Origin of the sequence: Streptomyces sp. STR69, assembly GCF_024519455.1 — a bacterium.
Lineage (GTDB): Bacteria > Actinomycetota > Actinomycetes > Streptomycetales > Streptomycetaceae > Streptomyces.
On the sequence record NZ_JALJRY010000005.1, the window covers coordinates 249855 to 306626 of the forward strand.

51 protein-coding genes, 1 other RNA gene and 2 pseudogenes (2 of these 54 running past the window's edge) are annotated in these 56772 nt (G+C 70.3%); 29 read left to right on the forward strand and 25 right to left on the reverse strand.

Annotated elements, in window-relative coordinates; all coding sequences use genetic code 11:
- Both OC490_RS11635 and OC490_RS11640 read left to right on the forward strand, forming a co-directional pair.
- Window positions 1–1433 carry the 3' portion of an aldehyde dehydrogenase gene (locus OC490_RS11635; protein ID WP_262057799.1) on the forward strand. The gene continues 25 nt to the left of window position 1, outside the view, so 1433 of the gene's 1458 nt are visible here — the last part of the coding sequence; the start codon falls outside the window, past its left edge; its stop codon occupies window positions 1431–1433.
- A gap of 5 nt (window positions 1434–1438) precedes the next feature.
- Complete coding sequence (locus OC490_RS11640; protein WP_262057800.1) at window positions 1439–1711, forward strand: ferredoxin; 273 nt, start codon at window positions 1439–1441, stop codon at window positions 1709–1711.
- 11 nt (window positions 1712–1722) lie between these two features.
- On the opposite strand, the gene OC490_RS11645 is transcribed toward OC490_RS11640, so the two are convergent.
- Window positions 1723–2346, reverse strand: a complete 624-nt coding sequence (locus OC490_RS11645; protein ID WP_262057801.1) for a maltokinase N-terminal cap-like domain-containing protein — start codon at window positions 2344–2346, stop codon at window positions 1723–1725.
- 7 nt (window positions 2347–2353) lie between these two features.
- Window positions 2354–2980 carry a TetR family transcriptional regulator gene (locus tag OC490_RS11650; RefSeq protein ID WP_262057802.1) on the reverse strand — a complete coding sequence of 209 codons (627 nt, stop codon included), beginning with the start codon at window positions 2978–2980 and terminating at the stop codon, window positions 2354–2356.
- A gap of 222 nt (window positions 2981–3202) precedes the next feature.
- Between OC490_RS11650 and OC490_RS11655 the strand changes: the two genes are divergently transcribed.
- Genes OC490_RS11655 through OC490_RS11665 form a run of 3 tightly spaced genes read left to right on the forward strand, consistent with a single transcriptional unit; the run spans window position 3203 to window position 6362 of the window.
- The gene (locus tag OC490_RS11655) at window positions 3203–4570 is read left to right on the forward strand and encodes a glycosyltransferase family 4 protein (RefSeq protein WP_262057803.1); all 1368 of its coding nucleotides are present in this window, start codon (window positions 3203–3205) and stop codon (window positions 4568–4570) included.
- Window positions 4564–5298 carry a class I SAM-dependent methyltransferase gene (locus OC490_RS11660; protein WP_262057804.1) on the forward strand — a complete coding sequence of 245 codons (735 nt, stop codon included), beginning with the start codon at window positions 4564–4566 and terminating at the stop codon, window positions 5296–5298. Before OC490_RS11655 ends, OC490_RS11660 begins: the two co-directional genes overlap by 7 nt.
- The gene (locus OC490_RS11665; protein ID WP_262057805.1) at window positions 5295–6362 is read left to right on the forward strand and encodes a prenyltransferase; all 1068 of its coding nucleotides are present in this window, start codon (window positions 5295–5297) and stop codon (window positions 6360–6362) included. Before OC490_RS11660 ends, OC490_RS11665 begins: the two co-directional genes overlap by 4 nt.
- A 94-nt stretch (window positions 6363–6456) precedes the next feature.
- Here the strand turns inward: OC490_RS11665 and OC490_RS11670 are convergent, their stop codons facing one another.
- Complete coding sequence (locus OC490_RS11670) at window positions 6457–6747, reverse strand: hypothetical protein (RefSeq protein WP_262057806.1); 291 nt, start codon at window positions 6745–6747, stop codon at window positions 6457–6459.
- Window positions 6748–6889: 142 nt separating this feature from the next.
- On the opposite strand from OC490_RS11670, the gene OC490_RS11675 reads away from it, so the two are divergent.
- Complete coding sequence (locus tag OC490_RS11675; RefSeq protein WP_262057807.1) at window positions 6890–7465, forward strand: hypothetical protein; 576 nt, start codon at window positions 6890–6892, stop codon at window positions 7463–7465.
- Here OC490_RS11675 and OC490_RS11680 read toward each other — a convergent pair.
- From OC490_RS11680 to OC490_RS11700, 5 genes are all read right to left on the reverse strand, one after another.
- Window positions 7462–8466, reverse strand: a complete 1005-nt coding sequence (locus OC490_RS11680; protein WP_262057932.1) for an LLM class F420-dependent oxidoreductase — start codon at window positions 8464–8466, stop codon at window positions 7462–7464. The genes OC490_RS11675 and OC490_RS11680 overlap by 4 nt on opposite strands.
- A 117-nt stretch (window positions 8467–8583) precedes the next feature.
- Window positions 8584–9372: a DUF5336 domain-containing protein gene (locus OC490_RS11685; protein ID WP_262057808.1), complete on the reverse strand. Its 789-nt coding sequence runs from the start codon at window positions 9370–9372 to the stop codon at window positions 8584–8586.
- A gap of 86 nt (window positions 9373–9458) precedes the next feature.
- Complete coding sequence (locus OC490_RS11690; RefSeq protein WP_262057809.1) at window positions 9459–10373, reverse strand: N-acetylmuramoyl-L-alanine amidase; 915 nt, start codon at window positions 10371–10373, stop codon at window positions 9459–9461.
- Window positions 10374–10472: 99 nt separating this feature from the next.
- Window positions 10473–11123 carry a class I SAM-dependent methyltransferase gene (locus tag OC490_RS11695; RefSeq protein WP_262057810.1) on the reverse strand — a complete coding sequence of 217 codons (651 nt, stop codon included), beginning with the start codon at window positions 11121–11123 and terminating at the stop codon, window positions 10473–10475.
- Window positions 11124–11243: 120 nt separating this feature from the next.
- The gene (locus tag OC490_RS11700) at window positions 11244–12977 is read right to left on the reverse strand and encodes an MFS transporter (RefSeq protein WP_262057811.1); all 1734 of its coding nucleotides are present in this window, start codon (window positions 12975–12977) and stop codon (window positions 11244–11246) included.
- A 183-nt stretch (window positions 12978–13160) separates the two neighbouring features.
- Between OC490_RS11700 and OC490_RS11705 the strand changes: the two genes are divergently transcribed.
- The 4 genes from OC490_RS11705 to OC490_RS11720 all read left to right on the forward strand — a co-directional run bounded on the left by OC490_RS11705 (window position 13161) and on the right by OC490_RS11720 (window position 17387).
- Window positions 13161–14351 carry a lipid-transfer protein gene (locus OC490_RS11705; protein WP_262057812.1) on the forward strand — a complete coding sequence of 397 codons (1191 nt, stop codon included), beginning with the start codon at window positions 13161–13163 and terminating at the stop codon, window positions 14349–14351.
- A gap of 64 nt (window positions 14352–14415) precedes the next feature.
- The gene (locus OC490_RS11710) at window positions 14416–15954 is read left to right on the forward strand and encodes an MFS transporter (protein WP_262057813.1); all 1539 of its coding nucleotides are present in this window, start codon (window positions 14416–14418) and stop codon (window positions 15952–15954) included.
- 51 nt (window positions 15955–16005) lie between these two features.
- Window positions 16006–16554 carry a SigE family RNA polymerase sigma factor gene (locus tag OC490_RS11715; RefSeq protein ID WP_262057814.1) on the forward strand — a complete coding sequence of 183 codons (549 nt, stop codon included), beginning with the start codon at window positions 16006–16008 and terminating at the stop codon, window positions 16552–16554.
- A 29-nt stretch (window positions 16555–16583) separates the two neighbouring features.
- Window positions 16584–17387 carry a hypothetical protein gene (locus OC490_RS11720; RefSeq protein ID WP_262057815.1) on the forward strand — a complete coding sequence of 268 codons (804 nt, stop codon included), beginning with the start codon at window positions 16584–16586 and terminating at the stop codon, window positions 17385–17387.
- Between the two features lie 60 nt (window positions 17388–17447).
- Here OC490_RS11720 and OC490_RS11725 read toward each other — a convergent pair whose 3' ends face one another.
- Both OC490_RS11725 and OC490_RS11730 read right to left on the reverse strand, forming a co-directional pair.
- Entirely contained in the window at window positions 17448–17669 is a 222-nt protein-coding gene (locus tag OC490_RS11725; RefSeq protein WP_262057816.1) for a hypothetical protein, read from the reverse strand.
- Between the two features lie 104 nt (window positions 17670–17773).
- Complete coding sequence (locus OC490_RS11730) at window positions 17774–18406, reverse strand: response regulator transcription factor (RefSeq protein ID WP_262057933.1); 633 nt, start codon at window positions 18404–18406, stop codon at window positions 17774–17776.
- A 264-nt stretch (window positions 18407–18670) separates the two neighbouring features.
- Here OC490_RS11730 and OC490_RS11735 point away from each other — a divergent pair, with 264 nt between their 5' ends.
- Window positions 18671–20233, forward strand: coding sequence for an alpha-L-arabinofuranosidase B (locus OC490_RS11735; RefSeq protein ID WP_262057817.1), 1563 nt, complete (start codon window positions 18671–18673; stop codon window positions 20231–20233).
- On the opposite strand, the gene OC490_RS11740 is transcribed toward OC490_RS11735, so the two are convergent.
- Genes OC490_RS11740 through OC490_RS11750 form a run of 3 tightly spaced genes read right to left on the reverse strand, consistent with a single transcriptional unit; the run spans window position 20211 to window position 23183 of the window.
- Window positions 20211–21482 (reverse strand): sensor histidine kinase, encoded by a 1272-nt coding sequence (locus tag OC490_RS11740; protein ID WP_262057818.1) that lies wholly within the window; start codon window positions 21480–21482, stop codon window positions 20211–20213. The two genes, OC490_RS11735 and OC490_RS11740, sit on opposite strands and share 23 nt — an antisense overlap.
- Window positions 21483–21507: 25 nt before the next feature.
- Entirely contained in the window at window positions 21508–22224 is a 717-nt protein-coding gene (locus OC490_RS11745) for an ABC transporter permease (RefSeq protein WP_262057819.1), read from the reverse strand.
- Entirely contained in the window at window positions 22224–23183 is a 960-nt protein-coding gene (locus tag OC490_RS11750; RefSeq protein ID WP_262057820.1) for an ABC transporter ATP-binding protein, read from the reverse strand. The genes OC490_RS11745 and OC490_RS11750 overlap by 1 nt, the downstream gene beginning before the upstream one ends.
- A gap of 257 nt (window positions 23184–23440) precedes the next feature.
- On the opposite strand from OC490_RS11750, the gene OC490_RS11755 reads away from it, so the two are divergent.
- The 3 genes from OC490_RS11755 to OC490_RS11765 all read left to right on the forward strand — a co-directional run bounded on the left by OC490_RS11755 (window position 23441) and on the right by OC490_RS11765 (window position 26435).
- Window positions 23441–24301 (forward strand): MaoC/PaaZ C-terminal domain-containing protein, encoded by an 861-nt coding sequence (locus OC490_RS11755; RefSeq protein ID WP_262057821.1) that lies wholly within the window; start codon window positions 23441–23443, stop codon window positions 24299–24301.
- Window positions 24302–24380: 79 nt separating this feature from the next.
- Window positions 24381–25457 carry a Zn-dependent alcohol dehydrogenase gene (locus tag OC490_RS11760; protein WP_262057822.1) on the forward strand — a complete coding sequence of 359 codons (1077 nt, stop codon included), beginning with the start codon at window positions 24381–24383 and terminating at the stop codon, window positions 25455–25457.
- A gap of 27 nt (window positions 25458–25484) precedes the next feature.
- Window positions 25485–26435: a 3-oxoacyl-ACP reductase gene (locus tag OC490_RS11765; protein ID WP_262057823.1), complete on the forward strand. Its 951-nt coding sequence runs from the start codon at window positions 25485–25487 to the stop codon at window positions 26433–26435.
- A 72-nt stretch (window positions 26436–26507) separates the two neighbouring features.
- Here OC490_RS11765 and OC490_RS11770 read toward each other — a convergent pair whose 3' ends face one another.
- Complete coding sequence (locus OC490_RS11770; protein ID WP_262057824.1) at window positions 26508–26666, reverse strand: hypothetical protein; 159 nt, start codon at window positions 26664–26666, stop codon at window positions 26508–26510.
- Window positions 26667–26791: 125 nt separating this feature from the next.
- Entirely contained in the window at window positions 26792–28045 is a 1254-nt protein-coding gene (locus OC490_RS11775) for a hypothetical protein (RefSeq protein ID WP_262057825.1), read from the reverse strand.
- A 197-nt stretch (window positions 28046–28242) separates the two neighbouring features.
- Here OC490_RS11775 and OC490_RS11780 point away from each other — a divergent pair, with 197 nt between their 5' ends.
- Genes OC490_RS11780 through OC490_RS11790 form a run of 3 tightly spaced genes read left to right on the forward strand, consistent with a single transcriptional unit; the run spans window position 28243 to window position 31085 of the window.
- Complete coding sequence (locus OC490_RS11780) at window positions 28243–29139, forward strand: Nif3-like dinuclear metal center hexameric protein (protein WP_262057826.1); 897 nt, start codon at window positions 28243–28245, stop codon at window positions 29137–29139.
- Complete coding sequence (locus OC490_RS11785) at window positions 29136–29879, forward strand: zinc ribbon domain-containing protein (RefSeq protein WP_315986672.1); 744 nt, start codon at window positions 29136–29138, stop codon at window positions 29877–29879. The genes OC490_RS11780 and OC490_RS11785 overlap by 4 nt, the downstream gene beginning before the upstream one ends.
- Before the next feature lie 21 nt (window positions 29880–29900).
- On the forward strand, window positions 29901–31085 hold the full coding sequence (locus OC490_RS11790; RefSeq protein WP_262057828.1) for a bifunctional RNase H/acid phosphatase: 1185 nt from the start codon (window positions 29901–29903) through the stop codon (window positions 31083–31085).
- Here the strand turns inward: OC490_RS11790 and eda are convergent.
- Together eda and yaaA are read right to left on the reverse strand one after the other, a co-directional pair.
- Entirely contained in the window at window positions 31060–31713 is a 654-nt protein-coding gene (gene eda, locus OC490_RS11795) for a bifunctional 4-hydroxy-2-oxoglutarate aldolase/2-dehydro-3-deoxy-phosphogluconate aldolase (RefSeq protein WP_262057829.1), read from the reverse strand. The two genes, OC490_RS11790 and eda, sit on opposite strands and share 26 nt — an antisense overlap.
- A 74-nt stretch (window positions 31714–31787) precedes the next feature.
- A complete protein-coding gene (gene yaaA, locus OC490_RS11800; protein ID WP_262057830.1) occupies window positions 31788–32570 on the reverse strand; it encodes a peroxide stress protein YaaA in 783 nt (260 codons plus the stop codon).
- Between the two features lie 76 nt (window positions 32571–32646).
- On the opposite strand from yaaA, the gene OC490_RS11805 reads away from it, so the two are divergent.
- On the forward strand, window positions 32647–34083 hold the full coding sequence (locus tag OC490_RS11805; RefSeq protein ID WP_262057831.1) for an RNB domain-containing ribonuclease: 1437 nt from the start codon (window positions 32647–32649) through the stop codon (window positions 34081–34083).
- Here the strand turns inward: OC490_RS11805 and OC490_RS11810 are convergent.
- Window positions 34034–34579, reverse strand: coding sequence for a hypothetical protein (locus OC490_RS11810; protein ID WP_262057832.1), 546 nt, complete (start codon window positions 34577–34579; stop codon window positions 34034–34036). The two genes, OC490_RS11805 and OC490_RS11810, sit on opposite strands and share 50 nt — an antisense overlap.
- 34 nt (window positions 34580–34613) lie before the next feature.
- Window positions 34614–36194: an FAD-dependent monooxygenase gene (locus OC490_RS11815; protein ID WP_262057833.1), complete on the reverse strand. Its 1581-nt coding sequence runs from the start codon at window positions 36192–36194 to the stop codon at window positions 34614–34616.
- A 47-nt stretch (window positions 36195–36241) separates the two neighbouring features.
- On the opposite strand from OC490_RS11815, the gene OC490_RS11820 reads away from it, so the two are divergent.
- The 4 genes and pseudogenes from OC490_RS11820 to rnpB all read left to right on the forward strand — a co-directional run bounded on the left by OC490_RS11820 (window position 36242) and on the right by rnpB (window position 39200).
- Entirely contained in the window at window positions 36242–36865 is a 624-nt protein-coding gene (locus OC490_RS11820; protein ID WP_262057834.1) for a TetR/AcrR family transcriptional regulator, read from the forward strand.
- Between the two features lie 49 nt (window positions 36866–36914).
- Window positions 36915–37774: pseudogene (locus tag OC490_RS11825) on the forward strand (AraC family transcriptional regulator).
- An 85-nt stretch (window positions 37775–37859) separates the two neighbouring features.
- Window positions 37860–38579: pseudogene (locus OC490_RS11830) on the forward strand (DMT family transporter); the annotation flags it as partial.
- A 208-nt stretch (window positions 38580–38787) separates the two neighbouring features.
- Window positions 38788–39200: RNase P RNA component class A (rnpB, locus tag OC490_RS11835), an RNA gene on the forward strand.
- Window positions 39201–39616: 416 nt separating this feature from the next.
- Here the strand turns inward: rnpB and OC490_RS11840 are convergent.
- Window positions 39617–41263 carry a hypothetical protein gene (locus OC490_RS11840; RefSeq protein ID WP_262057835.1) on the reverse strand — a complete coding sequence of 549 codons (1647 nt, stop codon included), beginning with the start codon at window positions 41261–41263 and terminating at the stop codon, window positions 39617–39619.
- A 662-nt stretch (window positions 41264–41925) separates the two neighbouring features.
- Between OC490_RS11840 and OC490_RS11845 the strand changes: the two genes are divergently transcribed.
- The 3 genes from OC490_RS11845 to OC490_RS11855 all read left to right on the forward strand — a co-directional run bounded on the left by OC490_RS11845 (window position 41926) and on the right by OC490_RS11855 (window position 46650).
- The gene (locus tag OC490_RS11845) at window positions 41926–43599 is read left to right on the forward strand and encodes a DUF262 domain-containing protein (protein WP_262057836.1); all 1674 of its coding nucleotides are present in this window, start codon (window positions 41926–41928) and stop codon (window positions 43597–43599) included.
- A gap of 226 nt (window positions 43600–43825) precedes the next feature.
- The gene (locus OC490_RS11850; protein WP_262057837.1) at window positions 43826–46204 is read left to right on the forward strand and encodes an AAA family ATPase; all 2379 of its coding nucleotides are present in this window, start codon (window positions 43826–43828) and stop codon (window positions 46202–46204) included.
- A complete protein-coding gene (locus tag OC490_RS11855) occupies window positions 46201–46650 on the forward strand; it encodes a hypothetical protein (protein ID WP_262057838.1) in 450 nt (149 codons plus the stop codon). Before OC490_RS11850 ends, OC490_RS11855 begins: the two co-directional genes overlap by 4 nt.
- A 117-nt stretch (window positions 46651–46767) precedes the next feature.
- On the opposite strand, the gene OC490_RS11860 is transcribed toward OC490_RS11855, so the two are convergent.
- A complete protein-coding gene (locus OC490_RS11860) occupies window positions 46768–49206 on the reverse strand; it encodes a 2OG-Fe(II) oxygenase (RefSeq protein ID WP_262057839.1) in 2439 nt (812 codons plus the stop codon).
- Between the two features lie 15 nt (window positions 49207–49221).
- Complete coding sequence (locus tag OC490_RS11865; RefSeq protein WP_262057840.1) at window positions 49222–50754, reverse strand: AAA family ATPase; 1533 nt, start codon at window positions 50752–50754, stop codon at window positions 49222–49224.
- 286 nt (window positions 50755–51040) lie between these two features.
- On the opposite strand from OC490_RS11865, the gene OC490_RS11870 reads away from it, so the two are divergent.
- Window positions 51041–51370, forward strand: coding sequence for a plasmid mobilization protein (locus OC490_RS11870; protein ID WP_262057841.1), 330 nt, complete (start codon window positions 51041–51043; stop codon window positions 51368–51370).
- Complete coding sequence (locus tag OC490_RS11875; protein ID WP_262057842.1) at window positions 51367–51852, forward strand: hypothetical protein; 486 nt, start codon at window positions 51367–51369, stop codon at window positions 51850–51852. Before OC490_RS11870 ends, OC490_RS11875 begins: the two co-directional genes overlap by 4 nt.
- Window positions 51853–51959: 107 nt before the next feature.
- Here the strand turns inward: OC490_RS11875 and OC490_RS11880 are convergent, their stop codons facing one another.
- Both OC490_RS11880 and OC490_RS11885 read right to left on the reverse strand, forming a co-directional pair.
- Window positions 51960–52691, reverse strand: coding sequence for a hypothetical protein (locus OC490_RS11880; RefSeq protein ID WP_262057843.1), 732 nt, complete (start codon window positions 52689–52691; stop codon window positions 51960–51962).
- A 202-nt stretch (window positions 52692–52893) separates the two neighbouring features.
- Window positions 52894–53376, reverse strand: a complete 483-nt coding sequence (locus OC490_RS11885) for an ATP-binding protein (RefSeq protein WP_262057844.1) — start codon at window positions 53374–53376, stop codon at window positions 52894–52896.
- A 168-nt stretch (window positions 53377–53544) separates the two neighbouring features.
- On the opposite strand from OC490_RS11885, the gene OC490_RS11890 reads away from it, so the two are divergent.
- Window positions 53545–54417, forward strand: a complete 873-nt coding sequence (locus OC490_RS11890; RefSeq protein WP_262057845.1) for a helix-turn-helix domain-containing protein — start codon at window positions 53545–53547, stop codon at window positions 54415–54417.
- Window positions 54414–54602 (forward strand): DUF397 domain-containing protein, encoded by a 189-nt coding sequence (locus OC490_RS11895; RefSeq protein WP_262057846.1) that lies wholly within the window; start codon window positions 54414–54416, stop codon window positions 54600–54602. The genes OC490_RS11890 and OC490_RS11895 overlap by 4 nt, the downstream gene beginning before the upstream one ends.
- 39 nt (window positions 54603–54641) lie before the next feature.
- Here OC490_RS11895 and OC490_RS11900 read toward each other — a convergent pair whose 3' ends face one another.
- Window positions 54642–56772, reverse strand: partial view of a DEAD/DEAH box helicase gene (locus tag OC490_RS11900; protein WP_262057847.1) — the 3' portion only. The gene runs 1175 nt beyond the window's last position; the window shows 2131 of its 3306 coding nt (coding positions 1176–3306); the start codon falls outside the window, past its right edge — the gene reads right to left on this strand; its stop codon occupies window positions 54642–54644.

The following is a 56772-nucleotide window of genomic DNA, read 5'->3' on the forward strand; positions in this document are numbered from 1 at the left end:
AGCTGTTCATCGGCGGGGAGTTGACCGACCCCCTGGGCAAGGACGTCATCGAGGTGATCTCCCCGCACACCGAGGAGGTCATCGGACGCGTCCCGCACGCGTCGAGCCAGGACGTGGACCGCGCGGTCGCCGTGGCCCGCGAGGCCTTCGACGAGGGACCCTGGCCGCGCATGACCCTCGACGAACGGATCGCGGTCGTCACCCGCATCAAGGACGCGATAGCCGCCCGGTACGAGGAGATCGGCCGCGTCATCTCCTCCGAGAACGGGTCGCCGTACTCCTGGAGCATCCTCGGGCAGGCCCTCGGCGCGATGATGGTGTGGGACGCGGCGATCACCGTCGCGAAGAACTTCACCTACGAGGAGTACCGCGACGGGGTCCTCGGCAAGATCCTCGTACGGCGGGAGCCGGTCGGAGTGGTCGCGGCCGTGGTGCCGTGGAACGTCCCGCAGTTCGTGGCCGCCGCCAAGCTCGCGCCCGCGCTGCTCACCGGCTGCACGGTGATCCTGAAGCCGTCGCCCGAATCGCCCCTGGACGCCTATCTGTTGGGCGAGATCACCAAGGAGGCCGGGCTGCCGGACGGCGTTCTGTCGATCCTCCCCGCCGACCGCGAGGTCAGCGAGTACTTGGTCGGACACCCCGGCATCGACAAGATCTCCTTCACCGGTTCGGTCGCGGCCGGCAAGCGCGTGATGGAGGTCGCCGCCCGCCATCTCACCCGCGTGACACTGGAGTTGGGCGGCAAGTCGGCGGCGATCGTGCTGCCCGACGCGGACATCACCACGTCCGTCCCCGGCATCGTCTCGGCGGCCTGGATGAACAACGGCCAGGCGTGCGTCGCCCAGACCCGCATCCTCGTACCCCGTTCGCGCTACGACGAGTTCGCGGACGCGTTCGCGGCGGCGGCGAGCGCTCTCGTGGTCGGCGACCCGCTCGACCCGGCCACCCAGGTCGGCCCGCTCGTCGCCAAACGCCAGCAGCAGCGCAACCTCGACTACATCCGCATCGGGCAGGAGGAAGGCGCCAAAATCCTTACGGGCGGCGGCCGTCCACCCGGCCTCGACCGCGGCTGGTACGTCGAACCGACCCTCTTCGGAGACGTCGACAACTCCATGCGCATCGCCCGCGAGGAGATCTTCGGCCCGGTCATCTGCCTCCTCCCGTACGGCGACGAGACCGAGGCAGTGAAGATCGCGAACGACTCCGACTACGGGCTGAGCGGCAGCGTGTGGACCGCCGACGTGGCCCACGGCATCGACATCGCCCGCCAGGTCCGCACCGGCACCTACAACGTCAACACCTTCAGCCTCGACATGCTCGGCCCCTTCGGCGGCTACAAGAACAGCGGTCTGGGACGGGAGTTCGGGCCCGAGGGCTTCTCCGAGTTCCTCGAACACAAGATGATCCACCTGCCGGCCGGCTGGGAGGGGTGAGCCGGATGGGGGTACCTCCCGCGCGAGCGTATTCGAGCGTGGGGGCGGGTGACCGCTGGCAGGTCGAGGTCGACCGCTCCGTCTGCATCGGCTCGGCCCAGTGCATCCACCAGGCCCCGGACCGCTTCCGCCTCGACTCGGCCATGCAGTCCCACCCGGCCGAACCGGAGACCGACGCCAACGAGCTGATCCTCGCGGCGGCCGAGGGCTGCCCGGTGGAGGCCATCATGATCACGCTGCTGGGCAGCGGCGAGCCGGTGTTCCCGCCGGAGGAGTAGCCGGACAGGTCCTAGCTGGGCTGGAGGGCGGCGAACAGCGCTCGGACGCGGGTGCCGTCGGCCCGCGCCCAGGCGCCGGTGACCTGGCCGAGCGCACCCTCGGGAGGCGTGGAGCCAGGGGTCAGCACCCGGTGCAGCCGCAGGGTCGGGCCGTCGGGTACGGCGAACTCGGTTGCTGTGTCTGTGTCGTTGGGGGCACCCAGGTCGGGGACGCGTGCCGCGCCGGTCCAGGAGCGGGCGACCTCCCGGTCCGGGGTGTCGGAGACGCTCTGCGCCTGCGCCTCCGCGCGCCCCTCGACGAGTGCCGCCAACTCGGCGGTGAGCACCGGGTCGTGGCAGCCGTCGTAGGCCCAGCGCGGACCGAGCACGCCGTGCTCCATGGTGCCGACCAGGGCGTGTTCGGCGCCGGGGAGCGGGGCGGCCCGGTAGGTGAGCGGCACGAGGTAGGCCCCGGAGCCGTCGGTGACGACCATGAACTCGATGCCGACCTCGCCCTCGGGGTCGTCGAGCCGGAACCCGCCGGCCTTCGCCAACTCCGGTTCGGCGGGGCCGTGATACCAGAGGCGGGTGGGCAGCCAGGTGGTGAGGAGTTCGAGCTTGGTGGGCTTGAGGTGGGTGCGGTGGATGATCGCCATACGGGGATTATCGGTCGGCGCCCGGCTCCGTGAGGTCGATCAGGCGGCACACCGTCTCGATGTCGATCTTCACCTGGGCGATGGAGGCGCGGCCCGACAGCCAGGTGATCAGGGCCGAGTGCCAGGTGTGCTCGATCACGCGGACGGCGGAGAGCTGCTCCGGCGTCGGATGTTCCAGGCCCATCGCGTCCAGGATGATCACCGTGGTCTGCCGGGAGACCTGGTCGACCTCGGGGGAGACGCTGCGGTCCGCGAAGGTCAGCGCGCGGACCATCGCGTCGGCGAGATGAGGCTCCCGCTGGAGCGCGCGGAAGGCCCGCATCAGGGTCTCCGCGACCCGCTCGGCGGCCGTCTCGCCGCCCGGCGGCTTCTTGCGGAGCGTGCCGTGCATGTGCTCCAACTGGTCCTGCATCGTGGCCACCAGGAGATGCACCTTGGAGGGGAAGTACCGGTACAGCGTGCCGAGCGCGACCTGCGAGGACTCCGCGACCTCCCGCATCTGCACGGCGTCGAAACCGCCCCGGCTCGCCAACTGCGCGCTCGCGTGCAGGATGCGGCGCCGACGGGCCTCCTGCCGCTCGGTGAGGGGCGGCGAGGTCCGCGCAGTGGCTTCGGGCTTGGCTTCCACTGGCATGGCTCCCGTTCCGTGACTGTTTCCGTGACTGTCGGTGAGGGCGGGTGATCGGACCGATCATGGCAGGGTCTCGGCCGTGGTGTGAATCACCTGATCCACTTCTCACAGCGCCCGTACCGGCCGGTAGATTCAGAACCTCCTGGACGATCAAGTCTGAAACTTGTTCTAGATTAGCGTCCCGGCGTAATCTCGCGGGACAGTGCAGGCAGAAGGGGGCTCAGAGTGACCGCTGAGGCCAGTCAGGCGGGTCCCCAGGAGGACTCGGCAGCCGACGGCGAGCGACCGCTCCGTATCGCACTCCTCACCTACAAAGGGAACCCGTTCTGCGGTGGCCAGGGCGTCTACGTCCGCCATCTCTCCCGCGAACTGGCCCGCCTCGGGCACCGCGTCGAGGTCATCGGCTCGCAGCCGTACCCGGTCCTCGACGAGGGCTACCCCGGCGTCTCCCTGACCGAGCTGCCCTCGCTCGACCTCTACCGCTCCCCGGACCCCTTCCGCACCCCGAAGCGCGACGAGTACCGGGACTGGATCGACGCGCTCGAAGTCGCGACGATGTGGACCGGCGGCTTCCCTGAGCCCCTCACGTTCTCGCTCCGCGCCCGCCGCCATCTCCGGTCCCGCCGCGGCGAGTTCGACATCGTGCACGACAACCAGACGCTCGGCTACGGCCTGTTGGGCGACGTCGGCGCCCCGCTGGTGACGACGATCCATCACCCCATCACCGTGGACCGGCAGTTGGAGCTGGACGCGGCGGAGACCTGGCGGCAGCGGATGTCCAAGCGCCGCTGGTACGCCTTCACCCGGATGCAGAAGCGGGTCGCCCGCAGGCTCCCCTCCGTCCTCACCGTCTCTGGCACCTCGCGCCAGGAGATCATCGACCACCTCGGCGTCCGCGACGACCGCATCCACGTCGTCCACATCGGCGCCGACACCGACCAGTTCTCCCCGGACCCCGCCGTGCCCCAGGTACCGGGCCGGATCGTCACCACGTCCAGCGCGGACGTCCCCCTCAAGGGCCTCGTGTTCCTCGTCGAGGCCCTGGCGAAGGTCCGCACCGAACACCCCGACGCCCACCTGATCGTCGTGGGCAAACGCCCCACGGAGGGCCCGGTCGCCCAAGCAGTCGAGCGCTACGGCCTCGAAGGCGCCGTCGAGTTCGTGAAGGGCATCTCCGACGCCGAACTCGTCGACCTGGTCCGCTCGGCGGAGGCCGCCTGCGTGCCCTCGCTGTACGAGGGCTTCTCGCTCCCGGCGGCGGAGGCGATGGCCACGGGTACGCCCCTCGTGGCGACGACGGGCGGAGCGATCCCGGAGGTCGCCGGGCGTGACGGCGAGACCTGCTTGGCGGTACCGCCGGGCGACCCCGGCGCGCTGGCCACCGCCCTGAGCCGACTGCTGGCCGACCCGGAACTGAGGATGCGGCTCGGCCGGGCCGGGCGGGAGCGGGTACTGGACCGCTTCACCTGGGCCAAGGCCGCCGAGGGCACGGCGGCCAGGTACCGCGAGGCGATAGCGGGCCGCACGACCTCTCCATCCCCGTCTCCGACCAGTGTTACCGGCGTCTATCCCGAAAGCAGGGCCACGTGCTGACCGTCGACTTCTCCCGGTTCCCGCTCGCCCCTGGCGACCGTGTCCTGGACCTCGGGTGCGGTGCCGGGCGGCACGCGTTCGAGTGCTACCGGCGAGGGGCACAGGTCGTCGCCCTCGACCAGAACGCCGAGGAGATCCGCGAGGTCGCTAAGTGGTTCGCGGCGATGAAGGAGGCCGGCGAGGCCCCGGCCGGCGCCACCGCCACCGCGATGGAGGGCGACGCGCTCCAACTCCCCTTCCCCGACGAGTCGTTCGACGTCGTGATCATCTCCGAGGTGATGGAACACATCCCGGACGACAAGGGCGTGCTCGCCGAGATGGTCCGGGTCCTGAAGCCCGGCGGCCGGATCGCCATCACCGTCCCGCGCTACGGCCCCGAGAAGGTCTGCTGGGCGCTGTCCGACGCCTACCACGAGGTCGAGGGCGGCCACATCCGCATCTACAAGGCGGACGAACTCCTCACCAAGATCCGCGAGGCCGGCCTCAAGCCCTACGGCACCCACCACGCACACGCGCTGCACTCGCCGTACTGGTGGCTGAAGTGCGCGTTCGGCGTGGACAACGACAAGGTGCTGCCGGTGCAGGCGTACCACAAGCTCCTGGTCTGGGACATCATGAAGAAACCCCTCGCCACCCGGGTCGCCGAGCAGGCGCTCAACCCGCTGATCGGCAAGAGCTTCGTGGCCTACGCGACCAAGCCGCACCTCCCCCTGGCGGAAGCCAAGTGACCGCTCCCCGGACAGAACACCTCGTCCTGCCCGGGGTCCTCACCGCGGAGGAGGCCGCCGCGACCGTCGCCGGCATCCTCGCCGTGCAGCGGGAGGACGGGGCGATCCCGTGGTTCCGGGGCCATCACCTCGACCCGTGGGACCACACCGAGGCCGCGATGGCGCTCGACGCGGCGGGCGAACACGAGGCCGCCGAGCGGGCGTACACCTGGCTCGCCCAGCACCAGAACGAGGACGGCTCCTGGTACGCGGCCTACGCCGACGGCGACGCGCACGACGTCACCGACCGGGGCCGCGAGACCAACTTCGTCGCCTACGTGGCCGTGGGCGTGTGGCACCACTACCTCTCGACCGGCGACGACACGTTCCTGGACCGGCTGTGGCCCACGGTCTACGCGGCCGTCGAGTTCGTGCTGCGGTTGCAGCAGCCGGGCGGGCAGATCGGCTGGAAGCGGGACGCCGACGGCACGGACACGGCCAATGCGCTGCTGACCGGTTCCTCCTCGATCCACCAGGCGCTGCGCTGCGCGCTCGCCATCGCCGAACAGCGTGAAGAACCGCAGCCCGACTGGGAGTTGGCGGTCGGCGCGCTGCGGCACGCGATCCGCCGGCATCCGGAACGGTTCCTGGACAAGGACCGTTACTCGATGGACTGGTACTACCCGGTCCTGGGCGGCGCGTTGACCGGTACGGAGGCCAAGTCCCGGGTGGAGGAGGGCTGGAGCCGCTTCGTCGTGCCCGGGCTCGGGGTGCGGTGCGTCGTCCCCAACCCGTGGGTGACGGGGGGCGAGTCCGCCGAACTCGCCCTGGCGCTGTGGGTGTTGGGGGAGTCCGACCGGGCGCTGGAGATTCTCCAGTCGATACAGCACCTGCGCGATGCGGAGACCGGGCTGTACTGGACGGGGTATGTCTTCGAGGACGACGCGGTCTGGCCGCGTGAGCTGACGACGTGGACTGCGGGGTCGTTGCTGCTTGCGGTGGCGGCGCTGGGGGGCCATGACGCGACGTGTGCGGTGTTCGGGGCGGAGCTTTTGCCCGATGGGCTGGATCCGGACTGTTGTTAGCTGCGGGCCGACCCCGCGCCCCTGATCGGCGTCGCCGATTCAGGGGCGCGGGGAACTGCGCGATCAGCGACGACGGACCCGCAGTCGCCAAACCTCAGGAACGGTTCACCCGGTTGGCGATCGCATGGCCGATAAACAGGTAGACGATCGCGGCGAGTCCGTAACCGCACACGACCCGCGCCCACGCCTCGTCGAAAGTGAAGAGGTCGCGGGACCAGCCCGCGAGCCAGTTGGCCGTGCGGTGGACGAACTGCACGAGGTCGTTCGCGCGGTTGGCGTCCAGCAGGTACATCAGGATCCAGAGGCCCAGGATGAGGGCCATGATGTCGGCGATGATCACGATGACATTGCCGGCGGAATTCGAACCGCGTCGGTAAGGGGACATGCCAACCGGGTTGCCGCTCCGCCCGCGATGAAACCAGTCACCGGTGAAACCCGAACGGCGTCCCCCGGGTGGCGCAACCGCCCGGGCCGGGTGAGGCTGCCGGGGTAAGGACACCCACTCGGGGAAAACCCCGGAGGATTCCGTGCCCGTACCGATACGGCGCCTCTTCGTGGCGCTCTCCCTGTGCTGCGCCCTGCTCGCCGGAGCCACCGCCTGCGGCAGCGCCACCGAGGACGCCACGCAGAACACCGCGGCCGTCGTCGCCGCTGCCGCCGCGACCCCGAGCCCCAGCACCACCGCCGAGCGTCAGAGGCTCGCCAAGACCCGCTTCGTCGCGAACGCGGGCCTCGCCGCCGGTGCCACCTACCAGTGGATCGTGAAGCCCTGGAAGGCCGGCAAGTTCAAGAAGGGCGCGAGCGGACGCAGGTTCGCCCTCGTCAAGGCGGGTCTCGCGGGCGCGTTCGCGTACAACCGGCTCAAGGCGGCCAAGAAGAACGCCCAGGGCGACCCCACGCTCTCCAAGGCGCTCGCCCCGCTGACCGCCGGCATCGACTCCCTCAAGGACCTGCCGTCCAAGCTCCGCAAGGGCGACTCGACGGACGCGACGGCGAGTTCCTTCGACGACATCATCAACAAGGTCAAGGACGCCGGGAAGAGCGCGGGCGCCGAGGTGACCGACAAGGTGCCGTCGGCAGGCCAACTGGCGGGCGGCTCCTAGGAGTTCAGCTCCGCCAGCACCCGCAGTGTGTGCGGGTCGGGCGCAAGGGCCAGCAGGTCGGTCACCGGGCCCTTGCGCCACAACTCCAGCCGTTCCGCGATCCGTTCACGCGGGCCGACGAGCGAGATCTCGTCGGCGAACGCGTCCGGTACGGCCAGTACGGCCTCCTCCCGGCGTCCGCCGAGGAACAACTCCTGTATCCGGCGGGCCTCTTCCTCGTACCCCATGCGCGCCATCAGGTCGGCGTGGAAGTTACGGGCCGCGTGCCCCATCCCGCCGATGTAGAAGCCGAGCATCATCTTCACGGGGAGCAGGCCTTCGGCGACGTCGTCGCAGACCTTCACCTGCGCCATGGGCGCGACGAGGAAGCCCTCTCGGAAGTCGGTCGTCCCGTACACCTCCGGCCGGCTGGGCGACCAGTACAACGGCAGCCACCCGTCCGCGATCCGCGCCGTCTGCGCCACGTTCTTCGGCCCCTCGGCACCCAGCAGGATCGGCAGGTCGGAGCGGAGGGGGTGGGTGATGGACCTGAGCGGCTTGCCGAGCCCGGTACCGTCCGCGCCCCGGTACGGATGCGCGTGGAAGCGCCCGTCCACCTCGACCGGCGCCTCCCGGCGCAGCACCTGCCGTACGACCTCGACGTACTCCCGGGTCGCGGTCAGCGGTGACTTGGGGAACGGCCGCCCGTACCAGCCCTCCACCACCTGCGGTCCCGACAGCCCGAGCCCGAGCATCATCCGTCCGCCCGACAGATGGTCGAGGGTGAGCGCGTGCATCGCGGTGGTGGTCGGCGAGCGGGCCGCCATCTGCGCAACTGCCGTCCCCAGCTTGATCCTTGAGGTCTGCGCGGCGATCCAGGTGAGGGGAGTGAAGGCGTCGGAACCCCATGACTCGGCCGTCCACACGGAGTCGTATCCGAGCCGCTCCGCCTCCTGGGCCAGCGGCACATGGTCGGCGGAGGGCCCGCGCCCCCAGTACCCGAGTGCGAGACCGAGCCGCATATCGCCTCCACAGTCAGCCATCTGACGGATCGTCAGCCAGTCGATGGGACGGCTGCGACTGTACGACAACGGCCCCCCGCCCGGAAGGGCGAGGGGCCGTGGGAGACGGTGCGGGGCTCAGCCGCGCTGGATCCCGGAGGTGTCCTGCAGTACGCCACGACGACCGTCCTGCGTCTGCGCGATCAGCGCGGCACCGCGCTGATCGACGGCCAAGTACCAGGTACCCGGCGCGAGTTCGGCGATCGGCGACGGCGAACCGTCCTCCCCGAACAGCGGCCGGGCCACCGGCACGGCGAACCAGAACGGCGAGAACTCCCCGCCCGGAGGCGGCGTCGGCTGCGGCTGGGGCTGACCGAAGGGCTGCGCGGTCTGCGCCTGCTGCGGCGGAGTGCCGTACGTCGGCTGCGGCGCACCGGCGCCGACACCCGGGTAGCCGTAACCACCGGGAGGCTGGGCGCCGTAGGGCTGCGGGGCGACCGGCTTGGGGGCGGGGACGAGGGCGACCTGGAGGGCCGGGACGAGAGGCGTCGCGACGGCGGCACCGGCCAGGGCGAGGGCCGCGATGAAGCCGAGGATGAGGCCCGCGCCGGCGCTGACGTTGTCCCCGACGTCCACCAGCGTCCAGAACAGGGCCCACGCGGTGAGGACCGTGAACGCCACGCCGACTGTGCCGAGGTCCAGGCCCAGGATCTTGCGCGGCTGGGGCAGGCTGCGGTTGACGACGATGAGAGCGGCACCGATGACGCCGCCCATGTAGGTACCGAGGCCGTTACCGAGGCTCGTCCACGCGGTGATGTCCAGGTTGTACCCGTTGGCCGTGTAGAACTTGAGGAACGACGCGATGAAGAGCAATACCGCTGCCCCGATCACCACACCGTCGCCTCGTGTGAGGGAGCGGATATTCACTTCAGGTCCTTCGTAGGTCGTCTCGTCGTCGGTTGACCCTATCGTCCACCTTGCCAGGGTGTCCGCCCGGATCAGCCCACTGATCGCTACCCGCGCAGGAAACTCACGATTCCCTCAGAGATCCCCTGCGCCGCCGCCTGTCTCCAGGCGCCGTTCGTCAGCAGTGCCGCATCCTTGCTATCGCGCATATTGCCGCACTCGATGAACACCTTGGGAACCGTTGACAGATTGAGACCGCCCAGGTCCTTACGCGTGACGAGACCGGTGCCGTCACCGACGTAGTTGGCGGGCGCCTCGCCCGTCGCTCGCCGGTAGTCGCTCTCGATGTTGCGGCCGAGAACGGCGGACGGGGCGACGATCGCGCGGGTGTCGGCGGCGCCCGCGTGCACGGAGCCCGGCAGGATCACATGGAAACCGCGGTCGCCGGCCGGGGCGCCGTCCGCGTGGATGGAGATCGCGGCGTCCGCGTGCGCGTCGTTGCCGATCTTCGCCCGCTGGTCGACACAGGGCCCCCATGACGGGGAGCCGCCGTCGTGGGTCAGCTTCACCGTGGCGCCCTGCCGCTCCAGGATCTTCTGCAGCCGATGGGACACGTCCATCGTGAACTGGGCTTCCGCGTAACCCGCGTTGGTGGACGTCCCGGTCGTGTCGCACTCCTTCCGGTTCGTGCCGATGTCCACCTTGCGGTTGATCTCGGCGGTGTGCTGGAAGTTGGTGATGTTGTGCCCCGGGTCGATGACGACGACCTTGCCCGTGAGGGGCCTGGAGTTCGGCGGCTTGTCGTCGTTCGACGCGGTGCTCGTGGGCGACACGGGCGCACTGGACGCCGGTGCCGACGCACCGGCCGCCGCGTTCCCCGAGCCACCCGGCCCGCCCACCGCCTCGTACACGAACCACCCGATCAGCGCCCCCGGCACCAGCGCGGCCAGCGCCACGGTCAGGGGTCCTCGACGGGACCGACGGGGCTGTGGAGGATCGAAGTCCGGACCTGCGTACGACACGTGAGCCACCCTAGCCGCCTGACGGTGCGCTCCCGCCGAAGCGGCGACAAGCGCCGCCAGGAGTCGCGGTCGACCCCCGCCCGGACCGCCCGGCCGTTCTCAGACGCCGGTGCCTGTGCGCCGTAGGACCCGAAGCGAGTCCGTCACCGACACCTCCGTGAACGCACCCGATTCCAGGGCCCGTTGGTACACGCGGTACGGGGCCTGCCCGGTGAACTCGTCCTCCGGGTCCGGGAACACGTCGTGGATGACGAGCAGCCCGCCCTCGGCGACATGGGGCGCCCAGCCCTCGTAGTCGGCGGTCGCGTGCTCGTCGGTGTGACCGCCGTCGATGAAGACGAGGCCGAGGGGAGCGCCCCAGACGCGAGCCACCTGCGGCGACCGCCCGACAAGCGCCACCACGTGCTCCTCGAGCCCCGCCCGGTACAGGGTCCTGCGGAACGTGGGCAACGTGTCCATCAGCCCGATCTCCGGGTCGACCGTCTCCGGGTCGTGGTACTCCCACCCCGGCTGCTGCTCCTCGCTGCCCCGGTGATGGTCGACCGTGAGCGCGGTGACACCGGCCGCGCGGGCCGCATCGGCGAGGAGGATGGCGGAGCGCCCGCAGTACGTCCCGACTTCCAGCAAGGGCAGCCCGAGGCCTCCGGCTTCCACGGCGGCGGCATACAGGGCCAGTCCTTCACCGACCGGCATGAATCCCTTGGCGGCCTCGAACGCGGCAAGGATTTCGGGCTTGGGTGCCGGGGGCATGGGGGACCTCTCGATCGGGGGGAGGGCATTGCTTTCTAGGGGCGCGGGGCTGTGTCGATATGCGGCTGCGCCGCGTGGGCGCGACCAGCCCCCACACACCCGCAGCCAACAAACTACCGACTACGCGCTCACAGTCTCCCCGGGCAACGAAAGATCCAGGTCAACCGCAACCTCGTCACCGCCGTGCGTCGCAGACGAGGCGAGCGGCCCATGCCCGGTGGCACGCGCCGCCAGGACATACGCGCCCTGGGACGGGACCGCGAGGGCGTAGGTGCCGTCCTCGTCGGAGAGCGTCGCCCCCGCCTGCCGCCCCCGCCGATCGATCAGCGTGACCTTGGCCCGCGCGACAGGCGAACCGTCGGCGCCCAGCACCCGCCCCCGGAAGCCCCGCAGGATCTCCTCGGCGCGCTCCAGGTTGGCCTCCTCCTCGCTGCTGAAGTTCAACTGCGGCGCCCGGTCGGGCTTGGGGAGGAACAGGGCCATCAGCAGGCCGACGGCGACCGCACCCGTCGCGATCATGAAGGACACCCGGAATCCATGCATCGTGGGGATCGCGACCCCGCCCACATGGTTCGCGGTGTTGGCCAGCACCATCCCGATCACGGCGCTCGACACGGACGTACCGATGGACCGCATCAGGGTGTTGAGCCCGTTCGCCGCACCGGTCTCGGACGCCGGCACCGCACCCACGATCAGCGCGGGCAGCGACGAGTACGCGAGACCGATGCCCGCACCCAGCACGACCGCGATGACCAGGCTCTGCCAGGCCGCGCTCATCAGGCCGATACCCGCGCCGTAGCCGACACCGATGATCAGCATGCCGATGATCAGGGTGACCTTGGGGCCGTACTTCGCCGAGAGACGGGCGTAGACGGGCGCCGTGAACATCATTGTCAGGCCCAGCGGCGCTACCAGCAGGCCGGCGGTGACCATCGACTGGCCGAGGCCGTAGCCGGTGGCCTTCGGGAGCTGGAGGAGCTGGGGCAGGACGAGGGAGACGACGTAGAAGGAGACGCCGACCATGATCGAGGCGAGGTTGGTGAAGAGGACCGCCGGACGTGCCGTGGTGCGCAGGTCCACCAGCGGGGCCTTCAGACGCAGCTCCATCACGCCCCACAGGAGCAGGACGACGGCCGCCGCGGCGAACAGGCCGAGCGTGGTGCCGGAGGTCCAGCCCCAGTCGCTGCCCTTGGTGATGGGGAGAAGGAAGAGGACAAGGCCGGCGGACAGGCCGATCGCGCCGAGCACGTCGAAGGTGCCCTCGGCGCGCATCGGGGACTCCGGTACGACGAGGAGGGTGAGGACGATGGCGAGGACACCCAGGCCGGCGGCGCCGTAGAACAGGGCGTGCCAGTCGGCGTGCTGCGCGACCAGGGCCGCGAGCGGGAGTGCGAGGCCGCCGCCGACGCCGATCGAGGAGCTCATCAGGGCCATGGCCGAGCCGAGCTTCTCGCGGGGCAGCATGTCGCGCATCAGGCCGATGCCCAGCGGTATCGCGCCCATCGCGAAGCCCTGGAGCGTACGGCCCGCGATCATCGTGAGGAGATCGCTGGTGAGGGCGCTGACGAGGGCGCCCACCACCATGATGGCCAGGCTGGTGATCAGCATCCGCCGCTTGCCGTAGAGGTCGCCGAGACGGCCCATGATCGGCGTGGCGACGGCTCCGGAGAGGAGTGTCGAGGTCAGGACCCAGGTGGCGTTGCTGGGCTCGGTGCTCAGCAGCTGCGGCAGGTCCTTGATGACCGGGACGAGCAGGGTCTGCATCACCGCGACAACGATGCCCGCGAAGGCGAGCACCGGCACGATGGCGCCGGACGCCCTCCGTGCGGGCTGGTCGGTCGACGTGTGCGTCATGGAGTGAGGCCTCCAGGCCGTAAGTGTGAGTGATCCGTGCGGGATAAGTGCACGGTAAACCTCGTATGCATGGGCAACTATTCCGATGCTTCGGCGTACTAACGAATCCTTGACCGTCCCATGAGTATCTGACCCCCCGTCAGCTCTGGCCATTTACTGAAACGTGTTCTAATCTCGCCCGGCATGAAGGCCTATGTCGCCGGCGTCGGGATGACCAGGTTCGAGAAGCCCGAGAGCCGGGAGTGGCAGTACTGGGACATGGTGCGGGAGGCGGGCAGCGCCGCCCTCGCGGACGCCGGGATCTCCTACGGCGACGTAGAACAGGTTCCTATCGGCTACTGCTTCCAGCCCTCGACCGCCGGCCAGCGCGCCGCCTATGAACTCGGTCTCACCGGCATCCCCGTCTACAACGTCAACAACAACTGCGCGACGGGTTCGACCGCCCTCATGCTCGCCCGCCAACTCGTCGAGGGCGGAGCAGCCGACTGCGTACTGGCGGTGGGCTTCGAGAAGATGAAGCGCGGCGCGCTCGGGGGCGGTACCGACGGAGGGGACTTCGCCACATCCCCTGTCGCCCGCCACTACGGCATCATGGCCGCCCGGCACGGCTTCGAGATGACCCCGCCCACCGCCCAGATCTTCGGCGACGCGGCCCGCGAACACATGGAGAAGTACGGCACGACCGAGGCCCAGCTCGCCGCCGTCGCCGCCAAGAACCACCGGCACTCGGCGCACAACCCGTACGCCCAGTTCCAGGACGTCTACGACGTCGACGACATCCTCGCGGCCCGGGTCGTCCACCACCCGCTGACGAAACTCCAGTGCTCCCCGACCTCGGACGGGGCCGCGGCGGCGGTCGTGGTCTCCGAACGCTTCGCGCAGGAACGCGAGTTGGCAGGCTCTCCCGTCGAGATCGTCGCCCAGGCGATGACCACCGACACCGAGGACTCCTTCTCCTCCGGCTCCTGCATCGACGTCGTCGGACAGCCCATGTCCCGGGCCGCCGCCCGCCAGGTCTACGAACGGTCCGGACTCGGCATCGAGGACGTGGACGTCGTAGAACTCCACGACTGCTTCTCGATCAACGAACTGCTGACGTACGAGGCCCTCGGCATGTGCGAACCAGGGGAGTCCGGGAAGCTCGTCGAGTCCGGGGGGACGACGTACGGCGGGCGGTGGGTGGTCAACCCGTCCGGCGGGCTGATCTCCAAGGGGCATCCGCTGGGGGCCACCGGGATCGCCCAAGTCGCCGAGCTGGTGTGGCAGTTGAGGGGTACGGCGGGGGAGCGGCAGGTGCCGGGGGCCGAGGTGGGGCTCGCCCACAACATCGGTCTTGGCGGGGCCGCGGTGGTCACGCTGCTGCGGGCGACGTAGGTCTTAGGACGGGCCCGGGGCCGGGGCGAAATGCCGATGCAAGGGGCGCGGGCCGGTTGAGAGTATGACAAACATGCCCCGAGCCGCTGATGCCTCCCGAACAGCCCGCCCGCCCCGACAGGGTTCCACGCGGCCCGCCGCCTGGCTGGTCGTGGCGCTCGCGTGCGCCGGACAGTTCCTCGTCGTGCTCGACGTGTCCGTCGTCAATGTCGCCCTGCCGTCCATGCGGACCGACCTGGACATGAGCGCGTCCGGACTGCAATGGGTCGTCAACGCGTACGCCATCGCCTTCGCCGGATTCATGCTGCTCGGCGGACGCGCCGGAGACCTCTACGGCCGTAAACGGATGTTCCTGGTCGGGCTCGCGCTGTTCACCCTGGCCTCTCTGTGCGGCGGCCTCGCCCAGGACGGCTGGCAACTCCTGCTCGCCCGGGCCGTACAGGGACTGGGCGCCGCCGTGCTGGCACCCTCGACACTGACGATCGTCACCTCGGCGGTGCCGGAGGGCGCGGCCCGCGCCCGGGCCATCGCCACCTGGACGGCGGTCGGCGCCGGTGGCGGGGCCGCCGGCGGACTCGTCGGCGGAGTGCTCGTCGACACGCTGTCGTGGCGATGGGTGCTGCTGATCAACGTGCCCATCGGCGCGGTGGTGCTGGCCAGCTCGCTGCGGTGGCTCCCGGAGAGCCGGGCCGGCGACGGCCGGCGCCTCGACCTGCCGGGCGCCGTCCTGGTCACGGCGGGCCTCGGGGTGCTGGCCTACGGCATCTCGCAGACCGAGGCCGAGGGGTGGACGGCCGCCGCGACCCTGGCCCCGCTGGCCGCCGGACTCGCGCTGATCGCGCTCTTCCTGGCCGTCGAGGCCCGCACGGCGGCTCCGCTGATGCCGCTCGGCCTGTTCCGGTCCCGGGCGGTGTCGTCGGCCAACGCGGCGATGTTCCTGTGCGGCTCCGCGATGTTCTGCATGTGGTTCTTCATGACGCTGTACGCGCAGAACGTCCTCGGGTACACCCCGCTGGAGGCGGGGCTCGCACTGGTGCCGAGTTCCCTGGCCGTTCTCCTCGGCTCCAAGTCGGCACCCCGCTTCATGCCGCTCCTCGGCGCGCGCAACGTCGCCGTCCTCGGGACGCTGATCGCGGCGGTGGGCTTCGGCTGGCAGTCGCAGATGACCGCGCGGGGCGACTACCTCACCGAGATCATGTTCCCCGGAATCCTGATGATGCTGGGCGCGGGCCTGACCGCCACCCCGCTCGCCGCGCTCGCCACGTCGGGAGCCGCGCCGGGGGAGGCCGGTCTCGTCTCCGGGCTGGTCAACACCTCGCGCACGATGGGGGGTTCGCTGGGCCTCGCCGTGATGTCGACCATCGCGGCGGCGCGGGCGGCGGAGAGCGGCGGGAGTACGCCGGAGGCGCTGACGGCGGGGTACGCGCTGGCGTTCCGTACCGGGGCGGGGGTGCTGCTGGGCGGGGTGGTGCTGATGGCGGTGTGGCTGCCGTGGCGCAGGGCGGCGGTGCCGGCGGCCGTGGGCGCGGTGCCTGCGGCGAGCGCGGACGGCGATGTCGTGGTGGACGCCGAGGGCGCGGCTTCCACGAGTTTCGAGAAGTGAGGCAACGATCCGGGCGGCTCATGGACTCCTTTAGACATCTAGGAGGTGCCCATGGGGGATCGCAAGGAGGCTCGGGGGACTCGGGATGACGAGTTCCAGAGCTTCGTCATCGGCCGCTGGCCGCGGTTGATGCGGACGGCATTTCTACTGACGGGGGAGCAGCACGCCGCGGAGGACCTGGTCCAGTCGACGTTGGAACAGGTCTTCGTGGCCTGGCGCAAGGTCGGCTCGGCGGACGATCCGGAGGCGTACGTACGGCGCGTGATGATCAACGCGCACGCACGCAAACACCGCAGACGGCTCAAGGAGTTCCTGGCCCCGAAGGACGACTCGGGACTGGTGCGCGAGATCGCCGACACCGGTGACCGCATCGCCCAGGCCGAGGACCGCAACACCCTGCTGAAGGCACTGGCCCAACTGCCCCCGAGGCAGCGGGAAGCGGTGGTGCTGCGGTACTGGGAGGACCTGACCGAGACACAGACGGCGCAGGCGATGGGCTGTTCCGTCGGCGCGGTGAAGAGCAACGCGGCCAAGGGGATCGCGAAACTCCGCGCCATACCAGGACTCGCCGAGACGGTGACGCAGGGAGGGCCGAAGTGATGAGCGCGGACCGGGAGACGAACCACACCATGACGGACAGAGACATCGCCTTCCTGCTGGCCGATGCCGCGGACGAGGTCGAGATCGGCATAGCCCCCTACCAGGCGGTGATCCGCGGCGGCCGTCGCCGCCGGGCCCGCCGCTGGGCGCTCGCCACGGCCGCGGCACTGGTGATCACGGGCGCGTCGGGCACCCTCGCACTGGCCTCGCTGCGCGACACCGGCGGGGCGGAGGTGACGCCCGCGGTGTCCCAGAAGCCGACCCGGCCGTCGACACCGGAGGAGCGGCATGTGTACCTGCCGCAGGAGACGATGCTCGGGACGGGCACCGACAAGGGCAAGGACTGGTACGTCACGGTCGAGGTGTGGGGTGCCCCCCGCACCAAGGCGGAGGCCCAGGCCCAGCTGACCGCCATGTCCATCCGTGGCGATGAGCCCTGGGACAAGGACAACGCGTCCGCACTGATCGGCAAGGTCACGTACTTCGTACAGCAGTCGTACGGGAGCGGAGCCCCGACGTTCCTGATGGGCGACTCGGCCTCCCCGCAGGACACCATGGCGGGCACGGACCTCAAGTCGGGCGCGTCCACTCTGGACCCGAAGAAGACCGACGGCCCCCAGCGGCTGGTGGTCGGCCAGGTCGCCAAGACCGCGCGGACGGTCCAGTGCACCTGGAAGGACGGCACGTCCACCGAGGCCCACAGGGTGGCTTCGGGGGCCGATGTCAACAGCGACGAGGCGACGATCCGCCCGGTGGCCGGCTCTCCGGACAACTGGTTCGTGTGCGTAGGTCCGGAGGGGGCGTCGTTCGACTCGGTGAAGGTGACGAAGTAGGAGCTGCCCGGCCGCTCCCACTGCAGGTCCAGGGGGCGGCCGGAGGCACGTTGTCCTGGCCTACTCGGCCGGCCGCTTCCCGTAGTAGGGGCTGACGGTCCGGGCCGGCTTCCGCCGAATCACCCGCAGCATCCTGATCGTCGTCTCGTCGTCGCGCCCGGTGGTGGTCTGCCAGTCGACGCCCGAGCCGGTCAGGTCACTGACGAAGACGATCTCCGTCGCCGGGAGGATCCGCGCCCAGTCCGCCGCACCGAGCGGGGCCACCCCGTTCCAGGAGCGCACGCCCCGGCAACTCGACCTCGTACCCGGCCAACAGCTCACTCGCCCTCACTGTGCCGTGCGACTCGGGTTCGTCCTTTCCACCCGTCCCTTGAGGTGCATCCGCGCTACAACCAGCCCTGTTGGCGGGCCTCTCGCATGGCTTCCATGCGGTTGCGGGTGGCTGTTTTGCCGATGGCGGAGGAGAGGTAGTTGCGGACGGTGGACTCGGAGAGGTGGAGCTTCGTGGCGATGTCGGAGACCGTCGCGCCGTCCACCGAGGCCTTGAGGACGTCGCATTCGCGGGCGGTCAGCGGGTTCGGGCCCGCGCTCAGCGCGGCGGCGGCCAGCGCCGGGTCGATGACCGTCTCGCCGGTGAGGACGCGGCGGATCGCGGCGGCCAGGTCCTCCACCGGGCCGTCCTTCACCAGGAAGCCGGCCGCGCCCACCTCCATCGCCCGGCGGAGGTAGCCGGGGCGGCCGAAGGTGGTGAGGATCAACACCCGGCAGTCCGGGGCCTGTTCGCGGAGTTCGGCGGCGGCGTCGAGGCCGCTCATGCCGGGGAGCTCGATGTCCAGGAGGGCGACATCGGGGCGGTGCAGCAGGGCGGCGTCCACGATCGCGTCACCCCGCCCGACCTGGCCGACGACCTCCAGGTCCGCCTCCATGCCGAGCAGCAGGGCGAGGGCGCCGCGCATCATGCCCTGGTCCTCGGCGAGCAGCACTCTGACGGACTTGGCGGGCCGGTGGTCCCGGGGCATCTCATCCACGGGGCAAGGGTAAGGCCCGGGGGGATCCGGGGCGATTATCAAAAACTCTTCATTGTTCGCGTCCGCGAGTCTTGACGGTCTTCGGCTGCGGGCAAACAATCGCCTCGGCATTCCGTCGGCACCATGGAATTCCCCGAACAGAGCCGCTTTCGGAAAACTTTCGACAGTTCGACATTTCGATCGCGAATTGGTTCGGCATTTCGATCGAATGACGTCCGGTATATCGAACAGCCCCTCCAGAAAAAGAGGTGCACCGTGTTCTTGAGACTCCTCTGCGCTCGGCCGCACCGGCTGAGAAACGCGACCCTGGCCGCACTGTCGGCGCTCGTGACCGTCCTCGCGCTGGCCGTAGGCGTTCCGCAGGCGTCGGCAGCCACCTCGCTCCCGTGCGACATCTACGCCACCGCCGGGACACCGTGCGTCGCCGCGCACAGTCTCGTCCGGGCGCTCTACTCGTCGTACAACGGCTCGCTGTACCAGGTGCAGCGCGCCTCCGACAGCGCCACCGCGAACATCGGGCTGCTGGCGGCCGGGGGATATGCCAACGCGGCGGCCCAGGACTCGTTCTGTTCCGGTACGACGTGCATCATCACCAAGATCTACGACCAGTCGGCGCGCCACAACGACCTCACGATCGAGGGTGCGGGCGGGGCCGGCGTGGCCGATGTCGGGGCGCCCGCGGACGCCCTGCCGGTGACCGTCGGCGGGCACCAGGTCTACGGGCTGGAGATCTCGGCCGGGATGGGCTACCGCGACAACTCCACCTCGGGCGTGGCGACGAACGGCGCCGCCGAGGGGATGTACATGGTGACCTCGGGCACGCACGTCAACGGCAGTTGCTGCTTCGACTACGGCAACGCCGAGACCAACAACCAGGACACCGGCAACGGGCACATGGACGCGATCAACTTCGGTACCGAGTGCTGGTTCGCGCCCTGCTACGGCAGTGGCCCCTGGGTGCAGGCCGACCTGGAGAACGGGCTGTTCCAGTCGGACTCCGGGTACAGCAAGAACACGGCGAACACCGGCACCGGGGCGATACCGTTCGTCACCGCTTTGCTGAAAAACAACGGTCAGGACCATTTCGCGCTGAAATACGGAAACGCCCAGTCGGGGAGTCTCACGACCACCTATTCCGGGGGTGAACCCACCACGAGCGGTTACTCGCCCATGCACCAGGAGGGCGCGATCGTCCTGGGCACCGGCGGGGACAACAGCAACGGCTCCATCGGGTCGTTCTTCGAGGGCGTCATGACGGCCGGCATCCCGACGGACGCCGCCGACAACTCCGTACAGGCCAACATCGTGTCCGTCGGCTACGGCGGCTCGACCGGGACCACCGGGACGCTCGCGGCCGGTTCGGAGATCTCGCTGCGGGCGACGACCTCGTGCTGCACGGCCGACTACATCCGCCACCAGAACAACGCGGCGGTCCTCTCGGCCATCACGTCCAGCAGCGCGGCGCTCGACAAGGGCGACGCCACCTGGATCGTCCGCAGGGGTCTGGCCGACAGCTCCTGCTACTCCTTCGAGTCGCGGAACTACCCCGGCGACTTCCTGCGCCACTACAACTACCAGCTCTACCGCCAACCCATGGTCGGCACCGCGCAGTTCAGACAGGACGCCACGTTCTGCGCCTCGACCGGCAAGAGCGGCACGGGCACCTCGTTCGCGTCGTACAACTACCCGACCAGATATCTCCGGCACTACAACTACAACGTCTACATAGCGAGCGACGGCGGCTCGAACGCCTTCGACAGCGCCACCTCGTGGACGGACGACGTGAGTTGGGTGGTCACGGCTCCCTGGGCGCCGTAGCCACCACGAAGGACGTCAAGTCGGTTGCCTCCACCGGGAGTTCGGCGGTCACCGTGAAGCCGCCGCGCGGTGACGGGCCGGCCCGCAGGGAGCCGCCCGCCGCCGCGAGGCGTTCGGTGAGCCCCTTCAGTCCGGTTCCGCCGATGCCCTCGGCGGAACCGGACACAGTGGAGTTGCCGGTGCCGTCGTCCGCGACGGTCAGGCGGGCGCGGTCCAGGACGCCGTCGAGGGTGATCTCGCAGCGGGCCGCGCCGCTGTGCCGTACGACGTTGGTCACCGCCTCGCGGACCACCCAGCCGAGCAGGGCCTCGGTCTGCGGGGTCAGCGGCGGGCCCGACTGGCGGACCACCGGGTCGATGTCGGCGGCGGTCAGGACCGAGCGGGCGCGGTCCAGTTCGGTGGCGAGGCTGCCCTCGCGGTAGCCGGTGACGGCCTCGCGGATCTCGGTGAGCGCCTGCCGGCCGACGGCCTCGATGTCGGTGATCTGGCCGAGCGCGGCCTCCATGTCACGAGGTGCGAGGCGCCGGGCCGCCTCCGACTTCACCACGATCACCGAGAGGGTGTGGCCGAGCAGGTCGTGCAGGTCGCGGGAGAAGCGCATGCGTTCCTTCTCGACGGCTCGGCGGGCCAACTCCTCGCGGGCGGCGCGCAGTTCGCGTACGGCCTCGGAGAGGGAGAGGATCGCGGCGGTCACCATCGTGGACAGGAAGGTGCCGTAGGCGACGTTGATCGCGTCCCAGCCGGCCCGGTAGATGGAGACCGCCGCCGCGAGCGCGGTCAGCGCGAGGCCGACCTGGCCGAGGCGCGGGCCGCGCAGGCAGGCGCCGGTGGCGAGGCCGAGGAGCGGGAAGAAGTACAGCCAGCTGCCGCCGTAGCCGAGGGCGAGGCCGCAGGTCACCAGGCCCATCACGACGAGCGCGACCCGGGTCGAGACCGTCTCGCGCTTCTCCTTCACGAAGGAGCGGAACACGACATTGATGTAGAGGGAGTTGAAGATCAGCAGGCCCAGGCCGCCGATCCAGGGGTTGGGGGTCTTGCCCTGGAGGAGGTTGGAGAAGGAGCCCAGACCCATCAGCAGCCACGGCAGCAGGGAGAAGCCGGTCGGTGGCGGACCCGGGTGCTCGGGCCGCTCGCCCTTGCGGCGCGCCTCCTTCTGCGCGACCTTGAACTCCGCCATGTCGGCCCGCCACCGGGCCCGCGCCACCCGCCAGGCGCGTATCCGGCACCTGATCCCTCGCATCCAGGTCATCTCTCCCGCTCCCCCGCTCCCCCGGTCACACGGTCCGCCCGGTCCGGCGGTACGCCAGCACAGCGTACGAACCGAACGCGAGCAGCCAGGCCGTCAGGACGACGATCGCGCCGAGTGCGGGGGCGTGCCCGTCGGCGACGGAGGTGCCGAGCTGGGCGAAGCGGTTGGTGGGGGTGTACTTCGAGAGCGTGCGCAGCCAGCCGGGGAACAGGCTGATGGGGAACCACAGGCCGCCGATCACCGCGAGCCCCAGGTTGCAGGCCATGTTGGCGACGCCGGTGGTCTGGGAGGTGAGGCCGTAGCCGTTGGCGAGGCCGAGCAGGGTGAAGGGGATCGAGCCGAGCCACAGCAGCAGCGCGATCAGCGCCCACTGCCAGGCGGCCAGCCGTACGCCGTTGACCAGGCCGCCCGCCGCGAGCACCGCGACGATCGCCGGCAGCACGGTCACCGAACCGGTCAGCGCCCGGCCCAGGACCACCTGGCGCGGGGTCATCGGCGTCACCCGCAGCTGCCGCAGCCAGCCGATCGCCCGGTCCTCGGCGACGCCGCCGCCGGTGTTGAGCGCGGAGCCGACGGCGCCGTAGGCGGCCATGCCGACCATGGCGGTGGCCTTGTAGCCGCTGTCGTCGCCGCCGAGGTTGGTGAACAGCAGGTACATCATCACGGGCATCGCGATCCCACCGATCACGAAGCCGATGTCACGCAGGGTCCGGCGGACTTCGAGGCGCAGGTAGTCGAGCATCACACCGTCTCCAACTCGTGTGCCGTCAGTGCCAGGAACGCGTCGTCCAGGGACGCCGGCGCGACCTCCAGGCCCCGGATCGCGTCCAGGTCCGCCAGTGCGCGCACGGTTGCGTCCGAGTCGTCGGTGCGGAGCAGCGCGCGGTCGCCGCGGATTTCGAGGGACCGTACGCCGGGCAGCCGGTCCAGGCCCTCGGTGGGGCGGCCCGCCAGGTCGATGGAGACCAGGCTGCCGCCGGCCGCCCGCTTGAGCTGTTCGCCGGTGCCGTCGGCGACGATCCGGCCGCGGTCGATGACGACGATCCGGTCGGCGTGCGCGTCGGCCTCCTCCAGGTAGTGCGTGGAGAACAGGACGGTGTGGCCGCGCCGTGCGAAGCCCCGCATCGACTGCCAGAACGCCTGCCGCGCCTCCACGTCCAGCGCCGCGGTCGGCTCGTCCAGGACGATCAGCGACGGGTTTCCCGCCAGCGCCACGGCGAACCGCACGCGCTGCGTCTGCCCGCCCGACAGCCGGTCCACCCGCCGCCCGGCCAGCTCGCCGATACCGGCCAGCTCAAGGGCCCGCTCGACAGGCATCGGCGCCGGATAGCGCCGGGCGACGAACGCGACCAGCTCGCCGACGGTGACCCGGGGCACCGCCCGCGCCTCCTGCAGCATCGCTCCGACCAGGCCGTTGCGTACGGCTGACTCCGGTGCCGCGCCGAACAGTTCGACCGTGCCGGTGTCGGGCGTGTTCAGCCCGAGCAGCAGCGAGATCGCCGTCGACTTGCCCGCGCCGATGGGGGTCCCCCCGGTCGAGCGAAGCCGAGAGTGGGGGAGGCCGAGCAGCGCGACGGTCTCGCCGCGCCCGATCTCCAGGTCCACCCCGTCGACGGCACGCACCGCGCCGAAGGTCTTGACCGCCCCCGCGAAGGACACGGCCCGCTCCGCCCCACCGGCTGCCCCACCTGTCTGTGTCATGGCTACGACGCTACGGATCCGCGCCCCTCGCGCGGCAGATGCGCTTGTACGGACTCGGGCAGGACAAATGTCACCGGTCCTCAGCCGTGGCACGCGGACCTGACACAGTGTCAGGAGCCTTCACAACTGCCGGGTGCTGGGCTATACAAGGGTCGCCGGACTGGAACGCGTTCTAGGTCGGCCTGTGACGACCTCGGTGCGGCCGACGGTGCGGACGGCCGCACCGAGGTCTTCGACCACCGGCGATCAGGAGCCCCATGCCCATCGACGCAGCCCTGGCCCTCGCGGCCGAACCCCGGACCGGCGAGATCTCCTGGAACACCAAGGACGTCCAGCTCTACCACCTCGGCCTCGGCGCGGGCACCCCGGCGACCGACCCCGACGAGCTGCGCTACACCCTGGAGTCCCGGCTGCACGTCCTGCCCAGCTTCGCCACCGTCGCGGGCAACGGCTCCCCCGGTGTGATCAGCGGCCTGTCCATGCCCGGCATCGAGGTCGACCTCGCCCGCGTCCTGCACGGCGGCCAGTCCCTGCGCCTGCACCGGCCCATCCCGGCGAAGGGCACCGCGACCAGCACCGGCCACATCGCCGCCGTGTACGACAAGGGCAAGGCGGCCGTCCTCGTCATGCGCACCGAAGTCGCCGACGCCGACGGCCCGTTGTGGACCAACGACGCGCAGATCTTCGTACGGGGAGAGGGCGGCTGGGGCGGCGACCGCGGCCCCTCCACCCGCCTCGAAGCACCGACGGGCGCCCCCGACAAGGTGGTTGAGCGCACCATCCGCGAGGACCAGGCACTCCTCTACCGCCTCTCCGGCGACTGGAACCCGCTGCACGCCGACCCCGAGTTCGCCAAGCTCGCCGGGTTCGACCGGCCCATCCTGCACGGGCTGTGCACCTACGGCATGACGCTCAAGGCGGTCGTCGACACCCTGCTCGACGGCGATGTGACCCGGGTGCGCTCCTACGACACCAGGTTCGCCGGAGTCGTCTTCCCCGGCGAGACGCTGCGCATCCGCGTGTGGCGCCAGGGCGACACCGGGCTGCGGGTCGCGGTGAGCGCCGTGGAGCGCGACGACGCGCCCGTCCTGGCCGACACGGTCGTCGAGCACTCCTGACCGCCGGACACCTCCGATCGCTGACCACCTCTGACCGCTGAACACTCCTGCACCAGGCCGGACTTGAGGGGAGCGCCCCATGCGCGCAGCCGTACTGCACGAGATAGGCCAGGACAAACTGGAAGTCCTCGACGACGTCGAGACGACGGGCTTCGGGCCCGGCCGGGTCAGGATCCGGGTGCGCGCCACGGGGCTGTGCCACTCGGACCTGTCCGCGATGGCCGGTGTACTGCCACAGCCCGCGCCCTTCGTCCCGGGGCACGAGGGCGCGGGCGAGATCCTCGAAGTCGGCGAGGGCGTCGGCCACTTGAAGCCCGGTGACCGGGTCGTCGTCTGCTGGCTGCCGGCCTGCGGTGTGTGCGCTGCCTGCAAGCGCGGCCAGACCCAGCTGTGTCTGGCCGGGTTCATGAACGCGGGCACCCCCAACTTCAGGCGCCCCGGCGGCGATGTGTTCGGCTTCGCGGGCACCGGCACCTTCGCCGAGGAGGTCGTCGTCGACGCGGGCTGCGCGGTGCCGATCCCCGACGACGTGCCCTTCGACATCGCCGCCCTCATCGGCTGCGGTGTCACCACCGGACTCGGCGCCGCCCTCAACACCGCCGATGTGGAGGCCGGTTCGTCGGTCGCCGTGATCGGCTGCGGCGGTGTCGGCATCTCGGCGATCCAGGGCGCCCGCCTCAAGGGCGCCGCCGAGATCGTCGCCGTCGACCCGGTCGCCTCGCGCCGCGAGTCCGCGCTCAAGTTCGGCGCCACCAGGGCGGTTTCACCGGACGAGCTGCCCGCCGCCAAGCAGGAGGTCACCGCCGGCGAGGGCTTCGACTACGTCTTCGAGGTCGTCGGCCGCTCCGCCACCGCCCGCACCGCCTACGAGAACACCCGCCGCGGCGGCACCCTCGTCGTGGTCGGCGCGGGCGCGCTGGACGACTATCTCCAACTCAGCATGTTCGAGCTGTTCTTCGACGAGAAGCGCATCCTGCCCTCGATGTACGGGGGCGGGGACGTGCTGCGTTCCTACGAGCGCACGATCGCCCTGTGGCGGGCGGGCCGCGTCGACCTGGAGGGTCTGATCACCCACCGGGTGCCGCTGAGCGACATCAACGAGGCTCTGGACCAGATGCGTTCGGGGACGGCCCTGCGTACCTGCATCGAGATCTGAGGCGCCTCTTCCACTGAAAGGACCTTGATGTCACAGCCACTTGAGGGCCTCGTCGCGATCGTCACCGGTGCCGGACGCGGGCTCGGCCGGGCCGAGGCGCTCGAACTCGCCCGGCTCGGCGCGGCCGTGGTCGTCAACGACTACGGACAGCCGGGCCGGGACGGCTCCGGCGAGGCCTCCGCGGGCCCCGCCGAACGGGTCGCCGCCGAGATCCGCGCGGCGGGCGGCCGGGCCGTCGCCCACACCGGGGATGTCGCCGACACCCAACAGGCGAGCGAGCTGGTCGAGTTGGCGATCGACGAGCTCGGCGGGCTCGACATCCTCGTCAACAACGCGGGCATCCTCCGTGACCGCATGGTCTTCTCCATGACGGAGGGCGAGTGGGACTCGGTGATCCGGGTCCACCTCAAGGGCCACTTCAACACGACCCACTTCGCGTCCGCGCACTGGCGCCGGCGGGCCAAGGAGACGGGCGCGCCGGTGTACGGGCGGATCGTGAACACCTCGTCCGAGGCCTTCCTCGCCGGTTCCGCGGGACAGCCCAACTACGCGGCGGCGAAAGGCGGAATCGTCGGCCTGACCACCTCCACGGCCCTCGCGCTGGCCAAGTACGGCGTCACCGCGAACGCCATCTGCCCGCGCGCCCGCACCCGGATGACGGAGGACGTCTTCGCCGGTTTCCAGGAGCCCGACGACGGCCTCGACCCACTCGCCCCCGAGCATGTCGCCCCGCTCGTCGGCTACTTGGCCTCACCCGCCGCCGCACGGATCAACGGACAGCTGCTCGTCGTCCACGGCGGCATGGTCGCGATCGTCGAACGCCCGCACGTACAGGCCAAGTTCGACAGCAAACAGGACACCTTCACATACGACGAACTGGACGCCGTACTCACTCCGCACTACGCCCGGCGGCCGGCGGGGGAGACGTTCGCGGCGGCCGAGGTGCTCGGGCTCAAGCGGGGGCCGGGCACCGCATGAGAAACGGCCCCGCCCGTCCGGAGACGAGCGGGGCCGTGTCGCGTCAAGTGACGCAAGCCGTCTGACGTACCGTCAGACGTTCGCGTAGTCGGACTGCTCGGACGGCTTGCGGTGACGGCCGTGGGCGGCCGAATCGCCGTCCTGCGCCGAGACCGGGCCCCGGTGCTTGCCGTGGCCGGAGGTGTCCTGGGAGTCGGCGGACATCGTCTGTGCGGTGCTCGTGTCGTTCATCGGAAACTTCACCCCGTAGTAACAAGATCCTTCATACAGCTCGGCGATCTTATCCAGCCGTTCCGGGGCCGACGCGAGGCGGACCGCCGTCCGGAACGACTTCGTTACCGAGCCGCACCACTTTGTTACCCGACCGCCACCCGGCCTTTGAGCGGCGCCTCCCGCAACGGCACCGGACGCGGTGCGACCGGCACCGGGGGATCCGGTTCGGACGGTTGCGACGGCTCGGGCGCGGCCTCCCCAGGCGCACCCACCGTCCCCTCCCGAACCGGATCCCCCGGGCGTGCATCCCCCGTACCCCCCATTTCCCCCGCTACCCCCGCCCCCCTGGGCACCGCCAACCGCAGCACACCGCACGGCTCGTCCCGTGTGGCGTACGGCAGTTGCAGCACCCCGTCCTCGCTCCACAGCCCAGCGCCCGCCAACCACCCCTCGGGCGCCGGGAGTTGGAGCAGCTGCCGGTCCGCGGGCCGCCATACGGCGAACCAGGTGCCGGCCGGGCCGTCGATGCGCAGCGCCACCCCGCAGTTCTCCGGCATCAGCACCTGCCCCGGCTGGATCGCGAACGGCGTCACCGTGCAGTCCGGCACCCGCAGGCACTCCGGGAAGCGCACCGGCAGCGTGGAGCCGATCACCCCCCAGCCCAGCCGCTCCTCCCGTCCGGGCGACGGCGCGTCCGAGCGGATGAGGAGCAGCCCGCTGTCGGGATCGGCGGCGAGCAGCCGGTCGTCGCTGTCCGCGGCGATCTGCAGCAGCGGCGACACCTCCCCGTCCCGCTCCAGGTCGACCACGATCGCCTTGGTCCGCCCGCCGACCTCCCGGTCCAGCGCCAGCATCCGCCCCGCCCGGTCCAGCCACACCCCGCCCGAACAGCGCCCCGGGACCATCGCGAGATGCTCAGGACCGAACGCCCCGCCCGCCACCAGCCACACGGCGGTGGAGCGCCGGCCCACGGCGAGGGCGTACGCCTTCTCGCCGCCCGGCGCCGGCGGCAGCAGCCGCAGCCGGGTGTCCGGGTCCGGGCACTCGATCGCGCCGAGCGGCAGCTCACCGGTGCCCGGGCCGGTCGGGTAGAGCAGCGAGAACGTGTGCCGCCCGTCGACCAGCCGCCGGATGAGCACCCGCCCGTCGCCCATCGGCTGCACCTCGCTGCCGGGCTCCTCCGGCTGGTTGCCGGGCAGCGGCACCGCGTACGGCTCCGGGCCGTCCAGGGTCCACCGCTCCGGGAACAGGCAGTCGCCGGCCGGCGCGAGGCGGGCCGCGTACGCCCCGTCCGCGCTGATCGCGCACGCGGTGCCCGCGACACCATCGGTCCGCGGGTCCCCGCACTCGTCCCCGTCCTCGTCCGCCGCCGTGGGCTCGATCGCACAGGCCGTCATGGTTCGGTCACCTCCAGCCACGAAACTAGTTTTCGTACGTACGGACGTGGGACCGATGAGCAGCCTCATCACACATAAGGGTGGCCAAGTAACGATTCGCCTGAGGAATCCGGGGCGCGTGTGCTGAACGGGGCCGTAGCCCGTCTACGGCCGCTTCAGCGGTTCAGCCCCGCAGTGCGGCCAGGTAGCCTTTGCCCGTGCCCCGTCAGCCCGTATCCCGTCAGTCCGCACCCCGCCTGTCCGAAGTCGTCGCCGCGCTGGAGAACCTGTGGCCCGCCGAACGGGCCGAGTCCTGGGACGCGGTCGGCACCGTCGTGGGCGACCCGGAACAGGACGTCACGCGCGTGCTGTTCGCCGTGGACCCGGTCCAGGAGATCGTCGACGAGGCCGTGAAACTGGGCGCCGACCTCCTGGTCACCCACCACCCCCTCTACCTTCGCGGTACGACCACGGTCGCGGCCTCCACCTTCAAGGGCCGCGTGGTGCACACCCTGATCAAGCACGACATCGCGCTGCACGTCGCCCACACCAACGCCGACCGCGCCGACCCGGGAGTCTCCGACGCCCTCGCGGGCGCGCTCGACCTCCGTGTCGTACGACCCCTCGTACCGGACCGCACCGACCCGGACGGCCGCCGGGGCCTGGGCCGCGTCTGTGAGCTGGACCACCCCCTGACCGTCCGCGAACTCGCCGCCCGTGCCGCCGAACGGCTGCCCGCCACCGCGCAGGGCATCCGCGTGGCCGGGGACCCCGACGCCCTGGTCCGCACGGTCGCCGTCAGCGGCGGCTCCGGCGACAGCCTCTTCGACGACGTACGCGCGGCCGGCGTGGACGCCTTCCTGACCGCGGACCTCCGCCACCACCCGGCGGCAGAATTCATTGCGGATCGCGCCCACCGTCCTCTCGCGCTGCTCGACGCGGCGCACTGGGCCACCGAGTGGCCCTGGTGCGAGCTGGCCGCCGCCCAGCTCGACGAGATCTCCGACCGCGAGGGATGGGGCCTCAGGGTCCACGTCTCCAAGACGGTCACCGACCCCTGGACCGCCCACGCGGCGTCCGCCGCCACACCTGACTCACTGGGAGCCCCCAACTGAACGCCGCGCCCGCCGACCAGATCCGACTTCTCGACGTCCAGGCCCTCGACGTACGCCTCTCGCAGCTCGCGCACAAGCGCAACTCCCTGCCCGAGCACGCCGAGATCGACGCGCTGACCAAGGACCTCACCCAGCTGCGCGACCTGCTCGTGGCCGTGCAGACCGAGGAGAGCGACTGCGCCCGCGAGCAGACCAAGGCCGAGCAGGACGTCGACCAGGTCCGCCAGCGCGCCACGCGCGACCAGCAGCGCCTCGACTCCGGTGCCGTCACCTCTCCCAAGGACCTGGAGAACCTCCAGCGCGAGATCGTCTCCCTCGCCAAGCGCCAGGGCGACCTGGAGGACATCGTCCTCGAAGTCATGGAGCGCCGTGAGTCCGCACAGGAGCGCACCGCCGAACTGACCGAGCGGGTCGGTGCCGTGCAGGGCAAGATCGACGACGCGACCGCCCGCCGCGACGCCGCCACCGAGACCCTCGACGCCGACGAGGCCAAGGCCGAGAAGGAGCGCGAGGTCATCGCGGCCACCATCCCCGCGGACCTCCTCAAGCTCTACGACAAGCTGCGCCAGCAGCAGGGCGGCATCGGCGCGGCCAAGCTGTACCAGCGCACCTGCCAGGGCTGCCGCCAGGAGCTCGCCATCACCGACTTCAACGAGGTCCGCGCGGCGGCTCCCGACACGGTGGTCCGCTGCGAGAACTGCCGCCGCATCCTGGTGCGCACGTCCGAGTCGGGTCTGTAAGTCTTCCAAGGAGCGTTCGCGGTGCGGGAGTTCATCGTCGAGGCCGACGGCGGTTCCCGGGGCAACCCGGGACCGGCGGGCTACGGCAGCGTGGTCATCGACGCGACGACGGGGGAGACCCTGGTGGAGGCGGCCGAGTACATCGGCGTCGCCACGAACAACGTCGCCGAGTACCGCGGCCTGATCGCGGGCCTCCGCGCCGCCCACACCCTGGACCCGTCCGCCCACATCCACGTCCGCATGGACTCCAAGCTGGTCGTGGAACAGATGTCGGGCCGCTGGAAGATCAAACACCCCGACATGAAGCCCTTGGCGGCGGAGGCGGGTTCGGTGTTCCCGGTCGGGCAGGTGACGTACGAGTGGATCCCGAGGGAGAAGAACAAACACGCGGACAGGCTGGCGAATGAGGCCATGGACGGGGCGCAGCCCATCCAGGGGCGCGGGGCTGTCACATCTGCGGCTCCGCCGCGCGGGCGCGACCAGCCCCCACTCACCCGCACTATGACGACAACCGACGAGACTGACGTCCGAGCCGCCCGCAACGTGGCCGCCCCCAGTGCGGGTTGGGCCCCCGCGGACCTGGGCGCCCCCGCCACCTTCGTGCTCCTCCGCCACGGCGAAACCCCCCTCACCCCCCAGAAGCGCTTCTCCGGCAGCGGCGGTACCAACCCCTCCCTCTCACCCGTGGGCCAGGACCAAGCCGCCCGCGCGGCAACCGAGTTGGCGGCCCGCGGCACCATCCAGCACATCATCGCGTCCCCCCTCACCCGCACCCGCGAGACCGCAGCGGCCGTGGCGGAACGCCTCGGTCTGGACGTGACGATCGAAGAGGGCCTGCGCGAAACGGACTTCGGCGCCTGGGAGGGACTCACCTTCGGCGAGGTCCGCGAGCGCTACCCGGATGACATGACCGCCTGGCTGGCCGACCCCACGGTCCGGCCCACCGGCGGCGGCGAGAGTTTCGCGGCCACGGCGACCCGTATCGCCGCCACCCGCGACAAGCTGATCGCGGCCTACGCGGGCCGCACGGTCCTGCTCGTCACGCACGTCACCCCGATCAAGACATTCGTCCAACTCGCCCTGGGCGCCCCGCCGGAGTCCCTGTTCCGCATGGAACTCTCGGCCGCCTCCCTCTCCGCGGTGGCGTACTACGCGGACGGCAACGCGAGCGTACGGCTGTTCAACGACACGTCCCACCTGCGCTGAGCGCCGCCGCCTCGCGGGCCAGCGCCTCGATCCGCCGCCAGTCCCGCGCGGCCACCGCGTCCGCCGGGATCATCCAACTCCCGCCCACACAGCCGACGTTGGGCAACGCCAGGTAGTCCGGCGCGGAGTTGACCCCTATCCCGCCGGTGGGACAGAACCGCGCCTGCGGCAACGGCCCGGCCAGCGCCCGGAGATACGCCGTACCGCCCGCCGCCCGAGCCGGGAAGAACTTCATCTCCCGCACCCCGCGTTCCAGCAGCGCCACGACTTCCGACGTGGTCGACACCCCCGGCAGGAACGGCACCCCGGACCCCTGCATCGCCTCCAGCAGCAGATCCGTCCACCCCGGGCTCACAAGAAACCGCGCCCCCGCCGCCACGCACTCCTTCACCTGCCCCGGAGTCAGCACGGTCCCCGCCCCGACCACGGCCCCCGGCACCTCACCCGCGATCGCCCGCAACGCCTCCAGCGCGGCCGGCGTCCGCAACGTCACCTCGATCGCCGGCAGCCCTCCGGCGACCAGCGCCCGCGCGAGCGGTACGGCGTCGGCGGCGTCCTCGATCACGACGACGGGCAGCACGGGAGCGAGATCGAGCAGGGAGGAGGAAGGCAGCGGCGAGGAAGACATGGCCTCATCCTGCCGAGCCGATGCAGTACACGCAAAGCTCATTGCGCATACTGCAACGCAGGCTCGGCGGGCACTCAGTGAATCTCGTCCACCAGCACATCCAGCGACCAGGCCCGCCCCGCCTGCCCGGGCGCCGCCGCCTCCACCTCGTACCCCAGCCCCCGCAACGCGTCGACCAGTTCGGCGGGTGTCCCGGGCGCAGCCGAGGCGCTCAACAGGCTGCGCACGATCCGCCCCTTCGTCGCCTTGTTGAAGTGGCTGACGACCTTCCGGGTCGGCGCGTGCAGCACCCGTACGGTCGCCGTCCGCCCCGCGATCTCGCCCTTCGGCTTCCACGCCGCCGCGTACGCCGAGGACCGCAGATCGAGCACGAGTCCGTTCCCGGCGGCCTCGGGCAGCGCGGCCGCCATCGGTGCCCGCCAGTGCGCGCCCAGCGCCCCGAGCCCGGGCAGCCGTACCCCCATCGAGCAGCGGTACGACGGGATCCGGTCCGTCACCCGCACCGCGCCCCACAGCCCGGAGAACACCAGCAGCGAGCGTGCGGCGCGCTTCTTCGCGGCCGGTTCGAGGGAGGCCAGGTCGAGGGCGTCGTAGAGGACACCCGTGTAGATCTCCCCGGCGGGTCGCGCGCCGGCGGTCCGCAGGTCGACGTTCTTCGCGATCTCGCCGCGCAGGCCCTCGCTCAGTCCGAGCACCTCGCGTGCCTTGTCCTCGTCGGCCGCGCACAGGTCGACGAGTTCGTCGAGTACGGCCGCGCGGGCGTCGGCGAGTCCCGGCAGCGACAGCGATTCCGGCTTGAGCGGGGCACCGCGGCCGGAGGAGGCCTTGCCTTCGGAGGGCGGCAGCAGGACGAGCACGGTGGGTTTCTCCTTACGGTGGGTGCTGCGCCAGCGTAAAGGGTGCGGCCGGGCGGATTGTGCCTACGCTCGTGTCATGCCCCGCCGCCGCATCCGGGTGACCGGCACCCCCGAAGCCCCGCTCCGCGCCGCCCTCACCGCGCTCCGCACCGAACTCGGCGTACCCGAGAGCTTCCCGCCGGAGGTCGTGGCCGAGGCGGAACGGGCGGCGAAGGCCCCCGCACCGGCCGACCGCGAGGACGCGACCGCCATCCCCTTCTTCACCGTCGACCCGCCCACGTCGATGGACCTCGACCAGGCGATGCACCTGTCCCGCCGGGCGGGCGGCGGTTTCCGCGTCCGGTACGCCATCGCCGACGTCGCCGCCTTCGTCGTACCCGGCGGAGCGCTCGACGCGGAGGCCCACCGCCGCGTCACCACCCTCTACTTCCCCGACGAGAAGACCCCGCTGCACCCGCCCCTGCTCAGCGAGGGCGCCGCGAGTCTGCTGCCGGACGTGACCCGGCCGGCGGTGCTGTGGACGATCGACCTGGACGCGGACGGCCGTACGGGCGCCGTCGACGTCCGCCGGGCCCTCGTCCGCAGCCGGGCCAAGCTCGACTACGCGACCGTGCAGCGACGGATCGACGCGGGCACCGCCGAGGAACCGGTCGCGCTGCTCAAGGACATCGGCGAGGCGCGCGAACGCCTGGAGGTGGAGCGCGGCGGCATCTCCCTCAACGTGCCCGAACAGGAGATTTTCGAGCGCGACCACACCTACGAACTCGCCTACCGCGCCCCGCTCCCCGCCGACGGCTGGAACGCCCAGATCTCCCTCCTCACCGGCATGGCCGCCGCCGACCTGATGCTCGCGCACGGCACGGGCGTCCTGCGTACCCTGCCCGCCGCCCCTGACGGCGCCGTCGGCCGCCTCCACCGCACCGCGCACGCCCTGCGCATCGACTGGCCGCACCACATGTCGTACGCCGCACTCATCCGCTCCCTCGACCCGCACCTCCCGCACCACGCGGCCTTCCTCCAGGAGTGCACGACCCTGCTGCGCGGCGCGGGCTACACGGTCTTCAGGAACGGCGACCTCCCCGCCATCACCACCCATGCGGCGGTGGCCGCCCCCTACACCCACTGCACGGCTCCGCTACGACGGCTGGTCGACCGCTACGCCGCCGAGATCTGCCTCTCGCCCGCGTCCCCGCCCGCCTGGGTCCTGGCCGGCCTCGACGCTCTGCCCAAGGAGATGGCGGACGGCAGCCGGCTCGCCGGAACCGTCGAGCGCGAGTGCGTCGACATCGTCGAGGCCGCGCTGTTGAAGGACCGTGTCGGCGACCTCTTCGACGGTTGCGTCGTCGATGTGGAGGAGCGTCAACCCACCGTAGGGAAGGTGCAGTTGGACGCTCCGGCCGTCGTCGCCCGCCTGGAGGGCGGTGCGACTCCGCTGCCGCTGGGGGAGCGGTTGCGGGTCCGGCTCACGCAGGCGGACCCGGGGACGTCGAAGGTACGGTTCGCGCCTGCTTGATCGCCGCTACGAGGGTGTCGGCGTCGTCGGCGTGGAAGCGGACGGTGCCGACCTCCTGTCGGCGGCCGAGGAAGGTGAAGTGGATTACGGGCTCGGTGAGTTGGAGAGTGACGGTGGTGCGGAAGCCGACCGGGAGATCGAGTTCGCCGGCGCCCCGGCGGCGGGCCGTGCGCAACTCGCCCTCGGCCGAGGCGACATGATCCAGCGGGACGACCAGGTCGGCGCGGGCCGTCCGGCGCAGCCGCAGCGAGCCCGGCTCCGCGTCCGTGTCCAGCAGGTGCGGTCGGGCCGCGGAGGACGCGTGCAGGGCGCCGACGGCCCCGACCGCGCAGAGCCCCAGAACCGGCACCAGTTGCTGGAGCACCGGCCAGTTCCGCAGCAGCACCGACATGGTGAGCATCTCCAGCACGCACGCCAGCGCCGACCCGGCCAGCAGGGACCGGCGCCCCCGCGCATACCCGAACAACCGCCCGCCGCCTGCCCAGTTGGTCCTCATGAACTCCAGTGCAGATGCTGACGTCGCGGCAGGGTCAAGCACCAACCGGCGCGCCGAGCCACAGCCGCAGCGCGTCCGAGGGATCGTCCTCTGTGCCGTCCGTGTCCGCCGCCCAGGCCGTGAACCCGTCCGGCCGCACCAGCAGGGCGGCGAGTTCCGGCCGCCCGGGACAGGAGGCGGTGAGGACGTCCACCACACCCTCGTAGCCGTCCGCGCGGGCCCGGAGTTTCGGGTCGTCGGCGAGGTCGAGGAGGAGGGCCCGGCCGTTGTGGAGGTGGTCGGCGAGGCGGGTGCCGTCGGCGAGTTCGAGGTCGGGGGCGCTGCGGCCGGTCAGCGGGTGGTCGCCGGGGAGGTCGTAGCGCTGCCAGACGCCGGAGATCCGCTTGACGAGATACGTGGTCCCGTCGACCGTCCCCGCGAGGTCGGTGACCACCTCGCGCAGGGCCCGGGAGTGCGGCTCGGGGCGCATCACCGCGATCTGGGCGCGGGTCCAGTCGAGCACCCAGGCGCCGATCGGATGCCGTTCCGCGGTGTAGGTGTCGAGCAGGTCGACCGGTGCACGGCCGCTCACCACCAGGGCGAGCTTCCAACCGAGGTTCATCGCGTCCCCGACACCGAGGTTGAGGCCCTGCCCGCCGAACGGCGAGTGGACGTGCGCCGCGTCGCCCGCGAGCAGCACCCGGCCCGCGCGATAGGTGTCCGCCTGACGGCAGTTGTCGGTGAACCGGGTCGAGGAGTGGACCTTGTGCACGGTGACGTCGACGCCGGTCACCCGGCGCACACTCGCCTGCAACTCCTCGGCGGTGACGGGGGATTGGCGGGCGGCGGGCGGTCCGTCGAACTCGACGGCGAGGATCCGTCCCGGCAACGGGCCGAAGGCGTACGTCCCCACGTCGGTGGTGTTCCAGCCGCCGCGCAGCGGCTCGGTGCCGGTCATGTCGGCGATGGCCTGGTAGCCGGTGATCTCCGGTGCGGTGCCCGGGAATTCGATCCCGCTGAGCTTGCGCACGAGACTGCGGCCACCGTCGCAGCCGACCAGCCAGCCGGCCCGTACGGCGTACGGCGCGGAACCGTCAGTGGGAGCGAGGCGGACCGTCACCCCGTCCTCGTCGGTGTCGAAGCCGGTCAACTCGACCTGCCTGCGCACCTCGACGCCGAGTTCGTTGGCGTGCCGGCCGAGCAGCCGCTCCAACGGGGCCTGCGGGACGAGTCCGACGCGGTCGACCGGGCCGAGGCCGGCGAAGGCCGGGTCCGACTCGTCGAGCAGATCGGCCCGCAGCATGATCCCGGAGAAGTGCCCGGCGAACTTCGGCGGCGGAACGGGGTTGTTGTCGCCCCCGCCGTGCGTCCGCGTGAACTCCTTGAAGCGGTTCATCGCCTCCTCGTGTATCCGGGTCAGATCGGGGAGGAGTCCGCGCCGGTAAAGGGCCACGGTGGTCGTGGAGTTGAGGCCGCCGGCCTTGATCGTCTCGTCCACCTCGGCCAGCCGCTCGACGACCAGCACGCGGGCTCCGCCGAGGGTCAGCTCGGCGGCGAGCAGCAGGCCCACGGGGCCGGCTCCGGCGACGACGACGTCGTAGTTCGTTTCGGTGTTCTGAGTGTTCTCGGTGTCCATGGCTATGAGTGTAGTCACTAAAAAATTATGTTCGCTACACTGTTCTCATGAGCGATGGTGAGCTCTCGCTTAGAGAGCGCAAGAAGCGGGCGACTCGGCAGCGGATCTCGAACGTCGCCACTGGCCTGTTCAAGGAGCGGGGCTTCGACGGGGTGTCGGTGGCGGAGGTCGCGCGCGCCGCAGAGGTGTCGACGATGACCGTCTTCAACTACTTCCCGCGCAAGGAGGACCTCTTCCTCGACCGCATCCCCGAGGCGGTCGAGGTGCTCAGCGGGGCGGTACGCCACCGTGCCCCGGGCGAGACCCCGCTCGCCGCGCTGCGCCGCCTCTCGCTCGAACTCCGCGACCAGCACCACCCGTTGGCGGGACCCAACGACAACTTCCCGGACTTCTGGCAGGTCGTGATCGACTCGCCGGCCCTGCGCGCCCGGGCCCGCGAAGGCCTGGAGGAGATCGAGAACGCCCTGTCCGACGCCCTCGCCGAGACCGCCCCGGACACCCCCGACCCGGCCCTGGCCGCAGCCCTGATCGTCGCCGCGTACCGATCGGTGTACGTCACCACCGCGCGCCGCCTGCTCGCGGGCGAACGCGGGGAAGCGACGGCCGAGGACCACCGCGCCCGGATGAACGCGGCCTTCGACATCCTGGAGCGGGCGCTCACCCCGGCATGACACGAGCCCCCGGAGCGTTGCACCCTGTGGAGGAAAGGGGGTGCGGCCGGTGAGCGCACGTGAACAGGCCCTGTGGACGAGGGCGAGGCTGGGCCACTGCGGCCCGCCGCTCGACCTCCTGACCGCCCGCTTCGACCGGCACGTCTACGCCCCGCACGCCCACGAGGAGTTCACGATCGGCGTCTGCGTCGGCGGCTCGGAACTCATCGACTACCGCGGCGGCCACGTCCGCGCGACCCCGGGCTCCATCGTCGTACTGGCCCCCGGCGAAATGCACACCGGCGGCCCCGGCAACACCACCGACGGCTACGCCTACCGCGCCCTCTACGCCGACCCGGCACTGCTGACCGACGGCACCCTCGGCGGCCTCCCGCACTTCCGCGAACCGCTCCTCGACGACACCGAACTCGCCCAGGCCCTCCGCCTCGCCCACACCGAACTCAGCCGCTGCCCCGACCCTCCCCCAGTGCCTTAAGGGCCTGGGAGGTGCCCCCAGAGGCCGAGTCCCGCCTCCCGTGGCTGCTCACGGCCCTGGCCCGCCGGCATTCGACGTCCCGTCCGGCACCGGATCTCCTCGTCGGCGCGGCCTGGGTGGCGCACGCGGTGAGGGACCGCTTGGCGGACGAACTGCTGACCCCACCGTCGCTCGCATCCCTGGCGGCGGACTTCGACCTGTCCCGCTACCAACTCCTCCGCGCCTTCCGTACGACGATGGGCATACCGTCGTACGCCTGGCTCGCCCAGTACCGGGTCACCCGGGCGCGCGGCCTGCTGGAGGCGGGCGGTCGGCCCGCCGAGGTCGCGGCCCAGGTGGGCTTCGCCGACCAGGCGCATCTGACCCGCTGGTTCCGGCGGGTGCTCGGGGTGACCCCGGCGGCGTACCGCAACAGCGTTCAAGACGTCCGATGAGGTGGCGGCGCATCCTCGCCGTATGACTGCACGCGGCTGGTTCCTGTTCTCCCTGATGGGAGTGGTGTGGGGCATCCCCTACCTGATGATCAAGGTGGCGGTGGACGCCCCGCTCTCCCCGTCCACGGTCGTCTTCACACGCTGCGCCCTGGGCGCCGTACTCCTGCTCCCCTTCGCCCTACGACAGGGCGGCCTGACTCGTGTGGTGCGGTCGCACTGGCGCCCGATGCTGGCCTTCGCGTGCATAGAGATCATCGGCCCGTGGTTCACGCTGACGGACGCGGAACGGCACCTGTCGAGCTCTACGGCGGGTCTGCTGATCGCGGGTGTACCGATCGTGGGCGTGCTGATGGCGAGGTTCTTCGGGGACGCGGAGCGATTGGGTGCACGGCGTGTGGTCGGCCTGGGGCTGGGCCTGGCCGGGGTCACGGTCCTCACGGTCCCGCACCTGACGGGCGGCGACGCGCGCTCACTGGCGGAGGTGCTGCTGACGGTGCTCGGCTACGCGACGGCGCCGCTGATAGCAGCGCGCTACCTGAAGGACGTCCCGACGCTCCAACTGACGGCGCCGTGCCTGGCGTTGGCGGCGCTGGTCTACGCCCCGGCGGCGGCTTTGACCTGGCCGTCCACGGTGCCCTCGGCTCAGGTGTTGGCTTCCCTCGCCGGTTTGGGCGTGATCTGCACGGCGGTGGCGTTCGTGGCCTTCCTGGAACTGATCAAGGAGGTCGGTCCGACCCGCTCGACGGTGATCACGTACGTCAACCCGGCGGTCGCGGTGGCGGCGGGCGCGCTGTTCCTGGGCGAGGACCTGACGGTGGGCATCGGGGTGGCCTTCACGCTGATTCTGGCGGGGTCGGTGCTGGCGACGGCGGGGAGCGGTCCGAAGGGCGACGGTTCGGAAGGTGACGGTGCGGAGGGCGGCGGTTCGGAGGGCGGCAGTGCGAAGGCGAGCAGCTCGGAGGGCAGCGGTTCGAAGGGCGGTGCCCGCCCGGTAGCATGGTCGACACGGCAGACGAGCCGGGCGGACGGCCGCGTGGAGTGCCCCTAGCGGGAACTTCCCGAGGAACGTCCGGGCTCCACAGGGCAGGGTGATGGCTAACGGCCACCCGGGGTGACCCGCGGGACAGTGCCACAGAAAACAGACCGCCCGGCGCTTCGGCGCCGGGTAAGGGTGAAACGGTGGTGTAAGAGACCACCAGTGCCCAGGGTGACCTGGGCAGCTAGGTAAACCCCACCCGGAGCAAGGTCAAAAGGAGCGCCGCCGTAAAAAGCGCGCTCTGCGCGGACGTTCGAGGGCTGCCCGCCCGAGTCCGCGGGTAGACCGCACGAGGCCGGTGGCAACACCGGTCCTAGATGGATGGCCGTCGCCGGGAGGATCGTGAGGTCCTCCCGGACACAGAACCCGGCGTACGGCCCGGCTCGTCTGCCGCTACCTGCGGTTTTGCCTGGGGAAGGGCCTCTGACCTGTGGCGGAGGCCCTTTCCGATTTTTGAGGGGCTTGCTGCGTTAGACGGCGGAAAGTCCCTCGGACAGGGCTGAAAGTCCCTGAAAAATCCCTGCAGCGGAGGGGCACGCGAGGCCTCTGGGCTGGGTGTTCGCGAGAGCCGTCCCGTCGGAGCATGGTGCTGGAGCCGCAGGCATCGGGGCGGTCTTGGCACGGCGGGAGAACGCGGCCTCGGCATTGGCCGTCGTGTCGGCCCGGGCAAACCCATTTGGCGCGGGCTGCGGTGAGCCGGGGGTACATCGCGCGAAGCTCTTCCAGCCGCCCGGGGACCGTCTCGATGGACTCGGCCAGATGGTCCGGCTCCATCGGGCGGCTGTAAGTGTCGGCGGCCATTTCGATCAGGTCTGCGTGTTGTCCGGATGCGGGCCGATGTATCCGACGTACACGAGCCCTGTGCCGGGGCCGTCGTCGTGGAAGTACAGGCGAGGCGACACCGTGTTGCCTCCGCCGATGCGCAGGTGGGCCTGCATGAACAACTTGGTTTCCTCGGCGACGGACTTCGGTACGGGAAACGTGCGCTGGCGGCGCCAGTCGGTGTTGTTCCCGACCGTCTCCGACTCCTTCATCTTGACCTTGCCGGAGGGGAAGGGGTTCTCGCAGTCGTCCGGCAGGTTGTCGCACCAGTGGCGGAAGTCGCCGCCCGTCGTGCCTGCGGCGGACGCGGCGGCGTAGTCATTCAGGGCGCGCAGAGCGTCCCAGGCCACGGTGACCCAATTGCCGATGCACTGGGCGTCGAGGTCCTTGGTCTTCTTGGCGTTTCCCGTGAAGCGCAGATGCTTGAACTCGCCCATGCGGCCCAGGATTTCGACGAAGGTGGTGGGTCGGTCGGCTGGTTCCGGGGGCGGGGTGTGGGCGAGTGCGTGGAGGCCGGCCTCTTCGAGCTGCTTCTGAAGGAAGCGCGCTTTGCGACGGGCGTCCTGGAGATCGCTGTACAGCTGGTCGTTCTCGACGATCTGCTGCAAGTCCCGGTCCTCCGACTGCTTCAGTTGTCGGCGGAAGTCCCGGATCTCCTCGTCGCGGGACTCCTCACGCTGTTCCGCCTCCTGGAGTAGTACCTCGGCCGTCCTGAGTTCCCCGCGCAGTGCCTCAAGGCTGGAGTTGTCGGCGGCCGGGCGGGGGCGGGTGCGTTGGACGGGCAGGGTGTCCAGCGACTTGGGTAGTGGGTGGCTCAGGGCCAGCCGCTGGGGGAGCGAGGCGAGGATCGCCGCCGCGCGCCTCGGGTTCGCCTCGATCGTCGTCCGGGACATCACCGGGTGGCGCTGGGCGTCAGGCTGCCAGGCTGGGTCGACGCCGGGGCGGTAGGTGCGGATGCCACCACCGAAGACGGGGTGGTATTCGAGGGTCGCGTTGAAGGCCTGCTGCGCTTCTGGGCTGAGGACGTACATGACGGCGAGCCCGGTGAGGTGGCGGAAGGCCGGTTCGATGATCTTTTCCGTCCAGGCCTCGGGGTCCTGTCCGTAGGGGACACTCGCCACGACGATGGGAAGTCTGCGGTCCTGCTCGCAGAGTTCCTCGATGACCTCCTCCACGTCGTCCGGCTCGATGAACTTCGGGTCCGTGCCGACGTCAGCGAGACCGTCCTGGGTGGGGAGGGCATCGAGGAGCAGTTTGGCTATTCCGGGTGTGTTGGCTTTGATGTGCCGTTGGTCCGGGGCTGGCTGATGCTCGATGTCAACCTGAAGCCAGGTGCGGCGATTGTCGTGGCGGCTGCCTGAGCGGACGACCAGGGTGGACTGCCATGTGCCCTGGGCGGCGTCTTTGGTCTCGCGCAGGCGCCAGCGGGAGTACGAACCGTGGCGGCCCGCGGCTGCGTCGTGGTCGAGAGTGACGCCCTCGGCTATCTCGTTGCGGCCCTCGTCGAGGACCGAGGTGTCGTACGGCTTCATCACGCTTAACCAGTGGTGCAGTTGGCGATCGGCTTCGGCGGAGGCCGTGACGAAGTCCTTCGTGGTCGAGACGACCATGCGGTAATTACGGGGTTCCATGGGCGGCTGCCTGTGCGGTGTGGTGGGCGGGCGGTTTTGAATCGCCGAGTGCGCCGCGCTGCGGTTCGCTTGCAGCGCGCCGGTGGGGGTGCTCAGGCGGGACGCGCGGGGGTTCTGGCCGGGGGCGGGAATGGTCGGGTAAGGGTTTTGGATTGTTGATCCTCGGCCATGAGGTCGTAGATGTCGAGGGTCAGGGTCATGACTCGGTAGGTGCCGCGGACGGTTTTGTCCTCCCGCTTGACGGTTGGCAACTCTCCCAGGACATAGCCGGCTTCGTGGCGGTCGAGTTTCGACGCGGAGCAGTTCGGGACGGGTTTCGTTCCAGTGCAACGAGGGCAGCGTTGTCGCTCAGGTCACGGGTGTAGTCGGCCATGTCGGCGCGGCGTGGATGAGATACGTGCCCTTCAGACCGCCGACCCATGAGTTCGACCGGTCATCGCCCGTCACACCCGACCCCCGTCTTGCTCCCTTGCCGAAGACCTCCGCCGCCCCTTGGAGCGGCCCAGCCAGCCCAATTGGTTCCGCTTTCCCAAGCGTGACTGTGCGGTAGACGCCTCGTTCGGGCGTGGGGCGGTCGCCGCACCGACGAGGCCGCTGCCGGATCGAAGGAAGCTGAGCCGATCGGGTGCCGGGAAGCTCGGCCTTTCCGCCATCATCGGGGCATGCAAAAGCTTGAGGCGCATGAGATGCCCCTGCACAAGGTGTTCAGCAGCGACTACGACTTTCAGATCCCCGATTACCAGCGCCCCTACGCGTGGCAGGAGGAGCAGGCGGTTCAACTGCTGACAGACCTGCAGGAAGCCCTGGACCGAGGGACGGACGAACCGTACTTCCTCGGATCTGTCGTGCTCGTCAAGAACGGAGGGGCTCCGAGGGCGGACGTCATCGACGGCCAGCAGCGCCTCACGACCCTGACCATCCTCCTGTCGGTCCTGCGTGATCTCACCGAGGATCCGGAACTGCGCGGCGACCTCGACAGGCTGGTGATGGAGCCGGGCGCCAAGATCCGTGGGCTCGCGCCGAGACCGCGGCTAACCCTGCGAAGTCGCGACGCGGACTTCTTCGGGAAGTACGTGCAGACGAAAGACGCGGTAGGCACTCTGCTGACGCTCAAGGAGGACGCCTTGCGCACCGATGCGCAGAAGGCCATTCTCCGTAACGCGACAGTCCTGCACCGCAGCCTCTCGGCTTCGCCTGAGGAGGATCGGCTGAAGCTGGCTCAGATGCTCGCCGAGCGGACGTTCCTGGTAGTCGTTAGTACCCCCGACCTCGACAGCGCGCACCGGATCTTCAGTGTCATGAACTCCCGGGGGCTGGACCTGTCCCCGACCGACATCTTCAAGTCACGCATAATCGGCGATCTCGGACCGGAGGCGTCCGACGAGTGCGCCACCGTCTGGGAGGACGCCGAGGAGATGCTCGGGCGCGACGACTTCGCCGAGCTCTTCCTCCATCTGCGGATGATCTTCGCCAAGAAGCGCGCTGAACAGGAACTGCTCAAGGAGTTCCCGGAGCAGGTGCTCAGCCGCTACCTTCCCGGCAAGGCCGAGGCCTTCGTCCACGATGTCGTCCGACCGTACGCCGACGCGTACGGCAGGATCCGGGAGGCGCGTTACGAGTCGGCGTCGGGTGCGGACGCGGTCAACGCCTGGTTCCGGAGGCTCCAGCAGGTCGACAACTACGACTGGCGGCCCGCCGCTCTCTGGGCGCTGCGCCACCACGAGGACGACCCGGTCTGGCTCGACGCGTTCATGCGGGCGCTGGAGCGGCTGTCGGCAAGCCTGTTCATCCGCCGCGAGTACACCACCCCTCGGGTCAGACGCTATGCCGAATTGCTCCGGCAACTCGATGATGGACAGGGTCTCGATTCCCCCGCCCTCGAGCTGACGGATGACGAGAAGGCGGACACCCGCGCCAGGCTCGACGGCGATCTCTATCTCGTCGGCAAGATCCGCAAGTACGTGCTCCTCCGCCTCGATGAGTTGCTGGCGCGTGGGCAGGGGGTGACCTACAACCATGGGCTCATCACCGTCGAGCATGTTCTGCCGCAGAACCCGGGGTCCGGGTCGCGGTGGACCGCGTTGTTCGACGAGGAGCAGCGCGCCCGGTGGACGCACCGCCTCGGCAACCTGGTCCTGCTGAACCGCGCGAAGAACTCGGCCGCCCAGAACTACGACTTCGCCGAGAAGAAGGCCAAGTACTTCACTGGCCGTGGGGGAGTGGTCCCCTTCGCGCTGACGAGCCAGGTGCTTCAGCATGCCGAGTGGACCCCCGGGCTGCTGGGGGCGAGGCAGGACGAACTGATCGGCGTGCTCGCTGAAGAGTGGCGTCTGTAGGTACGGGGCGGGAGGCTTCGCCTTCCCCGCTTGCCACTCCCAGTTATTTCCAAAGAGTTCCAAGGACTTCCATTCTTGTGGGTGCCCAGGCTATGGTCATCCACAGCTCACGGCCCACACGTCACGCCGACTGCACCGTCGGGCCCGTGCCCCTCACGCTGCGCGGCCTCCGTACGCCTGTCCGACCGCCGCCTCCGCAGCCGTCGCTTCCACGGGAGTTCACGTCATGCCCGAATCCGTCGATTCCGCTCCGGAGCCGTCACCCGCACAGCAGCCAGCCGGGCAGCCGGCGGCCCCCGGCACCCTCGCTCTCCTCATCGCCGAACGGCTCGCCGCCTCGGATCTCGACGAGGACGCCAAGGCCGTCCTGCTCACCGCCTTCCAGGACGATGGACCGGTTCGCGGACGGATGCCGGGCGCCTATCTGCAGTCCGTCACTGTCAGCGGATTCCGCGGCATCGGCCGGACCGCACGCCTCCCGCTCACCCCCGGCCCGGGGCTCACGCTGGTCACCGGCCGCAACGGCTCCGGCAAGTCGAGCTTCGCGGAAGCCACCGAGATCGCGCTGACCGGCGACAACGCCCGCTGGCGCGGCCGCAGTGACATCTGGCGCAGAAGCTGGCGCAACCTTCACCACGGCCAGGAGCCGCAGATCGCCGTGGAGTTGCGTATCGACGGCGACCCGGAGTCCGCCACCGTGCTGCGCACGTGGCACGGAGACGACGTCGCCGACTCCGCCGCCGAACTCGACCGGCCCGGCCACGACCCCGTTCCGCTCCCGGACCTCGGCTGGCAGGAGGATCTGGCGACCTACCGTCCCTTCCTGTCGTACTCCGAACTCGGCCAGGTCATCGGCGGCAAGCCCAGCGAGATGTACGACGCCGTCGCCTCCATCCTCGGCCTGGAGCAGCTCGCCGCGGCCGACAAGCGGCTGCGCGACCTGGCCCGCGAGTACGACGCGCCCGCGAAGGAGGCCAAGGCCGGACTCCCCGCCCTGCTCGCCCTGCTGGAGAACACCGACGACCCTCGCGCCCAGGCCGCCCGTTCCGCACTCGACGGGCGGCGCCCGGACCTCGCGCGGGCGGCCGAACTGGCCGCCGGGACCGGTGCGGCGGACGAGTCACTCCTGTTCGACCTGCGCCGCCGCTCCACCCTGACCGGACCCGACACCGAGGCGGTGGCCACGGCTGTGGCCCGGCTGCGCGAGACGATCGCCGCCGCCGAGGACCTTCGGGGCACCTCCGCAGAGGACGCGCTGCAACGTGCCGAACTCCTCGCCCGCGCCCTCGCCCACCATCGCGCCCACCCCGACCTCGGTACCTGTCCCGTGTGTGGTGGCGCGGCACGGCTGGACGAGGACTGGGCGCTGGACGCGGCCGAGCAGGAACGCCTCCTGCGCACCGAGGCCGAACAGGCCCTCACCGCACGCCGGGAACTGCACGCGGCCGGCCAGGCCATCCGTGATCTCGCCGTGCCGCCTCCGGGCTGGCTGCCGCCCGAGATCGCCGCCGCCTGGGACGACTGGCTGCGGTGTCGTACCGTCTCCGAGCCGGCCGCACTGGCGTCCGTCGCGGAGAACGCCGCACGGACCGCGGCCGACGCCGCGCGGGTCACCCGTCAGGAGGCCGCGCGGAGCCTCGCCGACCAGGACGACGCCTGGCGTGACGCCGCACGGGCGCTCGCGGCCTGGCTCGACAAGGCCCACGCCGCCGAGCGGGCGATCCCGAGCCTGGCCCGCGTCAAGGCCGCCCAGAAATGGCTCAAGGCCGCCCACGACGAGATCCGCGCCGAGCGGATGCGGCCCATTGCCGAGGACGCCCAGCGCATCTGGTCCAACCTGCGCCAACAGAGCAACGTCGCCCTCGACGTGACCGTCGACGACATCAACGCCCCCGCACTCGGCGTGATGAGCCAGGGCGAACTGCACGCCCTCGCCCTCTCCCTCTTCCTTCCGCGCACCTTCCTGCCGGAGAACCCGTTCCGGTTCCTGGTCATCGACGACCCGGTGCAGTCCATGGACCCCGCCAAGGTGGACGGCCTCGCCCGCGTCCTCGCACTCCTCGCCGAACACCGCCAGGTCGTCGTCTTCACGCACGACACCCGCCTGCCGCAGGCCCTGAAGTACTTGCGGCTGCCCGCCACCGTCCTCACCGTCGACCGCCGTGAGCACTCCGCCGTACGCGTCCGCTCCGGCGACGACCCCGTCAAGCAGGCCCTGTACGACGCGAAGGCGCTCGCCAAGACCCGCGACCTGCCTGGCGACGTCGTAGCGCGGGTCCTGCCCGGCCTGTGCCGCACCGCACTGGAGGCCGCCTTCCTCGAACCGGCCCGACGCCGGCTCCTCGGTACGGGACTGCCGCACGACGAGATCGAGCGACGCATCGCCAAGGCCCACAAGCTCACCGAACTGGCTTCCCTTGCCCTTTACGGGGAGACCGACCGGGTGGGCGAGGCCATGACCGACCTCACCCGGGCCTACGGCCAGCAGGCCACCGACCATATCCGGTGGTGCAACAGGGGCTCCCACGAAGCCGTGCCCGTGGACGACGTGGAGGAGATCATCCGCCGCACCGCGGACCTCGCGAAGGCGGTGCGATCCCTGTGACCACGATCCGCCCGGTCACTCCCGTCCCGTCCGCTCGCCCGCCCCGGCTCCCTGCGGCCCTCCCGCCTCCACCGCCGTCCACCTCGACCCCCGAGGAACTGCTCGCGGGCGCGGACCGGTTGCTCGGCACGGCCACCGCCTCCACCACTGGCGTCTGGCCGCGTGCCGTGGCACTCCTGCTGCGCCATGCCCTCGAAGAGGCCCTGCGCCGCTACTGGCAGGCCCGCAAACCGCAGCTGGCCCGCTGCGCGCCGCACGCCCAGGCCCTGTGCCTGGAGTCCTACGCCGACCCCGACACGGCCCGCCGCTGGTCGGCGACCTGGGCCGGCCTCAGCCGGGCCTGCCACTACCACGGGTACGAACTCGCGCCCACGCAGGCGGAGTTGCGTTCGTGGCGGGACGATGTCGAGACGGTGCTCGGGGTCTTGGGGAGGGGAACGCTGTAAAGGGCTCCCGTGGCATGCCCGCCGGGGTCATGGCCCGTCCCGGGCCGAGCCAGGCGGCGAGTGTCCGCGCGCTCGCGGCCAGTCGGCAGGAGCGGGCGTTCGGCAGCTCCTGCCCGCTCAGGCTGTACCGTAGGCCGCCGTCAGCCACGCCAGGTCGGCCGCGGCCTTGTTCCGCGCGTTCGCGGCGCGCGTGAACAGTTCGTCGGTCTTGGTCAGCACCAGGGTGTACGGGCGCCCCTGCCGCCTCGTATGGTGGCGCACCGGCAGCTCGGCCGTGTCGATCCGGGAGTGCACGTGCCGACGTCCGTCTTTCGCGAGCGGCCACTCGAAGGTCCGCTGCGTCCGTGAGCCGAGAAACGTGCCTAGCCTGTCGCAGAGGCTGCAGCCGCACCCGGTCCATTCGATCGACCAGTCGCCCTCGTCGCGCGGTGGCGTCGCGGCGATCGTGCCGAGCCGCTCCGCGCAGTCCCAGGCGATCTTCTCGAGCGCCGCCGGCCCGCGGGTGTCCGCCAGGCGGAGCGCCGGCACCAGACACTCCAGGACGGTGTCGTCGTAACCGCGCAGGGTTCCCGTGATCTCGTCGCGCAGGGTGTCGTCGGCCGCTTTCAGCAGCCGTACCAAGGGCGAGCTCAGGGTCTCCAGCCGGGGTCGGCGGACATCGCTTCGCGTGGTGGTCCAGAGCTGGAGCTGACTGTCCAGCCAACGCCAGGTTCCGGCGGCCAGGAGCTGTGCAACCTGCGGGCTCCCGGCGGTACGCAGCGCCCCGCACAGCCCCGGCAGCGTGTCGTCGGCCCACTCGGACAGGCCGGTGCCGTACAGGTCGTGCTTCGACCCGAACCACCCCTCGACGATGCTCCGCGTCCAGTCCTCGCCGTACAGCCCAGCCGCATGCTCTCGCGCGAGCAGCTCCACGCGGAACGGTTCCAGCAGCATCGCCGCCGTACCGGCGGCCTCCAGGCCCACCGCCACATCCAGGGCCGTGGTGAGGAGTCCCGCCTCCGTCTCCAGGTGCGCCCAGAACGGCGCGAGCGACTGCGCCGCGTCACGAGCCCCCGCCAGGTCCCCGGCGTCGATGCGGTCGCGGAGTTCGCCAAGGGCCCACCGGGACCCGGCTTCGGCACGGGCCGTGAACGCAAGGTCGCGCGGCCACACGACGACCGCGGCCCGCCGGTACCACCGGTCCAGCGTGTTGCCGTAGTTGCCCATGTAGCCCTCGTACTCGGAGCTGTGGGGAGTCAGGGCCGCGTTCGGGGTGGCGGCACACACCTCGTGGTCCTGGACGTCCAGCGAGATCGGTTCGCCGCCGGTGCCGTCCGGGCCGCTCCACCAGACGAGGGTGATCTCGTCGTCGATCAACTCGTTGAGCTCGTAGTCGTCGGGGTCTGTGCCCGTCCCGCCGTCGGTGTCGTCCTCTTCGTCGTAGTAGTCGTCGTCCCACGGGTCGCTGCCGGAAGGCCAGGCGTCCCAGGTCTCCTTCACCTCGGCGAGTGCCAGCACCGCCTCGCACCCGGCCTGCTCCGCCGCTGCGCGCAGCAGCGCGGCCCGATCCGTGTCGGCGCCCTTGAGCCGGTCCCAGCTCAGGCCGCGCTGGGTGTATTCGTGATCGAGCAGGAAGACCAGCCGGTTCGGCGGGGGGAGGTCGCGGCCTCCGTAGCGTGAGGTGACCGGCGTGCTGAAATGCTCGGTGAGGCAGCGGGCCGGCTCGGTGGCGGGGCGGGCCTCCTCGGCCGGGGTCGGGGAGGCGTCGGCGAGCAGGTTGAAGGTGAGCGTCACCCGGTATCCGGTCCGGACGGCTGTGACCTGGTGACGACAGTCGGCGTAGAACGCGACGAGGGTCAGCTCCTCCTTCGACGCACGGTAGGTGACGCTCTTTCCGGCATGCTCGACGATCAGTTCACCACCGGTGTGCGCCGACGGCAGCGACACCACCAGGGAGCCCACCATCGCGTCGTCCTTCTCCGAGTCCTGGTGCGGAAGGAAGAACTGCCCCTTGCCGTAGACCAGCATCGAGTGCGGTTCGGCACGGAGACGGGAGCCGCGCGGAAGCCCGAGCTCGTCGCGGAAGTGCTCCAACGCCCTGTCGAGCAGCGCCGTCCAGCCGGTTCCGCCCAGCGTGACCTGATCCGGGGTCAGCTCCCAGGTGTCCCGGACGCTCGCATCGGCCAGCGTCTCCTCGCCCCGCCCGAACTTCGCCGGCCGCGCCACCGCGATCAGCTTCTTCGTCAGCGGTGCGCGCAGCGGAAGTCTCACCGGCCCGACGCCGGACACCTCCACGCGGAGGAGGTCCGCAGGCACCGACAGCTGTGCGCTGAACGATCCGGCGGGCCCGGAGCCCCCCAGCAGCTTCGCCAGCCGTTCCCGCGCGGTCTTCGCCATCTGTCCTCGCTCGCGTTCGTCATACCTCTTCGGTGGTGTCACGGCATCGACCGGCGCGGATGGGGAGTTGAGGCGTACGCGATCGTCCGCCGCGGCCGGGACGGTCCACGGCTCCTGCCATGACGGGCCCTTGCCGGACCAGTCTGCGTCGGCCAGGCGGCGGAGGGCGTCGGCTGTCAAGGAGAGTGGCACCGTTCAGGGACGGGCGGCGCCGCCGCGGAGCGGGCCGTCGCCGTACAGGGCGGCGAGATCGACGAGAAGGACGTCGGGACGCTTCACGGCATGGGCTTCGAGGTCGGGCCAGAAGCCGTTCAGGGAGTACAGGGCGAGGGTGGCGCCGTCGGCCTTGTGGCCTTGGGCGGTGAGCAGTTGACGGATGCGTTCGAGGCGTTGCAGGTCGGTGAGGGAGCGAGGGGTGGCGGTGGCCTTGGCCTCACCGATCAGGGTGATGGAGCGGCGGGGTTTGCGGGGGATGTCGCCGGGGGCGAGGGCGAGTACGTCCACCTCGTGCTGAGTGCGGGCGCCCGCGTCGGGGACCTCGGTGGAGCCGGTGTGCCCGATGGGCAGATGTGACAGGTCGAGGGGGAGGTGGGCGGCGGTGTAGGCGCGGGCGAGGTCTTCGAAATGCGGGCCGAGGACCTTCGAGTGAAAGGCGTGGGCTGCGGCCTGCCAGGCCCGGTCGGGGAGGCCGAGGTCGATGAGCGGGGCCTGGGGGAGGGTGACGACCTGGTTGAAGCGGATTACCGGGTCGGGCAGCGTGATGATCGGATTGCGCTGCTTGAGTACGTCTTGGGCTCGGCGGACGTAACCGGCCGATTCCAGGACCTCCAGGGGGTGGGTGGTGGCGGCGCGGTCGCGGCCGAGCGCGGCGCCGATAGCGGTGGGGGTGGTGGCTCCGTCGGCGATCGCGGTGAGCAGTTCGTAGTAGGTCGTGCGCTGCCTGATGCGGGGGTCCTCGCGCAGGAGGTATTCGGTCTCGGCGCGGGAGTAGGTGGCGCGGTCGGGGGAGAGCAGGACGCGGGTGACCCAGGTGGGGAATTCGTCGGGGCTCTGTGGCGGGTCGGTGTCGGTGAGGCGGGCGTAGCCGGGGGCGCCGCCGAGGACGGCGTGGACGAGGAAGGCGGTGTGGGCGTCGCCGATGCCCCAGAATGCGCGGGCCTCGCGGTAGTCGAATGCCGACAACCGCATGTCGATCAGAGCTCGGCCGCGCAGGGGTTTCTGACCGGAGAGAAGTTCGTGCATGACGGAGAGGGCGGAGCCGCACAGGATGAGCGCGCCGCGGGGGGCGTCGGCCGTGCCGAACTGCCCCTCGTCGTAGATGCGCTGGATCAGGCCGGGGATCTCCGGGGAGTGCTGCAGCAGGTAGGGCAACTCGTCGATGACGACCAAGGGGCGGCGGCCTGGCCGGTCGGTGGCGCGGAAGGCTGTGCGCAGCAGCTCGTCCCAGTCGTCGAGACGGAGTGCCCCGACGGGCAGACCGCTGTGCACGGCGATGGCCTGCGCGAAGCGGGCCTTCGCCGCGTGGGCGCCATCCTCCTGGACGGCTGTGATGTACAGGCCGCCCATGGCTTCGGTGAGGGCCTGCAGCAGGAACGACTTGCCATGCCGACGTCGCCCTGACACGACGGCGATCCGGAGCGTGTCGCCGGTGCGGGCGGCGAACTCGGCCAGCGTGGCCCACTCGCGGTCGCGGCGGACCACGCGTTCGGGCTTTGGGGGGATCTGCATGGGTGCTCCGTGGGCGTCATCGATCCCTAATTAGGTAATAGCGTACTGTACCTAATTAGGGTCCAATTGTGCTCACGACAGTCTGATGGTGTCCCGTCTTCCCTACGGCCTGGATGATGGAGTACGTGTGCGCCGCATTGCGAGACCCCGGAACCGGCGCGCGGGGCGAGCGACGGACGCCGGTAGACGGGGCGGTACGGAACGGCGCGCCGGGGAGAGGAGGCGTGCGCGGTTCCCCACCTCGACCGCACTCGCACTGCCGTCATACGCGTATTACGATGCCTTCATGGCGAAGGCACGCATCACCATCAGCTTGGAGCAGGACCAGGCCGAACGCATCAGGCGGCACGCGGAGCGGGCGGGCATGGACGTATCGGCCTACCTGGTGCATGCCGCAACACGCCAGATGGCTGAGAGCGATGCCATAGAGGAACAGTTCGCCGAGGTGGACGCGCTCATCGCCCGGGCGGAGCAGGCAGCGGGCGTGCTGCCCGCCGAACCCGCCCAGGAACCGCCCGCGGAACTGACGGAGCAGGAACGTCGCGAGGTGGAAGGGGCCCTGGGTCTCGTCCAGGGCCGGGACCGGCAGGGCCGCCGTCCGGGACACGCCGCGTGAGCGCACGGGTGCCGGTCTACGACACCGGCATGCTCATCGCACTCGCGGACCGCAAGGCGAAGGCGGTGGCTCTCCACGAGGGACTGCGCACGGTCCCGCACCGGGCGCTGGTGCTCGGACCGGTCCTCGCCCAGGTGTGGCGCCCCCAACCGGCGCTGGTGCACGCCCTGTCCGGCGTCCTGAAGGACTGCACGGTCCCTCAGGCCCGTACGTCCGAGCCGCCCATGCGTGAGACGAAGGCGGGCCGTCCGGAGTGTCTGGCCTGCGCGACGGGCCCGGACCTCGCGGACTGGCGCCGCATCGGCACCGCTCTGGGGCGGGCGGCCCTGCCGGCGAAGAAGCGGCCGGACGCGGTGGACGCCTGGGTGGCCCTGGCGGCGGCCCGACACGGCAGCGCGGTGATCTTCACCACCGACCCGGGGGACATCCACGCCTACCTGACGGTCCTCGCGCCGACAGACGTGCACGTGGTTGCCGTCTGACGACCTGCAGTCACGCTCCGCCCCGTCCAGTGGCCACGCAGGCGGTGAACGAGCCGTCGGCAGGAGCGCGTTGGCGGGGGTGTTCGACGCCCTTCAGCGACAGAGGGTCAGTCAGGCGAGTTCTCGGACGTTGGCGGTGTGCTGCACGTCAGCCCTTGCCACGACACCGGGGGTGGGCCGAATGCGCGACGACCGGCCCTGACCGCCAGAGTGGCCATGGCAGCGTTGGCGCCACCACCAATCACAGCGCCGATACCGAACGGTGCCACGCGACCGAGAACGATGATTCCCTGCTTGGTCCCGTACTTCGTGACGAAGTTCCTCCCCAGGATCTTGTTGATCTGACGCAACGTCTCGACTGGCACCTTGGCGACAACCTGGCGTCCCCAGTGTTGCCCCGTCCGCTCGGCGACCTTGGTGATGGTGGTGGAGCCGCTCCCGCCGAGCATGATCCCCATCACGATCGTTCGGCGGCGCTCGACCTCGTCGATGGGGATTCCGTGGACTTCGGCGAGCGAAAGCGCGAAGAGGGCGCTCAGCTCAAGAGATGACAGAGCCTCGCCTGCCGACAGCGCCAGTGCGACTCCCGTGCCGACGCCGGGCGCGGCTGCAGTTCCTCCAACTGCGGCACCCGTTCCGGTCAAGGCGCTGACGTACATCCGCTCCAGATTGCGGATTACCTGTGCTGGTGTCGCCTCTGGGTTCCGCTGGCGGGCCCGGGCTATGTTCTTGCGCACCAGTAGGCTCTGGCTGTCGATTGCCTTGTCCAGGAGGTCGAGGACTCGCTGCCCACGTACGGCTGCTGCCGGATCCGGTCCGTCGGCGGCGCCTGTTGTCATACCTTGAACTCCTTGGGTCGTTAGGTCCCAAGTCTCCCACTCAGGCTGCCAGTTCTGGAGCGTTTCCCCCAACAGCTCCTACCTGTCGAGGCTCGGAGCCGCTGCCGTCCGCCCCATCGACTGCGAGATCACTGTCAGCACCTCCCAGGGGCGCCGTATCGGCGCATACCGCCTCGTCACGACCATGACCGACCTCCACGCCCTAGCCGTCGCGGTTAGAGCCGCCCGCTGTGCGTGTCCGGGCCGGGGTCTCGCAGGCGCATTCGGCCCAGACTGACTTGCCGCCGGGCGGGTAGGGCTCGACGCCCCAGCGGTCGGCGAGGGCGGTGACCAGGAGGAGGCCACGGCCAGACTCGGCGTCCAGGTGTGTTCCGCATTCCGCAGGCGGCGACGGGAGGCGCTCGCCCCGGGCGTCGGTAACGGCGATACGGAGCAGGCCGGCCGTGGTGTCGAGGGTGAGGGTGAGTCGGAAGTCGCGGCTGTTGACACGACCGTGCAGGGCGGCGTTGGCGGCGAGTTCGGCCACGATCTGCTCGGCACGCTCGGTGACGCCGGGTGACACCGGCCACGCACGGAGCTGCTCGGCGGCGAGGAGACGAGCGAGTCGGGCTCCGCGGCGGGTGGACGACAGAAGCTGGGCGAACGTGTGTACGTTGGAGGCGAGTTGGGGTGCAGTTGCGCTCATGGGGCCACGGTGACGGGTGCGCGTGGGCGCGTTCCAGAGGTGCGGTCCGTACGCTGCGTCAGCGTACGAGCACATTCCGTGGACGGTACGACGGTTCATGCGTCACGCTGGGTGTTGTCGGCTGTGGGACGGCGAACAGCGCGGGTACGGAACCGGAGGTGGCCGCGGATGACCGACGGCTGTGTGGTGGACGACGAAGACGTGCCGGGCGGCGAGGCGGACCGGGAGCCCGATCCCTCGGACAGCCTGCGGACGTTTGGGGCAGTCATGCAGGCACTGCGCGAGCACGCGGGGTACAGCAGGACCGAGTTCGCGGACCTCGTGAGCTTCTCCAAGCACACGGTGGAGTCGGTGGAGTTGGGGCGCCGGATGCCCGACGTGGCGTTGGTGGAGCGCTCCGAGGAGGCACTGGGCAACACGGGGGCGCTGCGGAAGTCGTCGAAGTACGTGACACGTGGGCGCGGGGATGTGGGGCTTGCGGCGTGGTTCCGGCAGTGGGCGCGGCTGGAGCGGGTGGCGGTGAGTCTGTGTACGTACGAGTGCCGGCTGGTGCCGGGGTTGTTGCAGTCGGAGGGGTATGCGCGGGCGGTGTTCGAGGGGACTGTTCCGGTGGCGCCGGACAGCCTCCTGGAGGACTTCATGGCCCGGCGGATGGAGCGACAGCGGATGCTGTTCGAGCGTCCGACGACGCCGTTCAGCTTCATCGTCGAAGAGCACGACTTCCGGCGCCGGTTCGGGGATCGGGACCAGATGCGGGAGATGTTCGACCATGTGCTGGAGCTGAGCGCACCGCGGAACGTGACGCTCCAAGTCGTGCCGTTAGAGGCCGGGTTGCATGCCTGTCTGGATGGGCCGGTGCGGCTTCTGGAGACTCTCAGGGGGCAGCGGTACGCGTACTCCGAGGGGCAACAGAACGGCCGTCTGATCTCCGACGTGAAAGAGGTAAGCCTCCTCTGCCAGCGCTATGACACACTGCGCTCGCAGGCCCTGAACGCCAAGGACTCGCGGGGTCTGTTGGAGCGACTCCGAGGAGAGCTATGAGCACGAGGCCGGAACTGGCGTGGTTCAAGTCCAGCTATAGCGGCAGTCAGGGTGACGACTGCGTGGAGGTCGCCGTCACCGAACAGGCCGTGTGTGTACGGGACTCCAAGGACGTCACGCGCCCTCACTTCGCCGTCGGGCGAGGCGAGTGGTCGTGGTTCTTGGGGTTCGTGACGGGGGATTGAGCAGCGTGCGTTAGTGCAAGGAGGGCGCCTCTCTATCGGTCACTCACCGGATTCGGCGGGTAGGAGGGAGCCCAACTCGGGTGACCCGTAGGTCAGGAAGACTAGGTCGCTGTCGCTGCTGGCGTCCCAGGTATCGCGGTCGAATGTGACGGGGACTGAGGATGCGGGCGGCTGAACCAAGTAGCACTCGACGGACGTCACGCCATCGGAGCGGCCGAAGGACACACGGGCGTCGTCACGCGGAAGGAAGAAACTGTAGATACCGGGGCGTCCGTCGTCTGGGGTCAGCCAGCGGCCTGAGAGACGATTGTTCGTGAGCTTGGTGGCAAGGTCTGACGGGGTGATGTCTCCCGTCAGGTCCGGCGGGGTCTTGATGGTGATGTCGTCGTCGGGGGTGCCGAGGCCGTCGGTGCTGACGGGCTGGTTGCTGATGTCGTCGATCTGAGTTCGGATGCCGGCGATCTCGCGAGCGATGGCTTCGTCACTGAGGTCCGCTGCGAGAACGAGGTCCTCGATGACCTTCTCGACGGTGCCGAGGACGGGGGCGGCGCCGCCGAGAATGTTGGTGAAGTCGTCGTAGTCCTCCTTGATGCCCTTATAGACCTGCTCCTCCACAGTGTCTTCGTAGAAATAGTTGCTGATCTGGAGGTGCTCGTAGGCGGCGCCGATGCGGTCGATTCGGCCGATGCGCTGCTCGACGCGCATCAGGTTCCAGGGCATGTCGTAGTTGACGAGGCGGCCTGACGTCTGCAGGTTCAGGCCCTCGCTCATGGAGTCGGTGCCGATCAGGACCTCGATATCGCCGTTGCGGAAGCGGGTTTTGATTTCAGCCTTAGTGACTGGGTTCCACTTCTCTGCTACGGAATCGTAGGTCTCGCCGCCGCGGCCCGAGTAACAGCCGAGCCTGTAATAGCCAGCGGCCAGGAGGCGCGCGCGGACATAGTCCATGGTGTCGGTGTACTGAGTGAAGACCACTGCGGAGTCGTACGTTTTGAACGACTCGGCCAGGTCTTCGACGAGCTTCTTGGCTTTGGTGTCCTCGCCCGTGATATCGCTGAGGTCATTGAGGAAGGAGCGGAGCTCGCCGATCTCCTCTTTGAGGCGGTCGGCGCGGACGTCGAAGGCCTCGGGGTCGAAGAGGGAGTTCTCCAGGTCGACGCCGTCGTCATCGGTGAGAAGATCGGCGAGGTTCTTGCCCTGCTCGAGTACATCGAGGCGGCGTTGCAGGGACTGCTTGATCGCTTCGAAGGAGGAGGTCAGCCGGCGTCGGTAGACAGTCATGATGAAGCCGAGGGCCTTGGTGGCCTTGTCGGACTTGTATGCGTTGTAGTGGCGGCGGATGTACTCCTCGATGCGCTCGTACAGCTTCCGCTCGTTCGCCGCCAGGGGGATGAACTCGTCGGTGACGTGCCGGTGCGGGATGACGATTGAAGCCGGGATGATGCCGGCCGCCTGGTAGGCCCGCATGGTCTTGCGGGTGTTGCGGAAGACCCGATCGCGTATCGGGGTGTGGCGGCGAGCCCACTTTTCCATCCACTCGGAGGTGGCGTTAGGGAACTGTGCCCTGAGGTCCGGTGAGGGGGGATTGCCTGCCATCCCGGTCACCGTCAACGCGTCGGCCCATCCGAGTGCGTCGTCGACTTGCTGCTCCAGCTCAGTGTCACGTTCGGCGAGGGGGTCGGAGAAGTAGTCCTCCAGCATGTCGCAGATGAGTTTCCAACCGCGCCTCTCAGGCGGGTCGCCGAGATAGGTGAAGTATTGCGTGAAGAAGAACGCCTGCTCACCCCACTTGCCCGGCAGCCCGAGGAGCTCGACAAGGTCCCAGGCCTCATGGGCGTGCATCTGCATCGGGGTCGCCGAAGCGAGGTAGAGCGCACGCCACAGGTCGCGTTTCTTCATCTCCTGGAGCAGCCCGAGTAGGGAGTTGGGAGTGTCGGTCGCCTTGGAGCCGCGCCGGCGGGCGTGATGGGCCTCATCGACGAGGACGACATCCCACGGTCCGGCATCGAGGATCTCAGTACGGCGAGTGCGGCGGCGTGCGAGATGGGAGGAGGCGAGCACGATCGGGAAGGCTGACCAGGGGTTCGCCCCTGGATCGGTCGTGATGGGCTGGTCGAACCGGTCGAAGAAGCCACCCTTGTCGTAACGGGCGACATCGAGGTTCATCTTC

Coding starts and splice junctions, on each gene's coding strand:
- OC490_RS11640 (WP_262057800.1), top strand. CDS start 1,439: ATGGGGGTACCTCCCGCGCGAGCGTATTCGAGCGTGGGGGCGGGTGAC.
- OC490_RS11645 (WP_262057801.1), bottom strand. CDS start 2,346: ATGGCGATCATCCACCGCACCCACCTCAAGCCCACCAAGCTCGAACTC.
- OC490_RS11650 (WP_262057802.1), bottom strand. CDS start 2,980: ATGCCAGTGGAAGCCAAGCCCGAAGCCACTGCGCGGACCTCGCCGCCC.
- OC490_RS11670 (WP_262057806.1), bottom strand. CDS start 6,747: ATGTCCCCTTACCGACGCGGTTCGAATTCCGCCGGCAATGTCATCGTG.
- OC490_RS11680 (WP_262057932.1), bottom strand. CDS start 8,466: ATGCGGCTCGGTCTCGCACTCGGGTACTGGGGGCGCGGGCCCTCCGCC.
- OC490_RS11695 (WP_262057810.1), bottom strand. CDS start 11,123: ATGCCCCCGGCACCCAAGCCCGAAATCCTTGCCGCGTTCGAGGCCGCC.
- OC490_RS11700 (WP_262057811.1), bottom strand. CDS start 12,977: ATGACGCACACGTCGACCGACCAGCCCGCACGGAGGGCGTCCGGCGCC.
- OC490_RS11705 (WP_262057812.1), top strand. CDS start 13,161: ATGAAGGCCTATGTCGCCGGCGTCGGGATGACCAGGTTCGAGAAGCCC.
- OC490_RS11710 (WP_262057813.1), top strand. CDS start 14,416: ATGACAAACATGCCCCGAGCCGCTGATGCCTCCCGAACAGCCCGCCCG.
- OC490_RS11715 (WP_262057814.1), top strand. CDS start 16,006: ATGGGGGATCGCAAGGAGGCTCGGGGGACTCGGGATGACGAGTTCCAG.
- OC490_RS11720 (WP_262057815.1), top strand. CDS start 16,584: ATGACGGACAGAGACATCGCCTTCCTGCTGGCCGATGCCGCGGACGAG.
- OC490_RS11730 (WP_262057933.1), bottom strand. CDS start 18,406: ATGCCCCGGGACCACCGGCCCGCCAAGTCCGTCAGAGTGCTGCTCGCC.
- OC490_RS11740 (WP_262057818.1), bottom strand. CDS start 21,482: ATGACCTGGATGCGAGGGATCAGGTGCCGGATACGCGCCTGGCGGGTG.
- OC490_RS11745 (WP_262057819.1), bottom strand. CDS start 22,224: ATGCTCGACTACCTGCGCCTCGAAGTCCGCCGGACCCTGCGTGACATC.
- OC490_RS11750 (WP_262057820.1), bottom strand. CDS start 23,183: ATGACACAGACAGGTGGGGCAGCCGGTGGGGCGGAGCGGGCCGTGTCC.
- OC490_RS11755 (WP_262057821.1), top strand. CDS start 23,441: ATGCCCATCGACGCAGCCCTGGCCCTCGCGGCCGAACCCCGGACCGGC.
- OC490_RS11760 (WP_262057822.1), top strand. CDS start 24,381: ATGCGCGCAGCCGTACTGCACGAGATAGGCCAGGACAAACTGGAAGTC.
- OC490_RS11765 (WP_262057823.1), top strand. CDS start 25,485: ATGTCACAGCCACTTGAGGGCCTCGTCGCGATCGTCACCGGTGCCGGA.
- OC490_RS11770 (WP_262057824.1), bottom strand. CDS start 26,666: ATGAACGACACGAGCACCGCACAGACGATGTCCGCCGACTCCCAGGAC.
- OC490_RS11775 (WP_262057825.1), bottom strand. CDS start 28,045: ATGACGGCCTGTGCGATCGAGCCCACGGCGGCGGACGAGGACGGGGAC.
- eda (WP_262057829.1), bottom strand. CDS start 31,713: ATGTCTTCCTCGCCGCTGCCTTCCTCCTCCCTGCTCGATCTCGCTCCC.
- OC490_RS11805 (WP_262057831.1), top strand. CDS start 32,647: ATGCCCCGCCGCCGCATCCGGGTGACCGGCACCCCCGAAGCCCCGCTC.
- OC490_RS11810 (WP_262057832.1), bottom strand. CDS start 34,579: ATGAGGACCAACTGGGCAGGCGGCGGGCGGTTGTTCGGGTATGCGCGG.
- OC490_RS11815 (WP_262057833.1), bottom strand. CDS start 36,194: ATGGACACCGAGAACACTCAGAACACCGAAACGAACTACGACGTCGTC.
- OC490_RS11820 (WP_262057834.1), top strand. CDS start 36,242: ATGAGCGATGGTGAGCTCTCGCTTAGAGAGCGCAAGAAGCGGGCGACT.
- OC490_RS11840 (WP_262057835.1), bottom strand. CDS start 41,263: ATGGAACCCCGTAATTACCGCATGGTCGTCTCGACCACGAAGGACTTC.
- OC490_RS11845 (WP_262057836.1), top strand. CDS start 41,926: ATGCAAAAGCTTGAGGCGCATGAGATGCCCCTGCACAAGGTGTTCAGC.
- OC490_RS11850 (WP_262057837.1), top strand. CDS start 43,826: ATGCCCGAATCCGTCGATTCCGCTCCGGAGCCGTCACCCGCACAGCAG.
- OC490_RS11865 (WP_262057840.1), bottom strand. CDS start 50,754: ATGCAGATCCCCCCAAAGCCCGAACGCGTGGTCCGCCGCGACCGCGAG.
- OC490_RS11870 (WP_262057841.1), top strand. CDS start 51,041: ATGGCGAAGGCACGCATCACCATCAGCTTGGAGCAGGACCAGGCCGAA.
- OC490_RS11880 (WP_262057843.1), bottom strand. CDS start 52,691: ATGACAACAGGCGCCGCCGACGGACCGGATCCGGCAGCAGCCGTACGT.
- OC490_RS11885 (WP_262057844.1), bottom strand. CDS start 53,376: ATGAGCGCAACTGCACCCCAACTCGCCTCCAACGTACACACGTTCGCC.
- OC490_RS11890 (WP_262057845.1), top strand. CDS start 53,545: ATGACCGACGGCTGTGTGGTGGACGACGAAGACGTGCCGGGCGGCGAG.
- OC490_RS11895 (WP_262057846.1), top strand. CDS start 54,414: ATGAGCACGAGGCCGGAACTGGCGTGGTTCAAGTCCAGCTATAGCGGC.